Annotated in this window: 53 protein-coding genes (2 of these 53 running past the window's edge); 38 read left to right on the top strand and 15 right to left on the bottom strand. The window is 69.3% G+C overall.

Annotated elements, in window-relative coordinates; translation table 11 throughout:
- A protein-coding gene (gene purL, locus KBC94_RS20060) for a phosphoribosylformylglycinamidine synthase (RefSeq protein ID WP_294374147.1) crosses the window boundary here: on the top strand, positions 1-2,714 show its 3' portion. It extends 1,318 nt beyond the left edge of the window; only the last 2,714 of its 4,032 coding nucleotides appear in the window; its start codon lies beyond the left edge, outside the window; its stop codon occupies positions 2,712-2,714.
- A 31-nt stretch (positions 2,715-2,745) separates the two neighbouring features.
- Positions 2,746-3,294: a hypothetical protein gene (locus tag KBC94_RS20055; protein ID WP_294374145.1), complete on the top strand. Its 549-nt coding sequence runs from the start codon at positions 2,746-2,748 to the stop codon at positions 3,292-3,294.
- A 54-nt stretch (positions 3,295-3,348) separates the two neighbouring features.
- Here the strand turns inward: KBC94_RS20055 and KBC94_RS20050 are convergent, their stop codons facing one another.
- The 5 genes from KBC94_RS20050 to KBC94_RS20030 form a co-directional block, all read right to left on the bottom strand.
- Positions 3,349-4,128, bottom strand: a complete 780-nt coding sequence (locus KBC94_RS20050; RefSeq protein WP_043114965.1) for a peptidylprolyl isomerase — start codon at positions 4,126-4,128, stop codon at positions 3,349-3,351.
- Between the two features lie 108 nt (positions 4,129-4,236).
- Positions 4,237-4,515 carry a BolA family transcriptional regulator gene (locus KBC94_RS20045; RefSeq protein WP_294374141.1) on the bottom strand — a complete coding sequence of 93 codons (279 nt, stop codon included), beginning with the start codon at positions 4,513-4,515 and terminating at the stop codon, positions 4,237-4,239.
- Positions 4,512-5,060: a septation protein A gene (locus KBC94_RS20040; protein WP_234192178.1), complete on the bottom strand. Its 549-nt coding sequence runs from the start codon at positions 5,058-5,060 to the stop codon at positions 4,512-4,514. Before KBC94_RS20040 ends, KBC94_RS20045 begins: the two co-directional genes overlap by 4 nt.
- A gap of 31 nt (positions 5,061-5,091) precedes the next feature.
- Entirely contained in the window at positions 5,092-5,514 is a 423-nt protein-coding gene (msrB, locus tag KBC94_RS20035; protein ID WP_294374138.1) for a peptide-methionine (R)-S-oxide reductase MsrB, read from the bottom strand.
- The gene (locus tag KBC94_RS20030) at positions 5,511-7,004 is read right to left on the bottom strand and encodes a YdiU family protein (RefSeq protein WP_294374136.1); all 1,494 of its coding nucleotides are present in this window, start codon (positions 7,002-7,004) and stop codon (positions 5,511-5,513) included. Before KBC94_RS20030 ends, msrB begins: the two co-directional genes overlap by 4 nt.
- Before the next feature lie 196 nt (positions 7,005-7,200).
- On the opposite strand from KBC94_RS20030, the gene KBC94_RS20025 reads away from it, so the two are divergent.
- The 19 genes from KBC94_RS20025 to KBC94_RS19935 all read left to right on the top strand — a co-directional run bounded on the left by KBC94_RS20025 (position 7,201) and on the right by KBC94_RS19935 (position 29,416).
- Complete coding sequence (locus tag KBC94_RS20025) at positions 7,201-8,832, top strand: 3-(methylthio)propionyl-CoA ligase (RefSeq protein WP_294374134.1); 1,632 nt, start codon at positions 7,201-7,203, stop codon at positions 8,830-8,832.
- 132 nt (positions 8,833-8,964) lie between these two features.
- Entirely contained in the window at positions 8,965-10,200 is a 1,236-nt protein-coding gene (locus tag KBC94_RS20020) for a branched-chain amino acid ABC transporter substrate-binding protein (protein WP_294374131.1), read from the top strand.
- Between the two features lie 182 nt (positions 10,201-10,382).
- Complete coding sequence (locus tag KBC94_RS20015; RefSeq protein WP_294374127.1) at positions 10,383-11,615, top strand: branched-chain amino acid ABC transporter substrate-binding protein; 1,233 nt, start codon at positions 10,383-10,385, stop codon at positions 11,613-11,615.
- Between the two features lie 157 nt (positions 11,616-11,772).
- On the top strand, positions 11,773-12,720 hold the full coding sequence (locus KBC94_RS20010; RefSeq protein ID WP_294374125.1) for a branched-chain amino acid ABC transporter permease: 948 nt from the start codon (positions 11,773-11,775) through the stop codon (positions 12,718-12,720).
- A gap of 3 nt (positions 12,721-12,723) precedes the next feature.
- Positions 12,724-14,040: a branched-chain amino acid ABC transporter permease gene (locus KBC94_RS20005; RefSeq protein WP_294374123.1), complete on the top strand. Its 1,317-nt coding sequence runs from the start codon at positions 12,724-12,726 to the stop codon at positions 14,038-14,040.
- 52 nt (positions 14,041-14,092) lie between these two features.
- Positions 14,093-14,869, top strand: coding sequence for an ABC transporter ATP-binding protein (locus KBC94_RS20000; RefSeq protein WP_294374120.1), 777 nt, complete (start codon positions 14,093-14,095; stop codon positions 14,867-14,869).
- Between the two features lies 1 nt (position 14,870).
- Positions 14,871-15,569: an ABC transporter ATP-binding protein gene (locus tag KBC94_RS19995; RefSeq protein WP_076512112.1), complete on the top strand. Its 699-nt coding sequence runs from the start codon at positions 14,871-14,873 to the stop codon at positions 15,567-15,569.
- A gap of 259 nt (positions 15,570-15,828) precedes the next feature.
- Positions 15,829-17,937 (top strand): 3-hydroxyacyl-CoA dehydrogenase NAD-binding domain-containing protein, encoded by a 2,109-nt coding sequence (locus KBC94_RS19990; RefSeq protein WP_294374112.1) that lies wholly within the window; start codon positions 15,829-15,831, stop codon positions 17,935-17,937.
- A 28-nt stretch (positions 17,938-17,965) separates the two neighbouring features.
- A complete protein-coding gene (locus KBC94_RS19985) occupies positions 17,966-19,468 on the top strand; it encodes a M20 family peptidase (RefSeq protein ID WP_294374107.1) in 1,503 nt (500 codons plus the stop codon).
- On the top strand, positions 19,465-20,640 hold the full coding sequence (locus tag KBC94_RS19980) for an acetyl-CoA C-acyltransferase (protein ID WP_294374104.1): 1,176 nt from the start codon (positions 19,465-19,467) through the stop codon (positions 20,638-20,640). The genes KBC94_RS19985 and KBC94_RS19980 overlap by 4 nt, the downstream gene beginning before the upstream one ends.
- Before the next feature lie 31 nt (positions 20,641-20,671).
- On the top strand, positions 20,672-21,097 hold the full coding sequence (locus KBC94_RS19975) for a PaaI family thioesterase (RefSeq protein WP_294374101.1): 426 nt from the start codon (positions 20,672-20,674) through the stop codon (positions 21,095-21,097).
- A 74-nt stretch (positions 21,098-21,171) separates the two neighbouring features.
- Positions 21,172-23,004: an acyl-CoA dehydrogenase gene (locus KBC94_RS19970; RefSeq protein ID WP_294374098.1), complete on the top strand. Its 1,833-nt coding sequence runs from the start codon at positions 21,172-21,174 to the stop codon at positions 23,002-23,004.
- Entirely contained in the window at positions 23,004-23,219 is a 216-nt protein-coding gene (locus KBC94_RS19965) for a hypothetical protein (protein WP_294374096.1), read from the top strand. The genes KBC94_RS19970 and KBC94_RS19965 overlap by 1 nt, the downstream gene beginning before the upstream one ends.
- A gap of 37 nt (positions 23,220-23,256) precedes the next feature.
- Positions 23,257-24,054 (top strand): SDR family oxidoreductase, encoded by a 798-nt coding sequence (locus tag KBC94_RS19960; protein ID WP_294374093.1) that lies wholly within the window; start codon positions 23,257-23,259, stop codon positions 24,052-24,054.
- A 51-nt stretch (positions 24,055-24,105) separates the two neighbouring features.
- The gene (locus tag KBC94_RS19955) at positions 24,106-24,540 is read left to right on the top strand and encodes a PaaI family thioesterase (protein ID WP_017759261.1); all 435 of its coding nucleotides are present in this window, start codon (positions 24,106-24,108) and stop codon (positions 24,538-24,540) included.
- Between the two features lie 15 nt (positions 24,541-24,555).
- Positions 24,556-25,572, top strand: a complete 1,017-nt coding sequence (locus KBC94_RS19950) for an NADP-dependent oxidoreductase (protein WP_294374086.1) — start codon at positions 24,556-24,558, stop codon at positions 25,570-25,572.
- A gap of 66 nt (positions 25,573-25,638) precedes the next feature.
- Positions 25,639-27,309: an isovaleryl-CoA dehydrogenase gene (locus tag KBC94_RS19945; protein WP_294374084.1), complete on the top strand. Its 1,671-nt coding sequence runs from the start codon at positions 25,639-25,641 to the stop codon at positions 27,307-27,309.
- A gap of 116 nt (positions 27,310-27,425) precedes the next feature.
- Positions 27,426-28,367, top strand: a complete 942-nt coding sequence (locus tag KBC94_RS19940) for a glutathione S-transferase family protein (RefSeq protein WP_294374081.1) — start codon at positions 27,426-27,428, stop codon at positions 28,365-28,367.
- Between the two features lie 134 nt (positions 28,368-28,501).
- A complete protein-coding gene (locus KBC94_RS19935; protein WP_294374078.1) occupies positions 28,502-29,416 on the top strand; it encodes an SDR family oxidoreductase in 915 nt (304 codons plus the stop codon).
- 69 nt (positions 29,417-29,485) lie between these two features.
- Here KBC94_RS19935 and KBC94_RS19930 read toward each other — a convergent pair whose 3' ends face one another.
- A complete protein-coding gene (locus KBC94_RS19930) occupies positions 29,486-30,526 on the bottom strand; it encodes an aldo/keto reductase (RefSeq protein WP_294374076.1) in 1,041 nt (346 codons plus the stop codon).
- Positions 30,527-30,551: 25 nt separating this feature from the next.
- Entirely contained in the window at positions 30,552-31,745 is a 1,194-nt protein-coding gene (locus KBC94_RS19925; protein WP_294374073.1) for an MFS transporter, read from the bottom strand.
- A gap of 62 nt (positions 31,746-31,807) precedes the next feature.
- Here KBC94_RS19925 and KBC94_RS19920 point away from each other — a divergent pair, with 62 nt between their 5' ends.
- A complete protein-coding gene (locus tag KBC94_RS19920; RefSeq protein WP_294374070.1) occupies positions 31,808-32,767 on the top strand; it encodes a LysR family transcriptional regulator in 960 nt (319 codons plus the stop codon).
- Between the two features lie 136 nt (positions 32,768-32,903).
- Here the strand turns inward: KBC94_RS19920 and KBC94_RS19915 are convergent, their stop codons facing one another.
- Together KBC94_RS19915 and KBC94_RS19910 are read right to left on the bottom strand one after the other, a co-directional pair.
- Complete coding sequence (locus KBC94_RS19915; protein WP_294374067.1) at positions 32,904-34,469, bottom strand: sensor histidine kinase; 1,566 nt, start codon at positions 34,467-34,469, stop codon at positions 32,904-32,906.
- Positions 34,462-35,160 carry a response regulator transcription factor gene (locus KBC94_RS19910; RefSeq protein WP_294374064.1) on the bottom strand — a complete coding sequence of 233 codons (699 nt, stop codon included), beginning with the start codon at positions 35,158-35,160 and terminating at the stop codon, positions 34,462-34,464. Before KBC94_RS19910 ends, KBC94_RS19915 begins: the two co-directional genes overlap by 8 nt.
- A gap of 142 nt (positions 35,161-35,302) precedes the next feature.
- Here KBC94_RS19910 and KBC94_RS19905 point away from each other — a divergent pair, with 142 nt between their 5' ends.
- The 7 genes from KBC94_RS19905 (at position 35,303) to KBC94_RS19875 (ending at position 42,988) form a co-directional block, all read left to right on the top strand.
- Positions 35,303-36,565, top strand: a complete 1,263-nt coding sequence (locus KBC94_RS19905) for an ABC transporter substrate-binding protein (RefSeq protein WP_294374061.1) — start codon at positions 35,303-35,305, stop codon at positions 36,563-36,565.
- Positions 36,566-36,655: 90 nt separating this feature from the next.
- Entirely contained in the window at positions 36,656-37,537 is an 882-nt protein-coding gene (locus tag KBC94_RS19900) for a sugar ABC transporter permease (RefSeq protein ID WP_234192152.1), read from the top strand.
- A gap of 10 nt (positions 37,538-37,547) precedes the next feature.
- Entirely contained in the window at positions 37,548-38,396 is an 849-nt protein-coding gene (locus KBC94_RS19895) for a carbohydrate ABC transporter permease (protein ID WP_294374056.1), read from the top strand.
- 5 nt (positions 38,397-38,401) lie between these two features.
- The gene (gene ugpC, locus KBC94_RS19890; RefSeq protein ID WP_294374051.1) at positions 38,402-39,472 is read left to right on the top strand and encodes a sn-glycerol-3-phosphate ABC transporter ATP-binding protein UgpC; all 1,071 of its coding nucleotides are present in this window, start codon (positions 38,402-38,404) and stop codon (positions 39,470-39,472) included.
- A 149-nt stretch (positions 39,473-39,621) separates the two neighbouring features.
- On the top strand, positions 39,622-40,830 hold the full coding sequence (locus KBC94_RS19885; protein ID WP_294374046.1) for a multidrug effflux MFS transporter: 1,209 nt from the start codon (positions 39,622-39,624) through the stop codon (positions 40,828-40,830).
- Between the two features lie 21 nt (positions 40,831-40,851).
- Complete coding sequence (locus KBC94_RS19880) at positions 40,852-41,403, top strand: methylated-DNA--[protein]-cysteine S-methyltransferase (protein WP_294374043.1); 552 nt, start codon at positions 40,852-40,854, stop codon at positions 41,401-41,403.
- A gap of 169 nt (positions 41,404-41,572) precedes the next feature.
- Entirely contained in the window at positions 41,573-42,988 is a 1,416-nt protein-coding gene (locus KBC94_RS19875) for an MFS transporter (protein WP_294374041.1), read from the top strand.
- Positions 42,989-43,052: 64 nt separating this feature from the next.
- Here the strand turns inward: KBC94_RS19875 and KBC94_RS19870 are convergent, their stop codons facing one another.
- Together KBC94_RS19870 and KBC94_RS19865 are read right to left on the bottom strand one after the other, a co-directional pair.
- Complete coding sequence (locus KBC94_RS19870) at positions 43,053-44,432, bottom strand: MATE family efflux transporter (protein ID WP_294374038.1); 1,380 nt, start codon at positions 44,430-44,432, stop codon at positions 43,053-43,055.
- On the bottom strand, positions 44,429-45,016 hold the full coding sequence (locus tag KBC94_RS19865; RefSeq protein ID WP_294374036.1) for a DUF2239 family protein: 588 nt from the start codon (positions 45,014-45,016) through the stop codon (positions 44,429-44,431). Before KBC94_RS19865 ends, KBC94_RS19870 begins: the two co-directional genes overlap by 4 nt.
- Positions 45,017-45,174: 158 nt before the next feature.
- Here KBC94_RS19865 and KBC94_RS19860 point away from each other — a divergent pair, with 158 nt between their 5' ends.
- From KBC94_RS19860 to KBC94_RS19845, 4 genes are all read left to right on the top strand, one after another.
- Entirely contained in the window at positions 45,175-45,846 is a 672-nt protein-coding gene (locus tag KBC94_RS19860; protein ID WP_294374033.1) for a paraquat-inducible protein A, read from the top strand.
- 89 nt (positions 45,847-45,935) lie between these two features.
- Entirely contained in the window at positions 45,936-46,592 is a 657-nt protein-coding gene (locus tag KBC94_RS19855) for a paraquat-inducible protein A (protein WP_294374162.1), read from the top strand.
- Between the two features lie 8 nt (positions 46,593-46,600).
- Entirely contained in the window at positions 46,601-48,289 is a 1,689-nt protein-coding gene (locus KBC94_RS19850; protein WP_294374029.1) for an MlaD family protein, read from the top strand.
- On the top strand, positions 48,286-48,921 hold the full coding sequence (locus KBC94_RS19845; protein WP_294374026.1) for a membrane integrity-associated transporter subunit PqiC: 636 nt from the start codon (positions 48,286-48,288) through the stop codon (positions 48,919-48,921). The genes KBC94_RS19850 and KBC94_RS19845 overlap by 4 nt, the downstream gene beginning before the upstream one ends.
- 60 nt (positions 48,922-48,981) lie before the next feature.
- Here KBC94_RS19845 and KBC94_RS19840 read toward each other — a convergent pair whose 3' ends face one another.
- The gene (locus KBC94_RS19840) at positions 48,982-50,079 is read right to left on the bottom strand and encodes a DUF72 domain-containing protein (protein WP_294374024.1); all 1,098 of its coding nucleotides are present in this window, start codon (positions 50,077-50,079) and stop codon (positions 48,982-48,984) included.
- Positions 50,080-50,155: 76 nt separating this feature from the next.
- Between KBC94_RS19840 and KBC94_RS19835 the strand changes: the two genes are divergently transcribed.
- From KBC94_RS19835 to KBC94_RS19825, 3 genes are read left to right on the top strand one after another with little or no spacing between them, the layout of a single operon-like run.
- Positions 50,156-50,776 carry an FMN-binding negative transcriptional regulator gene (locus KBC94_RS19835; protein WP_294374021.1) on the top strand — a complete coding sequence of 207 codons (621 nt, stop codon included), beginning with the start codon at positions 50,156-50,158 and terminating at the stop codon, positions 50,774-50,776.
- Positions 50,777-50,781: 5 nt separating this feature from the next.
- Positions 50,782-51,960, top strand: a complete 1,179-nt coding sequence (gene tadA / locus KBC94_RS19830) for a tRNA adenosine(34) deaminase TadA (RefSeq protein ID WP_294374161.1) — start codon at positions 50,782-50,784, stop codon at positions 51,958-51,960.
- Positions 51,957-52,925 (top strand): LD-carboxypeptidase, encoded by a 969-nt coding sequence (locus KBC94_RS19825; RefSeq protein ID WP_294374017.1) that lies wholly within the window; start codon positions 51,957-51,959, stop codon positions 52,923-52,925. The genes tadA and KBC94_RS19825 overlap by 4 nt, the downstream gene beginning before the upstream one ends.
- Positions 52,926-52,973: 48 nt before the next feature.
- Here KBC94_RS19825 and KBC94_RS19820 read toward each other — a convergent pair whose 3' ends face one another.
- Positions 52,974-53,309 carry a hypothetical protein gene (locus KBC94_RS19820; RefSeq protein ID WP_294374015.1) on the bottom strand — a complete coding sequence of 112 codons (336 nt, stop codon included), beginning with the start codon at positions 53,307-53,309 and terminating at the stop codon, positions 52,974-52,976.
- A gap of 277 nt (positions 53,310-53,586) precedes the next feature.
- On the opposite strand from KBC94_RS19820, the gene KBC94_RS19815 reads away from it, so the two are divergent.
- Positions 53,587-54,543 carry an adenylate/guanylate cyclase domain-containing protein gene (locus tag KBC94_RS19815; protein WP_234192138.1) on the top strand — a complete coding sequence of 319 codons (957 nt, stop codon included), beginning with the start codon at positions 53,587-53,589 and terminating at the stop codon, positions 54,541-54,543.
- Positions 54,544-54,568: 25 nt separating this feature from the next.
- On the opposite strand, the gene KBC94_RS19810 is transcribed toward KBC94_RS19815, so the two are convergent.
- Entirely contained in the window at positions 54,569-55,045 is a 477-nt protein-coding gene (locus KBC94_RS19810) for a winged helix-turn-helix transcriptional regulator (RefSeq protein ID WP_114804309.1), read from the bottom strand.
- A 143-nt stretch (positions 55,046-55,188) separates the two neighbouring features.
- Between KBC94_RS19810 and KBC94_RS19805 the strand changes: the two genes are divergently transcribed.
- On the top strand, positions 55,189-56,490 hold the full coding sequence (locus KBC94_RS19805; protein WP_294374001.1) for a D-amino acid dehydrogenase: 1,302 nt from the start codon (positions 55,189-55,191) through the stop codon (positions 56,488-56,490).
- A 133-nt stretch (positions 56,491-56,623) separates the two neighbouring features.
- Here the strand turns inward: KBC94_RS19805 and KBC94_RS19800 are convergent, their stop codons facing one another.
- Positions 56,624-56,728, bottom strand: partial view of an alpha/beta hydrolase gene (locus tag KBC94_RS19800; protein ID WP_294373999.1) — the end only. It continues 1,428 nt past the right edge of the window; 105 of the gene's 1,533 nt are visible here — the last part of the coding sequence; the start codon falls outside the window, past its right edge — the gene reads right to left on this strand; the stop codon is at positions 56,624-56,626.

Genomic DNA, 56,728 nt, shown 5'->3' with positions numbered 1-56,728 from the left:
AGACCAGCAAGATCCAGTTCCCCGCCGGCACGCTGCTGATCCAGCTGGGCGGCCCCGGCATGCGCATCGGCATGGGCGGCGGCGCCGCCAGCTCCATGGCGACGGGCGCCAACGCGGCCGAGCTGGACTTCGATTCGGTGCAGCGTGGCAACCCCGAGATCGAGCGCCGGGCGCAGGAGGTCATCAACCACTGCTGGCAGCAGGGCGACAAGAACCCCATCCTCGCCATCCACGACGTCGGCGCCGGTGGCCTCTCGAACGCCTTTCCCGAGCTGACCAACGACGCCGGCCGCGGCGCCCGTTTCGACCTTCGTGCCGTGCCGCTGGAAGAGTCCGGCCTGGCGCCCAAGGAAATCTGGTGCAACGAGAGCCAGGAGCGCTACGTGCTGGCCATCGCGCCGGAGTCGCTGGACCAGTTCCGTGCCTTCTGCGAGCGCGAGCGCTGCCCCTTCGCCGTGGTCGGCGTGGCGACCGAGCAGCGCGATCTGGTGGTGGCCGACGGCCGGGCCGACGCTGCCAATCAGCCCGTGGGCATGCCCATGGACGTGCTGCTGGGCAAGCCGCCCAAGATGCACCGCGACGTGGCCCGCATCCACCGCAACTTCAAGCCGCTGGAACTCACGGGCGTGGACCTGCAGCAGGCCGCCATCCAGGTGCTGGCCCATCCCACCGTGGCCTCCAAGCGCTTCCTGGTCACCATCGGCGACCGCACGGTGGGCGGTCTGACGCACCGCGACCAGATGGTCGGCCCCTGGCAGGTGCCGGTGGCCGATTGCGCCGTCACGCTGGCCGACTTCCGTGGCTTCGCCGGCGAGGCCATGAGCATGGGCGAGCGCACGCCGCTCGCCGCCATGGACGCCGCCGCCTCAGGCCGCATGGCCGTGGCCGAGGCCATCACCAACCTGCTGGCCGCGCCCATCGAACTGGCGCGCGTCAAGCTGTCCGCCAACTGGATGGCGGCCTGCGGCGAGCCGGGCGAGGATGCCGCGCTGTACGAGACGGTCAAGGCCGTGGGCCTGGAGCTGTGCCCGGCGCTGGGTGTCTCCATTCCCGTCGGCAAGGATTCGCTGTCCATGCGCACGCAGTGGGCCGAGGGCACCGACAGGAAGAAGGTCAGCTCGCCGGTGAGCCTGATCGTCAGCGCCTTCGCCAGCATCGACGACGTGCGCGGCACGCTCACGCCGCAGCTCGACGCGCAGGAGGCCGACACCACGCTGGTGCTCATCGACCTGGGCCGCGGCCAGCACCGCATGGGCAGCAGCATCCTGGCCCAGGTGCTGGGCCAGACCGGCGACCGCGTGCCCGACCTGGACGACCCGCAACTGCTGGTCAAGACGGTGGACGCCGTCAACCAGCTGCGCGCTGAAGGCAAGCTCCTCGCCCTGCACGACCGCAGCGACGGCGGCCTGTTCGCCGCCGCCTGCGAGATGGGCTTTGCCGGCCATGTGGGTGTGTCGCTCAACGTCGACCTGCTCATTACCGAAGGCGACGGCATCAGCGACAGCCGCATGGAGACGGGCGACGCCAAGAATTGGGCGCAGCAGGTCAGCGCCCGCCGCGAGGAGCTCACGCTCAAGGCCCTGTTCAACGAGGAGCTTGGCCTGCTGCTGCAGGTGCGCACGGCCGAGCGCAACGAGGTCATGCAGACGCTGCGGGCGCACGGCCTGTCGGTGTTCAGTCATTTCGTCGGCAAGACCCGTCCCGAGAGCTCGCCCATCGACGCCGGCAAGGGCAAGGTGGAAGTCTGGCGCGACACCAAGGCCGTGTTCAGTGCGACGCTTTCCGACCTGCACCAGGTATGGGACAGCGTGAGCTGGAAGATCTGCCGCGAGCGCGACAACCCCGATTGCGCCGATGCCGAGCACGCCGCCGCCGGCGACCCGGCCGACACCGGGCTGCACCTGCATCTGCCGGAAGGCTTCGGCACTGCACCTGCCTTCGTGGGCAGTGCCCGGCCGCGCGTGGCCATCCTGCGTGAGCAGGGGGTCAATTCGCATGTGGAGATGGCCTACGCCTTCCACGAGGCCGGCTTCGAGTCGGTCGACGTGCACATGACCGACCTGCAGAGCGGCCGGGCCGATCTGGCCCGCTTCCAGGGCATCGTGGCCTGCGGCGGCTTCAGCTACGGCGACACGCTGGGCGCCGGCATCGGCTGGGCGCGCAGCATCACCTTCAACCCGCGGCTGGCGCAGCAGTTCGGCGACTTCTTCGGCCGCGCCGACACCTTCGGCCTGGGCGTGTGCAATGGCTGCCAGATGTTCGCCGAGCTGGCCGACATCATCCCGGGCGCGCAGGACTGGCCGCGCTTCACCACCAACCGCAGCGAGCGCTTCGAGGCACGCCTGTCGCAGGTGGAGGTGCTGGATTCGCCCAGCCTGTTCTTTGCCGGCATGGCCGGCGCGCGGGTGCCGATCGCCGTGGCCCACGGCGAGGGCTATGCCGACTTCCGCCACCGCGGCGACGCGGGCCGCGCCATCGCCGCCATGCGCTTCGTGGACCATGCGGGGCAGGCCACCGAACGCTATCCGCTCAATCCCAACGGCAGCCCGGGCGGCCTCACGGCGGTGACCACGGCCGACGGCCGCTTCACGGCCATGATGCCGCACCCGGAGCGCGTGTTCCGCAACGTGCAGATGAGCTGGACCTCGGGCGACCGCGCGGCGCCGAGCCCCTGGATGGAGATCTGGCGCAACGCACGCCGCTGGGTCGGCTGAGCGGCAGGGCAGGGCGCGCATACTCGCGCCCATGCAACTGCACCAGATCACCGTCGAGTACGTCGCGCCGGAAGACCGGCTGCTGCTGCACCTGAGCACGCAGACCGGGGAGCGGCTGAGCCTCTGGATCACGCGCCGCCTGCTGCTGGCGCTCTACGGCCCGTTGCACCAGGCGGTTTCGCGCGCCCATGTGGCGGCGGAATGGGGGGCGGTGCCGCTGTCCGAAGGCGCGGCGGATCTGCTGGCCGAATCCGCGCGCGCCCAGGCGCTGCGCGATGCGGATTTCGCCACGCCGCCCCAGGCGCCCGCTGGATCCCTCCCGCTGCTCGAAGGGGTCATCCCGGTGGTGGGCGAGGTCACGCTCTCGGTGCCCGTGGGCAGCGATGCGGCAGGCCAGCTGACCATTCGCTGGCGTACCACCGATGGCCGCGACGTGGAATTGAACGTGCCGGCTGCGGCGGCCACGGCCTTGCAGACCCTGCTGTTGCAGGGCGCGGAGCGCGGCGGGTGGGGCCTGGCGGCGCCAGATGGCGAAACGGCCCGGACGCAGGAAGCATCCGGGCCGCGATTCATGAATTGACGAGTCGGGCGCCGGGCGCCCCGAACCGTCGCCACCCGGCGGTGGCCGGCGGATTTATTCGACGCGCGCCTTGCTGCGCAGCTCTTCCTGGTACTTCTGCAGCTTCTGCTGCTGCATCTGCTGCGTCAGTTGGGCCTTCACCTCGTCCAGCTTGGGGAACTGCATCTCGCGCGTGTCGTCCAGGCGGATGATGTGCCAGCCGAATTCGGACTTGACCGGCGCCGCGGTGGTCTCGCCCTTCTTGAGCTTGACCATGGCCTGCGAGAACTCAGGCACCAGGCTGGCCGGGGTGGTCCAGTCCAGGTCGCCGCCGTTGGCGCCGGAGCCCGGGTCCTTCGAGTACTTCTTGGCCAGGTCTTCGAACTTGGCGCCCTTCTTGAGCTCGGCCAGGATCTTGTTGGCCTCGTCCTCGGTCGGCACCAGGATGTGGCGGGCGTGGTATTCCTTGCCGCTGTTGGCCGCCGCGATCTTGTCGTACTCGGCCTGGATCTCGGCGTCGGTGACCGGATTGGTCTTGCGGTAGTTGTCGAACAGCTGGCGGATCAGGATGGCCTGGCGGGCCAGCTCCATCTGCGCCTTGAACTCGTCGCTGCGGTCCAGACCCTGCTTCTGCGCTTCCTGCATGAAGACTTCGCGCGTGATCACTTCTTCGCGTAGCTGGTCCTGCATTTCGGGCGTCACCGGCCGGCCGGCGGCGGCCAGTTGCTGGGCCAGCACCTCCATGCGCGCCTTCGGCACGGGCTTGCCGTTGACGATGGCGGCGTTCTGCGCCAGGGCAGGCAGCGAAGCCGCCAGCGCGGCAGCGGCCAGGACGTGGAGCACTTGTTTTTTCATGATCGGAAAACGGCTAGGAGGGTCGGATTGGCGCCGGAATCGGGCCGATGGAGGGGAGGGGGAAAGAGGCCTGGCGGCAGGTGCCGGTGGGACCGGCGCAGCGCTTGCTCAAAGTGTCTCGATGGCGATCGCGTGCAGGCCGCGTGAAACAAAAGGCTGGACGGCATCATACACAAGGCGATGCCGCGCCACCCGCGTGCGGCCCTCGAAAAGCGGAGACGCGATGCGCACCCGGAAGTGGGTGCCCCAGCCCGCCGGACCGGCACCGGAGTGGCCCGCATGGGCGGCACTTTCGTCCAGCACTTCGAGATGGGTGGGCTGCAGCAGCGCGCGCAATGCGGCCTCGAGTTCCTCCACGCGCGGCAGGCCCGAAGTGACCCCGGTCATGCCGACTCCTTATCGTCCGGCTGGGCCTGCAGATGCGGCGCCACATACAGGCCCTGCGCCACCAGGAATGCGATGGGGAAGACGTAGCCCCACAGCTTGAAGTTGACCCACGCGTCGGTGCTGAAGTACAGCGCGACGTAGGCGTTGATGGCCGACATGAAGGCGCAATAGAACACCCAGGCCACGCCCAGGCGGCGCCAGATGCGATCGGGCAGCACCAGCTGGCTGCCCAGCAGCATCTTGAGCACGTTGCGGCCCATGCCCCACAGGGCCACGGCCAGCGCGAGGGCCATGGCGCCGTAGAGCACCGTCGGCTTCCATTTGATGAAGCGGTCGTCGTGCAGCGCCAGGGTGAGGCCACCGAACAGCAGGATCAGCACCAGCGTCGCCTTTTGCATGGGCTGCAGCCGGCGCTCCATGGCGTAGACGATGGCCATCTGCACCACCGTGGCGGCCATCAGCACGCCGGTGGCGACGTAGATGCCATAGAACTTGAAGGCGCCGAAGAACAGGACGATCGGCAGGAAGTCGAGCAGGGCTTTCATGCAGGGAATGGGTGGGCGCCTTCGTGGTGGCTCATTCGCCGTCTTCGGGCTTGAAGTCCAGCGAGGCCGAGTTCATGCAATAGCGCAGGCCGGTGGGTGCCGGCCCGTCGGGAAAGACATGGCCCAGGTGCGCACCGCACTGGCTGCACACGGTCTCGGTGCGCACCATGCCGTGCGAGCGGTCGACGTGCTCGGTGATGGCACCCGGTACGGCCTCGGCCGAGAAGCTGGGCCAGCCGCAGCCGGCGTCGAACTTGGTGTCGGAGTCGAACAGCTTGGCGCCGCAGCAGATGCAGTGGTAGCTGCCGTCGGCCCAGTGGGCCTCATACTTGCCGGTGAAGGGCCGCTCGGTGGCGGCATGGCGGGTGACGTTGAAGGCGGCGGGCTCGGCGCCCTTTTCGGCCAGCAGGGCCTTCCACTCGGCGTCGGTCTTGCGGATGGTCGGTTCGGTCATGAGGAGCAACTGATCTCGATGGCAGATGCCCAGTCGGGCGGGAAGTCGGCATAGGCGTCCATGCCGGGATGCTCGTCAAATGGGGCCTCCAGCAGCGCAAGCAAGGTGTGGACGCCGGAGAAGTCGCCCTTCTGAGCGGCTTCGATGGCCTGCTGGCCCAGGTGGTTCCGCAGCACGAAGCGCGGATTGGCGCGCAGTGTAGCCACGGCCGCCGCCGCGTCGGCCTCGGTCGGGCGGCGCTCGAAGGCCGACAGCCAGTGTCGCCAGCTCGTGCGGTCGACGAACAGGTCGTCCAGCGGATCGGCCGGGCCGCCGGCACGGTAGTGGGCGAAGCGGCGCCAGAAGATGGTCCAGTCGATGCGCTCGGCCGCCATCACGCGCAGCAGCGCCTCCAGCAGGGCGGCATCGCCGGCCACGGGCTGGGCGAGGCCCAGTTTGGCCAGCATGGCGGCTTCGAAGCGCAGAGGGAAGACCTCGCGGTAGGACTTGAGCGCGGCCAGCGCCAGTTCCTCCTCGCCGATCAGCGGCATCAGGGCCTGCGCCAGGCAGAAGAGGTTCCAGTAGGCGACGTTGGGCTGGGCGTTGTAGGCGTAACGGCCCTGCGAATCGCTGTGGTTGCAGACGTGGGCCGGGTTGAAGCCATCGAGGAACTGGAAGGGCCCGTAGTCGATGGTCAGGCCCAGGATGGACATGTTGTCCGTGTTCATCACGCCATGGCAGAAGCCCACGGCCTGCCACTGCGCCATCAGTGCGGCGGTGCGCTCGCTCACGGCATTGAGCAGGCTGGCGTAGGCATTGCCGCCGAAGCGGGTGTCGCCGCGGCAATCGGGGTAGAACCGGTCGATGACGAAATCGGCCAGCTGGCGCAGTTCCTCGTGCTGCCCGCGGCCGGCGAAATGCTCGAAGTGGCCGAAGCGGATGAAGCTGGGCGCGACGCGGGTCACGACAGCGGCGGTCTCGATGCTTTCGCGGGCGACCGGCGCGGGCGAGCCGACCAGTGCCAGCGCCCGCGTGGTGGGAATGCCCAGGGCATGCATCGCCTCGCTGCACAGGAACTCGCGGATGCTGGAGCGCAGCACGGCCCGGCCGTCGCCCATCCGCGAGTAGGGCGTGCGGCCCGCGCCCTTGAGCTGGACCTCGAAGCCGCTGTCGGTCTCACCGAGCAGGATCGCACGGCCGTCGCCCAACTGCCCGGCCCAGACGCCGAATTGGTGACCGCTGTAGACCGTGGCGAGCGGATCGCTGCCTTCCAGCACGGCATTGCCGGCCAGGGCCTGCAGGGCTTCGGGCGATTCGAGCCAGTCGCGCGACCAGCCCAGCAACTGCCGCGTCGGCTCGCTGGTGGCGATCAGCGTCGGCGAGGGCAGGGGCGTGGGGCGCAGGCGGGTGAAGAAGGCCGGGCCGAGGCTCGCGAAGCCTTCGCGCCAGTGCGGTGCGGCATGGCCCTCCACGCTGGGCACGAAGGGGCTGGACGAGGGCAGGGAACTCATCGCCAGATTGTCCGTGAAGCCCTTTCGCCCGCCGGATTTACGGGGATTCCCGATGGGGTGCGCATGCTGCACTGCGCAATACTCGGCCGGCCTTGTCCATGGCCGGCGCGCCCGGCGCCAGCATTCCACGCCCGGGCTGCCGCGCAGCCATGCGACACACGATCCCCTTCGCCTTCGCCACCAAGGAGCCTCCCACATGCTGGGCCTGATGCAAGACCGCCCCCTGCTGATTTCCAACCTGCTCGAGTTCGCCGAGCGCCATCACGGCGACGGCCAGATCGTCTCGCGCCGTGTCGAGGGCGACATCCACCGCTACACCTGGGCCGACTGCGCACGCCGCGCCCGCCAGGTGGCCAACGCCGTGGAGGCCGAAGGCCTTCTGTTCTCCGACCGGGTGGCCACGCTGGCCTGGAACGGCTACCGCCACCTGGAGCTGTACTACGGCGTCTCGGGCAGCGGCCGCGTGCTGCACACCATCAACCCGCGCCTGCATCCCGACCAGATCGCCTGGATCGCCAACCATGCCGAAGATCAGGTGCTGTGCTTCGACCTCAGCTTCCTGCCGCTGGTCCAGGCTGTGCACGCGCGCTGCCCGACGGTGAAGAAGTGGGTGGCCCTGTGCGATGCCGACAGGCTGCCGCCCGACACCGGCGTGCCCGGCCTCGTCAGCTACGAAAACTGGATCGGGGGCCAGGCCGATACCTACGACTGGCCCAGCTTCGACGAGAACTCGGCCTCCAGCATGTGCTACACGAGTGGCACCACCGGCAACCCCAAGGCCGCGCTCTACAGCCACCGCTCGACCATCCTCCACGCCTACGCCGCCTGCCTGCCCGACGTGATGTGCCTGTCGGCGCGCGATTCGGTGCTGCCGGTGGTGCCCATGTTCCACGTCAATGCCTGGGGCATTCCGTACTCCGCGGCGCTGGTGGGCGCCAAGGTGGTGTTCCCCGGCCCGGCGCTGGACGGCAAGTCGGTCTACGAGCTGATCGAGGCCGAGGGTGTGACCTTCGCGGCCGGCGTGCCCACGGTCTGGCAGATGCTGCTGGGCCACATGCAGGCGCAGGGCCTCAAGTTCAGCAAGCTCAACCGCACGGTGATCGGCGGCTCTGCCTGCCCGCCGGCCATGATCAACGCCTTCCGCGAGCAGTACGGCGTGGACGTGCTGCATGCCTGGGGCATGACCGAGATGAGCCCGCTGGGAACCCTGTGCACGCTCAAGAACAAGCACCTGTCGCTGCCTGCCGAGGAGCAGTTGGCGCTGCGCATGAAACAGGGCCGTGCCATCTTCGGCGTGGACATGAAGATCGTCGGCGACGACGGCGAGGAGCTGCCCTGGGACGGCAAGACCTACGGCGACCTGCTGGTCAAGGGCCCGTGGATCGTCAAGGAGTACTTCAAGGGCGAGGGCGGCGACCCGCTGCGCGGGGGCGGCTGGTTCCCCACCGGCGACGTAGCCACCATCGACGCTGACGGCTTCATGCAGATCACCGATCGCAGCAAGGACGTGATCAAGTCCGGTGGCGAATGGATCAGCTCCATCGACATCGAGAACATCGCCGTGGCCCATCCCGCCGTGGCCATGGCGGCCTGCATCGGCGTGTTCCACCCCAAGTGGGACGAGCGGCCCATCGTCGTGGTGGCAAAGAAGGCCGGCGCCGAGGTCACGCGCGAGGAACTGCTGAAGTTCTACGAAGGCAAGACGGCCAAGTGGCAGATCCCCGACGACGTGGTGTTCGTCGACGCGATCCCGCTGGGCGCCACCGGCAAGATCCTCAAGACGCGCATCCGCGAGCTGCTCAAGGACTACAAGCTGCCCGGGCTCTGAGCCATTCACGGCGGGCTGTCGCCTGCGCGATAGGGAAGGCCGCATCCGCGGCCTTTTTTTCGGGTGTTCCCTGAGCGCCGGCGGCGGCCCGGTGGCTACGCTGCGCGGACCCAACACCCGGAGACAACACCGATGAATGTCCGCTTGAAGCACCTTGCCGCCGCCGCGCTGGCCGTGATGGCCACCAGCGCCTTCGCCCAGAAGGGCGAGACCGTGAAGATCGCCTGGATGGACCCGCTCTCGGGTCTCATGGCTGCGGTCGGCACCAATCAGCTCAAGACCTACCAGCTGTTGGCCGAACACTTCAACAAGACCAATGCCTCGGGCGTCAAGTTCGAGATCATCGGCATCGACAACAAGCTGAGCCCGCAGGAGACCACGGCCGCGCTGCGCTCGGCCATGGACCAGGGCGCACGCTACGTGACCCAGGGCAACGGCTCCGGTCCGGCGCTGGCCATCATCGATGCGCTCGAAAAGCACAACGCCCGCAATCCCGGCAAGGAGGTTGTGTACTTCAACTACGCGGCGGTGGACCCGGACCTCACCAACGGCAAGTGCAGCTACTGGCACTTCCGCCTGGACGCCGACACCTCCATGAAGATGGAGGCGCTGACCACCTACATGAAGGACCAGCCGGAGATCAAGAAGGTCTACCTCATCGGCCAGAACTACTCGCACGGCCAGCAGGTGAGCAAGTTCGCCAAGGAGAACCTGGCGCGCAAGCGGCCCGACATCCAGATCGTGGGCGACGACCTGCATCCGCTGGCGCAGGTGCGCGACTTCGCCCCGTACATCGCCAAGATCAAGCAGTCGGGCGCCGACACGGTGATCACCGGCAACTGGGGCTCCGACCTGGCGCTGCTCATCAAGGCCGCCAACGACGCCGGCCTGCTGGACACGGTGAAGTTCTACACCTACTACGCCTTCGGCTCGGGCGCGCCCACGGCCATGGGCGCCTCGGCCGCCGGCAAGGTGTACGTGGTGGGCTACGGCCACTACAACATGGGCCCGCCGATCCAGCCGCTGATGGCCGACTTCAAGAAGCGCATGAACGACGACATGACGCAGAACTCGATCTATCACACCTTCGCGCTGCTGGATGCGGCCTTTGTGAAGACGAAGTCGACCGACCCCGTCAAGGTGGCCGCGGCACTGGAGGGCATGAAGATCAAGAGCTTCAACGGCGAAGTCGAGATGCGCAAGGCCGACCACCAGCTGCAGCAGGGCCTGTACATCACGCGCTGGGAGAAGGCCGGCGGCAAGTATCCGTACGACGCGGAGAACACCGGCTACACCTTCGCGCCGGTCAAGTACTACGAACCCTACGTGGCCAGCACGCCCACCAGCTGCCAGATGAAGCGGCCCTGACGCGCATGCACCAGTCGTGTGCTACCCGAGGGTAGAAATGGTGCGGCGGCGGCTGTCGCCCGGGTGATAGAAAAGGCTTTCTCCAGAGGGGAATCGCGGGGCTTTCCCCTAGCGAGCGCGCAGTGAAGCACTGTACGCTCGTGCAAGTTCCGGCACCCGGGACACCACACAGGAGACATGCCTTGAAGACCTCTTTCAACCTGACTGCCGCCGCCTGCATCCTGGCTTTCGGCGCCCCCGCTTTCGCCCAGCAGGGCGAGACCGTCAAGATCGCGTGGCTCGACCCGCTGTCGGGCCTGATGGCGGCGGTGGGCACCAACCAGCTCAAGACCTTCCAGTTCCTGGCCGAGGAGTTCAACAAGAAGAATGCGGCCGGCGTCAAGTTCGAGATCATCGGCATCGACAACAAGCTGAGCCCGCAGGAGACCACCGCCGCGCTGCGCTCGGCCATGGACCAGGGCGCGCGTTATGTCGTGCAGGGCAACGGCTCCGGCCCGGCCCTGGCCATCATGGACGCGCTCGAGAAGCACAACGCGCGCAACCCGGGCAAGGAGGTGGTCTACATCAACTACGCGGCGGTGGACCCGGACCTCACCAACAGCAAGTGCAGCTACTGGCACTTCCGCCTGGACGCTGACACCTCCATGAAGATGGAGGCGCTGACCACCTACATGAAGGATCAGCCGGACATCAAGAAGGTCTACCTGATCAACCAGAACTATTCGCACGGCCAGCAGGTCAGCAAGTTCGCCAAGGAGAACCTGGCCCGCAAGCGGCCCGACGTGCAGATCGTGGGCGACGACCTGCATCCGCTGGCGCAGGTGCGCGACTTCGCGCCGTACATCGCCAAGATCAAGCAGTCGGGCGCCGACACGGTGATCACCGGCAACTGGGGCTCCGACCTGGCGCTGCTGATCAAGGCGGGCAACGACGCCGGCCTCAACGTCAAGTACTACACCTACTACGCCGTCACCAGCGGCACGCCCACGGCCATGGGCGCAGCGTCGGATGGCAAGGTCTACCAGGTCGGCTACAGCCACTACAACGCCGACGGTCCCATCAAGCCGCTGACCGAGGCCTACAAGAAGAAGTTCAACGACGACATGTACACGACCGTGATCTACACGGCCTTCTCCATGTTGAACGAGGCCTTCGTCAAGACCAAGTCCACCGACCCGGTGAAGGTGGCGGCCGCCATGGAAGGCATGAAGTTCAAGAGCTTCAATGGCGACGTCGAGATGCGCAAGGCCGACCACCAGCTGCAGCAGGGCCTGTGGATCACCCGCTGGGAGAAGGCCAGCGCCAAGTACCCCTACAGCCCCGAGAACACGGGCTACACGCTGGCGCCGGTCAAGTACTACGAGCCCTACGTGGCCAGCACGCCGACCAGCTGCCAGATGAAGCGGCCGTCCTGATACCGTCGGGTAGCACGGGCCGCGCCGGCATGTTGCGCGCCGGCCCGGATGCGGCCCCTCCGCTGCCAGCCGGCGCGCCGCGCCGGCCATGCTCACCGCGCCCGCCGGAGACCGACTCCGGTCCCGGGGCCGGTTGTTTTCCTGAGGCTCGACGACAGTGGAATTCTTTCTCATCTCTCTTCTGAACGGCGTGAGCTACGGGCTGCTGCTCTTCATGCTCAGCTCCGGCCTGACCCTCATCTTCAGCATGATGGGGGTGCTCAACTTCGCGCACACCAGCTTCTACATGCTGGGTGCCTACTTCGCGTACACGCTCTCGGGCGTGCTCGGCTTCTGGCCTGCGCTGTTCATCGCGCCGCTGCTGGTGGGGGTGCTGGGCGCGGCCTTCGAGCGCTACAGCCTGCGCCGGGTCCACAAGTTCGGCCATGTGCCCGAACTGCTGGTCACCTTCGGCCTGTCCTATCTCATCCTCGAAGTGGTGCAACTGGTGTGGGGCCGCTCGACAGTGCCCTACGGCCTGCCCGAGGCGCTGCAGGGGCCGCTCTTCACGCTGTACGGCACGCAGTTCCCCAAGTCGCGCTCCTTCATCATGCTGGTGGCGCTGCTGATGCTCCTGGCCGTGTGGCTGCTGCTCACCCGCACCCGCATCGGGCTGGTGATCCAGGCGGCGCTCAAGCATCCGGAGATGGTCGAGGCACTGGGCCACAACGTGCCGCGCGTCTTCATGCTGGTGTTTGGCGGCGGCGCCGCGCTGGCCGGCCTGGCCGGCGTGATCGGCGGCAATACCTACGTCACCGAGCCGGCCATGGCCGCCTCGGTGGGGTCGATCATCTTCGTGGTGGTGGTCGTGGGCGGCATGGGTTCGCTGGCCGGTGCCTTCCTGGCCTCGCTGCTGATCGGTGTGGTGCAGACCTTCGCCGTGGCGCTGGACCAGTCCATGGCCTCTGGCCTGCGTGCCCTGGGCATGGCGGTGACCGAGCAGACCTTCGGCTATCCCTTGCTCAAGCTCACGATCTCGCAGGTGGCGCCCATCCTGCCTTACCTCTTCCTCGTGCTGATCCTGATCTTCCGGCCCAAGGGCCTGCTTGGAACCCGTGAGGACTGATCGATGAGTGCCCTTCCCATGACTTCGCCGACGACCTACTACCGCTTCAAGCCGCTGAACCTCGGCCGCATCCTCGTGTGGGGCCTGTTCGCGCTGGTGCTGATCGTGGCGCCGCTGGTGTTCACCAGCAGCCTGGCGCTGACGATGCTCTCGCAGATCGGCTACCTGATCATCATCTGCCTGTCGTACAACATCCTGCTGGGGCAGGGCGGCATGCTGAGCTTCGGCCATGCCGTCTACACTGGCCTGGGCTCCTTCGCCGCAGTGCATGCGATGAACATGGCCTCCAAGGGCCAGATCCCGATGCCGCTGGTGCTGATCCCGGTGGTGGCCGGCGTGGCGGGCGCCTTCTTCGCGGCCCTCTTCGGCTTCGTCACCACCAAGAAGTCGGGCACCACCTTCGCCATGATCACCCTGGGCATCGGTGAACTGGTGGCGGCCATGTCGCTGATGTTCCCGGGCTTCTTCGGCGGCGAGGGCGGCATCACCACCGACCGCGTCTACGGCAAGTTCCTGATGTGGAACTTCGGGCCGCAGATCCAGGTGTACTACCTGATCGCCGTCTACTGCTTCATCTGCACGGCGCTGATGTTCGCCTTCACCGGCACGCCGCTGGGCCGAATGCTGAACGCGGTGCGCGACAACCCGGAGCGCGTCGAGTTCGTGGGCTACAACACGCAGCGCGTGCGCTATCTCTCGTTCATCATCGCGGGCTTCTTCGCCGGCATCGGTGGCGGGCTGGCTGCCATCAACTTCGAGATCGTCAACGCGTCGGACAGCCTTTCCACGATCCGTTCGGGCGGCTACCTGCTGTTCACCTTCCTCGGCGGCGCGACCTTCTTCTTCGGTCCCATCATCGGCGCCGTGCTGCTGGTGTTCGCATCGATCCTGCTGTCGGAGCTGAGCAAGGCCTGGCTGCTCTATCTGGGGCTGGTTTTCCTGTTCATGGTGATGTTCGCGCCCGGCGGCGTGGCCAGCCTGATCATGATGAACGTGCGGGTGGCGCGCTTCGGCAAGCTGGGTCGCTTCACCTGGCTCTATGTCGGCCTGGCGGCCACGGGCGCGCTGATGGCGGCGGGCTTCGCGGGCATCGTCGAGATGCTCTACCACATGCAGCTCAATGCGGCGCTCGGGCCGACGGTGAGCTTCTTTGGCATCGCCCTGGACACGTCCTCGGCCACGCACTGGACGCTGGTCGCCGCCGTCGCGCTGGTGGGTCTGGCACTGTTCGACCAGGTCCGCCGCCGCTTCGCCCGCCGCTGGGGCCAGGCGCAGGAGGAGATCGAGGCGCAGATCAAGCGTCAGGAGACGGCCGCATGAAGGGCATGAACATGGCACCCCGACATTCAATGGCCCGCGTGGAGAGCCAAGCATGAGCAACAGCGAATACGCGATCGAACTGAAGGACCTTCGCAAGAGCTTCGGCCGCACCGAGATCATCCGCGGCGCCAACCTGGCGGTGCGCGCCGGCGAGCGCATCGCGGTCATCGGCCCCAACGGCGCGGGCAAGTCCACGCTGTTCAACCTGATCAGCGGCCGGCTGCATCCCACCAGCGGCGAGGTACTGCTGCACGGCGAACGGATCGATGGCCAGCAGCCGTACGAGATCAACCGAAAGGGGCTGTCGCGCAGCTTCCAGATCACCAACATCTTCCCCAAGCTGTCGGTGTTCGAGAACCTGCGCTGCGGCGTGCTGTGGAGCCTGGGCTACCGCTACACCTTCCTGCGCTTCCTCTCGCGGCTGGACGATGCCAACGAGCGCACCGAGGTGCTGCTGCGCCAGGTGGGGCTGGAGCGCAAGCGCGACGTGCTGGCCGTCAACCTGACCTATGCCGAGCAGCGCGCGCTGGAGATCGGCGTGACCATCGCCGGCGGCGCCAGCGTGATCCTGCTGGACGAACCCACGGCCGGCATGAGCAAGACTGAGACCACGCACTTCATCAACCTGATCAAGGAAGTGACCGTCGGCAAGACGCTGCTCACGGTGGAGCACGACATGGGCGTGGTCTTCGGCCTGGCCGACAAGATCGCGGTGGTGGTGTACGGCGAGGTCATCGCCTTCGACACGCCCGAGGCCGTGCGCGCCAACGCGCGCGTGCAGGAGGCCTACCTGGGATCGCCAGTGGCCGACGAACAAGGAGGACACTGAGATGACGCTCAAGGTCGAAGACCTGCATGCTTACTACGGCAAGAGCCACGTGCTGCATGGCGTCTCCTTCGCCATCCAGCCGGGCGAGATCGTCGCGCTGCTGGGGCGCAACGGCTCGGGCCGTTCCACCACGGCCAAGGCCATCATGGGGCTGGTCCACGGGGAGGGCGCGGTGCACTGGAAAGGCCAGAACATCCTGCGCCGCAAGGCCTACGAGATCGCACATCTGGGCATCGGCTACGTGCCGGAGAACCGCGACATCTTCCCCAAGCTCACCGTGCACCAGAACCTGATGCTGGGCCAGAAGGGCGCGGGCAAGGGCAGCCGCTGGGGCTTCGACGACATGTACCAGATGTTCCCGCGCCTCAAGGAGCGCCAGCACACCGAGGCCGGCGTGCTCTCGGGCGGCGAGCAGCAGATGCTGACGCTGTGCCGCACGCTGATGGGCGACCCCGAACTCATCATCATCGACGAGCCGACCGAGGGCCTGGCGCCCAAGATCGTCGAGCTGGTGGGCCAGTACCTGCGCACGCTCAAGGACAAGGGCGTGTCGGTGCTGCTCATCGAGCAGAAGCTCACCATCGCCATGCACATCTCCGACCGGGCGCTGGTCATGGGCCACGGCAGCATCGTGTACGACGGCACCCCCGACGGCTTGCGGGCGGACGCCAACATCCGCAAGGAATGGCTGGAGGTCTGAAGCTTCCATGCAAGGGCCTTGGCCCTGCCGAAAGTGGGGGCGCGAGCCCCTTCTTTTTTGCCTTCGAGCGGTCGCCGGTGCAAGCTCGCGGCTGTTTGTCCCGGGAGCGACTGGCGCCGGTTGTCGCGACATGCGATCTGCCTAGAATGCCCCGAAAAGAACACTCGTGCTTTTTTAGGAGACAACAGCGCACGCCGGGCTCGCCGGCGACCTGCGCAAGGCTCCGAACGCTCCCTCATCGCAACCCAAGGAACGCAGCATGACGGCTGAATACAAAGTCCACGGCGACGTGGCCGTGATCACCATGAGCAACCCGCCGGTCAACGGCCTGGGCTATGCCACGCGGATCGGCATCACCGACGGCCTGGCCAAGGCCCTGGCCGACTCGGCCGTCAAGGCCGTGGTGATCACCGGCGCGGGCAAGGCCTTCTCCGGCGGCGCGGACATCAAGGAATTCGGCTCGCCCAAGGCGCTGGCCGAGCCCAACCTGCTGTCGGTGATCCTCGCGCTCGAAGCCTCGACCAAGCCGCTGGTGGCCGCCATCCATTCGGTCTGCATGGGTGGCGGGCTGGAACTGGCCCTGGGCTGCCACTACCGCGTGGCCGCACCGGGCACCAACGTGGCGCTGCCCGAGGTCAAGCTGGGCCTGATCCCCGGCGCTGGCGGTACGCAGCGCCTGCCGCGCGTGCTGGGCGTCGAGGCCGCCCTCAACATGATCGTGAGCGGCGAGCCGGTCAAGAGCGAGCGCTTGGCCGGCCTGCCGGGCCAGAAGCTGTTCGACAAGATGGCCGGCTCGGCTGAGTCGGTGCTCGAAGAAGCCATCGCCTTCGCCCGCGAGGTGGCCGCCAAGGGCGGCGACCTGCCGCTGGTGCGCAACCTGCCCTGCCGCCATCCGCAGGGCGATGCCTACTTCCAGTTCGCCAAGAACATGGTGGGCGGCATGTCGAAGAACTATCCCGCGCCGCTCAAGTGCGTGGAGGCGGTGCAGGCCGCCACCAAGATGAAGTTCGACGACGGCATGGCCTTCGAGCGCCAGAACTTCATCGCCCTGATGTTCACGCCCGAATCGGCGGCGCTGCGCCATCTGTTCATGGCCGAGCGCGCGGCTGGCAAGATCGCCGACGTGCCCGACGACACGCCGCAGCGCGCCATCAGGACGGTGGGCGTGATCGGTGCCGGCACGATGGGCGGTGGCATCAGCATGAACTTCCTGAACGCCGGCATTCCGGTGACCATCCTGGAGATGAAGCAGGAAGCGCTGGACCGCGGCGTGGCCACCATCCGAAAGAACTACGAGGCCCAGGTCAAGAAGGGCAAGCTCAAGCCCGAGAAGTACGAGGAGCGCATGGCGCTGCTCAAGACCACGCTGAGCTACGACGACCTGAAGGACTGCGACCTGATCATCGAGGCCGTGTTCGAGGAACTGGGCGTCAAGGAGAAGGTGTTCACCCAGCTCGATGCCGTCGCCAAGCAAGGCGCCATCCTGGCCTCCAACACCTCCACGCTCGACGTCGACAAGATCGCGGCCTTCACGAAGCGTCCGCAGGACGTCATCGGCATGCACTTCTTCAGCCCGGCCAACGTGATGAAGCTGCTGGAAGTGGTGCGCGGCGCCAGGACGGGCAAGGACGTGCTGGCCACGGTGATGAGCCTGGCCAAGAAGATCAAGAAGACGGCCGTGGTCTCGGGCGTGTGCGACGGCTTCATCGGCAACCGCATGATCGAGCAGTACAGCCGCCAGGCGGGCTTCCTGCTGGACGAAGGCGCGACGCCGGCGCAGGTGGACAAGGCCATCGAGAAGTTCGGCTTCGCGATGGGCCCGTTCCGCATGGGCGACCTGGCGGGCAACGACATCGGCTGGGCCATCCGCAAGCGCCGCTCGGTGGAGCAGCCCGACATGAAGTACAGCCGCACGGCCGACAAGCTGTGCGAGCTGGGCCGCTTCGGGCAGAAGACCGGGGCCGGCTGGTACGACTACCAGGCGGGCAAGCGCGACGCGATTCCGTCGAAGCTGGTGGAGGACATGATTGCCGAGCACCGCAAGCAACTGGGCATCACGCCGCGCAAGATCAGCGATGAGGAGATCGTGCAGCGCCTGGTGTATTCGCTGGTCAACGAGGGCGCGCACATCCTGGAGGACGGCATCGCCAGCAAGGCCAGCGACATCGACATGGTCTACATCACGGGCTACGGCTTCCCGATCTTCCGGGGCGGCCCGATGCACTACGCCAGCCAGCAGGGTCTGTTCAACGTGGTGCAGGCGATGCAGCGCTTCGGGCGCAACCCGAACGACGATGCCAAGTTCTGGGAGCCGGCGGGCCTGATCCGCAAGCTGGCAGCCGAAGGCAAGGGCTTCGACCAGGCCTGAGGCCGCAACGCCGCTGAACCGACCGCCGATGATCCGCCGCCTTCTGCTGATCGTTCTCGCCGCGCTGGTGCTTCTTGCCGCGGCGCTGGGCATCAACACCTGGCGCCAGGGCTCGCGGCAGATTGCCGTGGCGCCCGCGCCGAAGGCGGACGTCGACCTCGCTTCGGCGGCGCAGCGGCTGGCCGGCGCGGTCCGCTTTCGCACCATCTCGGCGATGGACGGCTCCGGCGAGTCCAGCGCTGAGTTCGACAAGTTCCAGGCATACCTGGCCCAGCAGTTCCCGCGCGTGCACGGTGCGCTGCGCAAGGAGGTGGTGGGCCGGCATGCGCTGCTCTTCACCTGGGAAGGGCGTGACCCCAAGGCCATGCCGGCGGCGCTGATGGCGCACCAGGACGTGGTGCCCATCGCGCCCGGCACCGAGCGTGCCTGGAGCGTCGATCCCTTCGCTGGCGAGGTGAAGGACGGCTTCATCTGGGGCCGCGGCACCATGGACGACAAGGGCAACCTGCTCGCCCAGCTGGAGGCTGTGGAGTCGCTGCTGGCCGCCGGCTTCCAGCCGCGCCAGACCCTCTATTTCGTGATGGGCGACGACGAGGAAGTCAGCGGTCTGCGCGGCGCCAAGCCCATCGCCGAGCTGCTGCAGTCGCGCGGCGTCGAGCTGGAGTGGGTGCTCGACGAGGGCCTGCTGGTGCTCGACGGCGTGCTGCCCGGCCTGTCGAAGCCGGCGGCGCTGATCGGCCTGGCGGAGAAGGGTTATGGCACCTTCTTCCTCACGCTCGACACCTCGCCTGGCCATTCCTCCATGCCGCCCGCACACAGCGCCATCGGCCGCATGAGCGCGGCGCTGGCGCGGCTCGAAGCGGCGCCCATGCCGGGCGGCATCCGCGGCGTGGCAGGCCAGATGTTCGGCACTCTGGCACCGGAGATGAGCCCGCTCAATCGTGTGATGCTCTCCAACCTGTGGCTCACCGAGCCGCTGGTGCGCGGCCAGCTCGAAAAGAGCCCCAGCAGCAACGCCATGCTGCGCACCACCACCGCACTGACCATCGTGCGTGCCGGCAACAAGGACAACGTGCTGCCCGGTCGCGCCGAGGCCGCCGTCAACTTCCGCGTGCTGCCCGGCGACACGCTGGACAGCGTGCAGGCCCATCTGAAGAAGGCGCTCGCCGACGACGACATCCAGATCAAGGCCTACCCCGGCAATGCCGAGCCGTCGCCCGTCTCGCCCACCGACAGCACGGGCTATGCGCTCATCGAGCGCAGCATCCGCGAGCGCTTTCCCGATGCGGTGGTGGCCCCCGGCCTGATGACCGCCGCCACCGACTCGCGCCATTTCACGGGCATTTCGAAGGCGGTCTACCGCTTCTCGCCCATCCGTGTGGACAACGAGGACCTGCCTCGCTTCCACGGCACCAACGAACGCCTGAGCATCGCCGCCTACGGCGACATGATCGGCTTCTACCAGCAGCTGCTGCGCAACGCGTCGCAGCCCGCTTCCGTTTCCGCCTCCATTCAAAGGAAGACACCATGACCCGCGCCGTGATCGTTTCCACCGCCCGTACGCCGCTCGCCAAGAGCTGGAAGGGTGCCTTCAACATGACCCACGGCGCCACGCTGGGCGGCCATGCCGTGCAGCATGCGGTGCAGCGCGCCGGCATCGATGGCGCCGAGGTCGACGACGTCATCATGGGCTGCGCCACGCCCGAAGGCGCCACCGGCAGCAACATCGCGCGCCAGATCGCGCTGCGCGCCGGCCTGCCCATCACGACCTCGGGCATGACCATCAACCGCTTCTGCTCCTCGGGCCTGCAGACCATCGCCACCGCCGCCCAGCGCATCATCGCGGGCGAGGGCGAGGTGTACGTGGCCGGCGGCGTGGAGAGCATCTCCTGCGTGCAGAACGAGGCCAACAAGCACATGCTGACCGATCCCTGGCTGGTGAAGAACAAGCCCGAGATCTACTGGAACATGCTGCAGACCGCCGAGCAGGTGGCCAAGCGCTACAACATCGGTCGCGAGGCCATGGACGAGTACGGCGCGCGCAGCCAGCAGCGCGCCACCGCCGCGCTGGAAGCCGGCAAGTTCAAGGACGAGATCGCCCCCATCACCGTGCTCGCCGGCGTGGCCGACGGCCAGCTGGGCCTGATCACCAAGGAAGTCACCGTCGAGAACGACGAAGGCATCCGCCCCGGCACCACCAAGGAAGGCATCAGCGGCATCCGCCCGGCCATCCCCGGCGGCCTGATCTCGGCCGGCAATGCCAGCCAGTTCTCCGATGGCGGCGGCGCCTGCGTGGTGGTTGACGAAGCCTATGCCGAGCGCAAGGGCCTCAAACCCCTGGGCCGCTTCCTGGGCTTCTCGGTGGCCGGCTGCGAGCCCGACGAGATGGGCATCGGCCCGGTCTTCGCCATCCCGAAGGTGCTCAAGAAGCTGGGCCTGACGGTCAATGACATCGACCTGTGGGAGCTGAACGAGGCCTTCGCCGTGCAGGTGCTGTACTGCCGCGACAAGCTCGGCCTGCCGGACGACCGCCTGAACGTCAACGGCGGCGCCATCGCGGTGGGGCATCCCTACGGCGTGAGCGGCCAGCGCCTGACCGGCCATGCGCTGATCGAAGGCAAGCGCCGCGGTGCCAAGAAGGTGGTGGTGACCATGTGCATCGGCGGCGGCATGGGTGCTGCCGGCGTGTTCGAGGTTCTCTGATCCTCAGCGGACGCGCACCGAAGGCATGGCGATGAAGGTCGATCTGCCCACGCTGCAGGGCTTCTTCGCCAGTGCGCCCTTCATGGCCGACCTGGGCGTGCAGGCCACGGGCGGCGAAGCAGGGCGGGTGCGCACGGCGCTCACGCTCGCGCCGCGCCACCTGCAGCACACGGGCGTGGTGCATGCGGGTGTGATGGCCTCCATTGCGGACCACACCATGGGGGCTGCGGCACAGACCATGGCGCCCGACGGTTTCTGGATCGTCACCGCTGAGTTCAAGACCACCCTCCTGCGAGGCGCCCGCGGTGTGCGCCTGGAGTGCGAGGCCTGGGTGCTGCGCGCGGGGCGTCAGCTGAGCTTCGCCGAGGCTGAGGTTTACGCCGTCGCAGCCGATGGGCAGCGCACGCTGGCCGTCAAGGCGGCTGGCACGATGGCCCTGATTTCGGCGCAGGGCTGAACAAGGCGTCCAGGCCGCTACTGCGCCAAACCCGCGTCAAGCACGGGCGCGGTCTTCTTCACGACGAGACAACCATGAGCTATCGCGACACCCTCGACTTCCTGCTGTACGACTGGCTCCATGCCGAGCGCCTGAATGAGCGCCAGCGCTTCGCCGACCATTCGCGCGAGACCTTCGATGCCGTGCTGGACACCTGCGAGCGCATCGCCCGGGAGAAGTACGCGCCGGCCAATCGCACGGTGGATGTGGAGGAGCCGCATTTCGACGGCGAGAAGGTGATCCTGCCGCGCGCCACGCACGAGGCCCATGCGGCCTTCGTCGAGAGCGGCATGATGGCCGCCGCGCAGGACTACGACATCGGCGGCATGCAGCTGCCCTATACGGTGCAGGCGGCGGCCAACTCCTTCTTCGCCATGGCCTCGGTGAGCATCGGCTCGAACATGCTCACCAGCGGCAACGCCAACCTGCTGATGGTGCATGGCACCGAGATGCAGAAGCAGGTGTTCGCGCTCAACGAGTTCTCGGGCCGCTGGGCCGGCACCATGTGCCTGTCGGAGCCGCAGGCCGGTTCTTCGCTGTCGGACGTGGCCACGCGGGCGGTGCCGGACGGCGAGGGCTTCGAGAACGATCCGCTCGGCCCGCGCTACCGGCTCAAGGGCAACAAGATGTGGATCTCGGCCGGCGACCATGAGCTGACCGAGAACATCGTCCACATCGTGCTGGCGAAGATCCCCGATGCCGAGGGCAAGCTGATCCCCGGCGTCAAGGGCATCTCGCTCTTCATCGTCCCCAAGAAGATGGTGGACACCGAGGGCAGGCTGACCGGCGAGCGCAACGACGTGGCGCTGGCCGGCCTCAACCACAAGCTGGGCTGGCGCGGCACCACCAACACGCTGCTGAACTTCGGCGAGGGCAAGTACCCGGTCGACGGCAAGGCCGGGGCCGTGGGCTATCTGGTCGGCAAGCCGGGACAGGGCCTGGCCTGCATGTTCCACATGATGAACGAGGCCCGCATCGGCGTCGGCACGGCCGCTGTCATGCTCGGCATGGCGGGTTATCACGCTTCGCTGGACTATGCCAAGAACCGGCCGCAGGGCCGGCCCGTGGGCCCCGCCGGCAAGGACGCGACCCGGCCCCAGGTGCGCATCATCGAGCACGCCGACGTGCGCCGCATGCTGCTGGCGCAGAAGGCGTACTGCGAAGGCGCGCTGGCGCTGCAGCTGTACTGCGCGCGCCTGGTGGACGAGCAGAAGACCGGCAGGCCCGAGGCCGCGGACGACGCCCGCCTGCTGCTGGAAGTGCTGACGCCCATCGCCAAGAGCTGGCCCAGCGAATGGTGTCTGGAGGCCAATTCGCTGGCCATCCAGATCCACGGCGGCTATGGCTACACGCGCGACTTCCCGGTGGAGCAGTATTGGCGCGACAACCGCCTGAACATGATCCACGAGGGCACGCACGGCATTCAGGCCGCCGACCTGCTGGGCCGCAAGGTGCTGATGGAAGGCGGCAAGGGCCTGCAACTGCTGGGCGCCCGCGTGCAGGAGACCATCGCCCGCGCCGCGGCCCGGCCCGAGCTCGCCGGCTTTGCCGATGCGCTGGGCCAGGCCTTCGGCCGCGTCACCGCCGCCATTCAGGCCGCCTGGTCCACTGGCAACCCGGCCGAGGCGCTGGTCAATGCGGTGCCCTACATGCAGGCCTTCGGCCACATGGTCCTGGCGTGGATGTGGCTGGACGTCGCCGACAAGGCCATCGAGAAGGACAATGGATCGACCTCGGTGTCGACCACCGGCCGCCTCGGCGCCGCCACCTACTTCTATCGCTACGAACTGCCCAAGATCGGCGCATGGCTCAACGTGGTCGAGAGCCGCGAACCGGTCTGCGCAGACCTTCCCGAAGACGCTTTCTGATGACCTCCCAAGCACCCGTCCGCCCGCCCAAGCAACGCCACTGGACCGAGAAGCTGAGCTGGATCCTGATCTATGCCGGCCTGTTCACCGTGGTGCTGGGCATCGCCACCGCCCGCCAGGACGAGCCGCTCGGCTGGTCCATCGGCGCGCCGGGTGGCGTGGCCGTGCTGGCCGGCTTGGTGCTGATCTACATCCGTTCCCGCATCAAACCCTGAAGGCCTTCGCGGCCCGACATCTGGAGACCTTTCACCCATGAGCGCACGCACCGTCCAGCAACTGTTCGACCTGAAGGGCAAGGTCGCCCTGATCACCGGCGGCTCCCGCGGCCTGGGGCTGCAGATGGCCCATGCCCTGGGCGAAGCGGGCGCCAGGGTCATGCTCAGCTCGCGCAAGGCCGACGATCTGGAGCAGGCCGCGGCCGAGCTGCAGGTAGCCGGCATCGATGCGCGCTGGATTGCCGCCGACTGCAGCAAGGAAGAGGACACGCGCCGCCTGGCCGACGAGACGCTGGAGCGCATGGGCGCCGTGGACATCCTGGTCAACAACGCGGGCGCCAGTTGGGGTGCCCCGGCCGAGGAGCATCCGGTGGCTGCCTGGGACAAGGTGATGAACCTCAACGTCCGCGGCTACTTCATCCTGAGCCAGCAGATCGCCAACGGCTACATGATCCCCAGGAAGACCGGGCGCATCATCAACATCGCCTCGATCGCGGGCCTCAACGGCAACCCGATCGGCATGAAGACCCTGGCCTACAACACCTCCAAGACGGCGGTGATCGGCTTTACCCGCACCCTGGCTGCCGAATGGGGCCGCCATGGCATCAACGTCAACGCCATCTGCCCGGGATTCTTCCGCACCAAGATGGCCTCGGGCCTCATCGACCAACTGGGCGAGGACAACATGAAGGCCGCCGCGCCGCTCAATCGCCTGGGCGATGATGAAGACCTCAAGGGAATCACGCTGCTGTACGCCAGCGACGCGGGCAAGCACATCACCGGCCAGTGGATGGCGGTGGATGGCGGCACCAGTGTCGTGCTGGGCGCGGCCTGAGCCCGCCTTTCCATCGAACCCGCGCCGCCTCGTGCGGCAGCCTTCCAGACCATGAACATTTCCTTCGGCGTCGACATTCCCTTCGTCCACCACCTGGGCTTCACGATGCACCGCTTCGAGGGCGGCGAGTCGGAGCTGCACTACACGCCGGCCGATGAGCATCTCAACAGCTTCCAGGTGGCGCACGGCGGCGCCTGCATGACGCTGCTGGATGTGACCATGGCCACCGCCGCACGCAGCGTGCAGCCGGAGATCGGCGTGGTCACCATCGAGATGAAGACCAGCTTCATGCAGCCTGCGCGCGGCCCGCTCGTGGCCTACGGCCGCCTGATGCACCGCACGGCCACGATGGCCTTCACCGAGGCGCGCATCGTCGACGCGGCGGGCCGGCTGTGCACGCACGCTACCGGCACCTTCAAGTACGTCAAGCGCCTGCCGGTCGATGGCCGAGGCGTGCATGACCTCAAACCCCTTTCCACCGACTGACAGAGAGAGCCAACCATGCCGCAGAACAAGCAGATCCATCTGGACAACCGCCCGACCGGCGAGGCCGAGCTGTCGAACTTCAAGCTCGTCGTGGGCGAGACGCCGGCTCTGGCCGACGGCCAGGTGCTGGTGCGCCACCACTACCTCAGCCTGGACCCGTACATGCGCGGCCGCATGAACGACTCCAAGAGCTATGCCGCCTCGCAGCCCCTGGGCCAGACCTTCCAGGGCGGCACGGTGGGCGAGGTGATCGAAAGCCGCCATCCCAAATTTGCCATCGGCGACAAGGTGGTGGGCTTCGGCGGCTGGCAGGAATACGGCGTGGTCGACGCCAACCAGCCCGGCGTGCTGCGCAAGGTCGACACCACGCATGTGCCGCTGTCGCACTACCTGGGCGCCGTCGGCATGCCCGGCGTGACGGCCTGGTACGGCCTGGTCAAGATCATCGCGCCCAAGGCCGGCGAGACGCTGGTCGTCACGGCCGCGAGCGGCGCCGTCGGCAGCGCCTTCGGCGCGCTGGCCAAGGCCCGCGGCTGCCGCGTGGTCGGCATCGCGGGCGGCCCGGACAAGTGCAAGTACGTGACGGACGAGCTGGGCTTCGACGCCTGCATCGACTACCGCCAGCACCCCGACGTCAAGAGCATGAGCGCCGCGCTCAAGGAAGCCTGCCCCGACGGCATCGACGGCTACTTCGAGAACGTGGGCGGCTACATCCTCGACGCGGTGCTGCTGCGCCTGAACGCCTTCGCCCGCATCGCCCTGTGCGGCATGATCGCCGGCTACGACGGCCAGCCGCTGCCCATCCAGAACCCCACGCTGCTGCTGATCAACCGCGTGAAGCTCGAAGGCTTCATCGTCAGCGAGCACATGGAGGTGTGGCCCGAGGCGCTCAAGGAGCTGGGCACGCTGGTCGCCACCGGCAAGCTGCGCCCGCGCGAGTCCATCGCCGAAGGCATCGAGAAGGCGCCCGAGGCCTTCCTGGGCCTGCTCAAGGGCAAGAACTTCGGCAAGCAGCTGGTCAAGCTGGTCTGATGCGCTGACCCGCCCCGCCCGGAGCGAGGCGCATCGCACCCGGCACCACCCCACCAGGAGGCAGGCATGAACCCCTTTGTCACGCACGAAGTCTTCAACCAGCCCGAGCCGCTGGTGGACTACGACCTGTTCGCCACGAACCGTGCGCTGCAGGACGCCCTGCGCTTCAACGCGCCGGGGCTGGAGCTGGCACCGCTGCAGGCGCTGGGCCGCGAGGTGGGCACTGCGCAGATGCACCAGCATGCGCGCCTGGCCAATGTGCACACGCCGGTGCTGCACACGCACGACCGCTTCGGTCGGCGCACCGACGAGGTGGAGTTCCATCCCAGCTACCACGCGCTGATGACCGCCGCCGTGGGCGCGGGCCTGCACGGCACGCCCTGGGCCGAGGCGGGCGATCCGGCGGCGGTCGCGGTCGGCCGTTCGCCGCACGTGCAGCGCGCCGCCGGCTTCATGCTCTTCACCGAGCTGGAGCCCTCGATGCTCTGTCCCATCTCGATGACCTATGCGGCCACGCCCGGCCTGCGCGGCAATTCCGCCATCTACGCCGACTGGGCGGCCAAGCTTCAGAGCCGCTGGTACGACCCGCAGTTGGCCGTCTGGCGCGACAAGCCGGGCGTGACCATGGGCATGGGCATGACCGAGAAGCAGGGTGGCTCGGACGTGCGGGCCAACACCACGCAGGCGGTGCGCGACGGCGCCGATGCCTGGGGCGAGCGCTATGTGCTGACCGGCCACAAGTGGTTCTTCTCGGCGCCCATGTGCGATGCGTTCCTGGTGCTGGCGCAGGCGCCGGCCGGGCTGACCTGCTTCTTCCTGCCGCGGGTGCTGCCGGATGGCACGCGCAACGCACTGCGCATCCAGCGCCTGAAGGACAAGATGGGCAACAAGGCCAATGCCAGTTCCGAGGTCGAGTTCCACGGCGCCACGGCCTGGCTGGTGGGCGAGGAAGGCCGAGGCGTGCCGCAGATCCTCGAGATGGGCACCATGACTCGGCTCGACTGCTCGCTGGGCACCAGCGGCCTGATGCGGCAGGCGCTGGCGCAGGCCCTCAACCACACGGCGCAGCGCAGCGCCTTCGGCCGGCCGCTGATCGAGCAACCGTTGATGAAGAACGTGCTGGCCGACATGGCGCTCGAGAGCGAAGCGGCCGTGGCCCTGTCGATCCGCCTCGCGCGCGCCTTCGACCGCACGCAGGATCCGCGCGAGCGCCTGCTGGCCCGCGTGCTCACGCCCATCGCCAAGTTCTGGATCTGCAAGCGCGGCGCCGCGCTGGCGCAGGAAGCGATGGAATGCCTGGGCGGCAACGGCTACGTGGAGGAGGGCGGCGAAGGCGTACTGGCCCGCATCTACCGCGAGATGCCGGTCAACTCCATCTGGGAGGGCGCCGGCAACATCATGGCCATCGACCTGCTGCGCGCCCTGCGCAAGGGCGACATCGCCGCCGCGCTGGCCGAGGAACTCGCTCCCGCCCGCGGCGCGCATCCCGCGCTCGACCGGCTGATGGACGCCCTGCCCATGCGCGTGGAGGCCATGGCCACCGAGACGCAGGCCCGTCGCCTGGCGCAGGACGTGGCGCTCGCCGTGCAGGCGGCCCTGCTGGTGCAGACGGCACCCGCCGCGGTGCACGAAGCCTTCTGTGCCTCGCGCATCGGTGGCGACTGGGGCCAGACTTTCGGCACACTGGGCGAGGGCGCCGATTTCGATGCCATCCTGGCCCGGGCCATGCCGCGCTGAGCGGGCCCTTTGCCGGGCCGCATCGCCGGTCCGGCCCACCGTTCTTCGCATCCGACCCACGCAGCGGCCTGCGCCGCTGAATCCGGCGCCATGCCGCCGCCTTTTCCGGAGTCTCCATGGCAGACATCATCCTGCACCACTACGCCGCCTCACCCTTCTCGGAGAAGGTGCGCCTGCTGCTCGGCCACAAGAAGCTGGCCTGGAAATCGGTCATCATTCCCTCGGTCATGCCAAAGCCTGACCTTGTGGCGCTGACCGGCGGCTACCGCCGCACGCCGGTGCTTCAGGTGGGGGCCGACGTGTATTGCGATACTGCTCTCATCGCCGATGTGCTCGAACACCTGCATCCGGAACCCACGCTCTACCCCGAGCCCGAGAAGGGCCTCGCGCGCATCGTGGCGCAGTGGGCCGACAGCACGCTGTTCTGGGCCGCCATGGCCTGGAACCTTCAGCCCAAAGGCGCGGCCGAACTTTTTGCAAACCTCCCGGCCGAAGCGGCAAAGGTCTTCGGCGAGGACCGCGGCAAGATGAGCGCGGGCAACATGACGCGCATCCGGCCGGCCGATGCGGCTGCGGCGTACAAAAACTACCTGCGGCGCCTGTCCGACATGCTGGACGACCGCAGCCACCTGCTGGGCGAGGTGCCGTGCATCGCCGACTTCGCGGCCTATCACCCGCTCTGGTACACCAGCCGCGTGAATGCCGTGAAGTCCATCCTTCAGCTCACGCCGGCGGTGGTCGACTGGATGGACCGCATCAAGGCCATCGGCCACGGCAGTTTCGAGAAGATCAGCTCGGCCGATGCGCTGGCCATCGCCAAGGCCGCCGCACCCAAGACCCTGCTGACCGACAGCACCTTCCAGGACGACCACGGCATCCCGCTGGGCAGCGCGGTGACGATCCGTGCCGAAAGCTTCGGCCTGGAAGAAACCGCCGGTACGCTCGTGGCGGCCACCCGCACGCACTTCACGCTGGCACGCGAGGATGAGCGCGCGGGCGCACTGCACGTGCACTTTCCGCGTACGGGTTATGTGCTGAAGGCGGCGGACGCGGGCTGACCGCAACCAGGGCGGTTGGCGACCAGTCTGTCAACGTCGCCTGCAGGACAGCCCGCCGGCACCGCGGGCGCTCCAATCGCTCGCACAGCGGCTTTCATCCGCATTCAGAGACAACGGCAAAAGGACCGACTTCCATGATCCAGGACTTCCACGGCAAGACCGCGGTGCTGACCGGCGCCGCTTCCGGCTTCGGCCTCGAGTGCGCGCGCATCGGTGCCGCGCGCGGCATGAACCTCGTGCTGGTCGACGTGCAGCAGGATGCACTCGACAAGGCCGAGGCCGAGATGAAGGCCGCCGGCGTGCAGGTGATGGCGCGCAAGGTGGACGTCTCCAGCGCCAGCGAAATGGAGGCGCTGGCCGCCGCGGTGAAGGAGCGCTTCGGCGCGCCGCATTTCGTCTTCAACAACGCGGGCGTGGGCGCCGGCGGCCTGGTGTGGGAGAACACCGTGGCCGACTGGGAGTGGGTGCTGGGCGTGGACCTGTGGGGCGTGGTGCACGGTGTGCGCCTGTTCGTGCCCATGATGCTGGAGGCCGCCGAGAAGGATCCGGCCTACCGCGGCCACATCACCAACACGGCCAGCATGGCCGGGCTGCTGACGCCGCCCAACATGGGCATCTACAACGCCGCCAAGGCCGCGGTGGTGAGCCTGACCGAAACGATGTACCAGGACCTGCGCCTGGTGACCGACCAGGTGGGCGCCAGCCTGCTGTGCCCGTACTTCGTGCCCACCGGCATCACCCACAGCGAGCGCAACCGGCCCGGCGGCTCGCTCGCGCAAGGCCAGCTGACCAAGAGCCAGCTCATCGGCCAGGCGATGACCGAGAAGGCCGTCACCAGCGGCAAGGTCACGGCGGCCGAAGTGGCGCACAAGGTCTTCCAGGCCATCAGCGACAACCAGTTCTATGTCTTCAGCCACACGGGCGCCAAGGCCCTGGGCAACGTGAAGAGCCGCATGGAGAACATCGTCGCCATCCAGAACCCGGCCGATCCCTTCCTGGAGCGGCCGGAGGTGGGGGCGCAGTTGAAGGCGCAACTGCGCGGCGGTTGAGCGGGACTGCCTTCGGCGGAGGGCTCGCTTGCAGGCGAGCAAGGCCGAGGTCGCTGCGCGCGCCTGGCCTCAACCCCGCGGCACGGCTGGCGGTGCCAGTTCGGTGAACTGGCCGTTCCAGTACGGGTAGTAGGGATAGGGTGGCGTTACGGCGCTGGCGGCGTCCAGGCGGGCCATCTGCGCGGCGCTCAGCTGCCAGCCGATGGCGCCGAGGTTCTGGCGCAGTTGCGTCGCGTCGCGCGCGCCGATGAGCACGCTGCTCACCGTGGGCCGCTGCAGCAGCCAGTTGATGGCGATCTGGGGCAGGGTGCGGCCCGTTTCCTCGGCCACGGTGTCCATGGCCTCGACCACGCGGAACAGGCGCTCGTCCTCCACCGGCGGCGCGAAGCCGGCCGTCTGGTGCAGGCGGCTGCCTTCGGGCAGCGGCTGGCCGCGGCGGATGCGGCCCGTGAGCCGGCCCCAGCCCAGCGGACTCCAGACGATGGCGCCGAGGCCCTGGTCGATGCCCAGCGGCATCAGCTCCCATTCGTAGTCGCGGCCCACCAGCGAGTAGTACGTCTGGTTGGCGACGAAGCGCTCCGTGCCGAGCCGGTCGGCCGCGGCCAGTGCCTTCATCAGCTGCCAGCCCGCGAAGTTGGAGGCGCCGATGCTGCGCACCTTGCCGCTGCGCACCAGGTCGTCCAGCGTGCGCAGCATCTGCTCGACGGACGTGGCGGCGTCGAAGGCATGCAGTTGCAGGATGTCGATGTGTTCGGTGCGCAGGCGGCGCAGCGCGGCGTCCACGCCGTTGATCAGGTGATGGCGCGACCAGCCCCGGTCGTTGGGCCCGGGCCCGGCGGGCAGCGTGAGCTTGGTCGACAGAATGGCCTCGTGCCGCCGGCCCTGCAGCGTCTCACCCAGCACGCGTTCGGAGGCCCCGTCGGAGTAGACGTCGGCCGTGTCGAAGAGCGACACGCCGGCCTCCAGGCAGATGGCGATCATCTCGCGGGCCTCGTCCACGTCGGTGCGGCCCCAGGCGCTGAAGAGCGGCCCTTGCCCGCCGAAGGTGCCGGCGCCAAAGCCGAGCACGGGGACGCGGAAGCCGGAGCGGCCAAGCAGTCGGTGTTCCATGGTGGTTTCTCCTTGGATGTGAAGGTCAAGCGTTGCAGCGGCGCGGCGCGGAAGGCGTGTCGGCGGACAGGCGACGACGCTGCATCGCCCGGCTGACCAGCGCCAGCGCCAGCCCGGCCAGCGTGAGCCCGGCGGCTGCGGGACCGAGGCCCTGCAGCCCGGGCCCGTGGTCGATGACAGCGCCGCCCACCCACGCGCCCAGGGCGTTGCCCAGATTGAAGGCGGCGATGTTCAGGCTGGACGCGAGGTTCTGACCCGCGCCGGCCGCCTGCTCCAGCATGCGGGCCTGCAGCGGCGCGGCGGTGGCGAAGGCAGCCACGCCGAGGGCGGCCAGGAAGACCGCCGCCGTCACCCGATGCGGCATGGCGAGCGGGGCCAGCGCCAGCACCACGGCCAGCGCGAGCAGGGTGCCGATCACGGCCGGCATCGGCGCCCGGTCGGCCAGCCGGCCGCCGAGGATGTTGCCCACCGCCAGCCCGCCGCCGAAGACCAGCAGCAGCGGCGACACGGCCGCGACGGAAAGTCCGGTCACCTGCGTCAGCACCGGCTGCACGTAGGTGTAGAAGGCGAACACGCCGCCGAAGCCCAGGATGGTGATGGCCAGGCTCAGCCACACCTGCGGCCGGGCCAGCACCGACAGCTCCTCGGCCAGCGTGGCGGGCGCCTCGGCCTGCACCTGCCGCGGCACGAAGCGCATCAGCACCGCGAGCGCGACCACGCCGACCACGGCCACGGCCCAGAACGTGGCGCGCCAGCCCCATTGCAGCCCGATCCAGGCGCCGGCCGGCACGCCCAGCAGCGTGGCGGCCGTGAGGCCGGTGAACATCAGCGCGATGGCGGAGGCGCGCCGTTCGGGCGCCACCAAGCCGGCCGCCACCACGGCGCCGACGCCGAAGAAGGTGCCGTGCGCCAGCGAGGTGAGCACCCGGGCGGCCATCAGCGTGGCGTAGTCCGGCGCCAGGGCGCAGGCGATGTTGCCGGCGGTGAACACGCCCATCAGCGCGATCAGCACCGTGCGTCGCGGCAGGCGCCGCGTGGCCAGCGTGAGCACCGGCGCGCCCACGGCGACGCCCAGCGCATAGCCGGAAATGAGCAGGCCGGCCGCCGTGATGGACACGTGCAGGTCGGCCGCGACCTGCTGCAGCAGGCCCATGATGACGAATTCGGTGGTGCCGATGCCAAAGGCGCCGGCGGTGAGGGCAAGAAGTGCGAGAGGCATGATGGCCGTGACTGTGGTCTGATCGCGTCACGATGACTAGGACGCTCTCTGGACAAGCAGCTGTGAAGCCAATTCACAAATCGGCCCCCGCGCGGGTCGAGGTCAACCGCGCCGGCGAACTGGAGGCCTTCGTGCAGGTGGTGGACCGGGGCGGCTTCTCGGCCGCAGCCCGGCACCTGGGCCTGACGCCCTCGGCCATCAGCAAGCTGGTGGCGCGGCTGGAAGCGCGCCTCTCGGTGCAACTGGTGCACCGCTCCACCCGCAAGCTGCAGCTCACGGCCGAAGGGCAGCTCTTCTACGAGCGCGGCCTGCGTGTGCTGGCCGACCTGGACGAGGCCGAGCGCTGCGTGGGCGCCGGCGCGGCACCGCGGGGGCGGGTCAGTATCAACGCCAGCATTCCCTTCGGGCATCGGCTGCTGCTGCCGCTGGTGCCGCGGCTGCTGGAGGCCTATCCGGAGCTGCAGGTGGACGTGTTGCTGACCGACCGCGTGGTCGACCTGATGGAGGAACGCTGCGACATCGCGATCCGCTGGGGCAAGCTGCCGCCTTCGGATCTGGTGGGCCGGCTGCTGGGCCACACGGCGCAGGCCATCGTCGGCTCACCTGACTACCTGGCGCTGCACGGCATGCCCACCACGGTGGAGCAACTCGCGCGCCACAACCGCCTGGGCTCCACCTACCGCCGCAACGTGCCCGACTGGCCGCTGGTCGTCGATGGCCGTGCGGTGGCCATGCCGGTGGTGGGCAGCGCCCGCGCCAGCGACGGTGCGGCGCTGCGCTTGCTGGCGCTGGAAGGCGTGGGGCTGGCGCGTCTGTCCATCTATCACGTGCTGCCCGACTTGCGCGCCGGGCGCCTGGTGCCGGTGATGGAGGCCTTCAATCCGCACGAGCTGGAGCCGCTGCATGCCGTCTACCTGGGCCGGCCCGGGCGTTTGCCGGCGCGGGTGCGGGCGGTACTGGACTTCCTGGCGGCGCATGCGGATTTCGAGGGGGCGGACCGGGTGCCGGTGCCTGCGGCCTGAGCGCTGTCTTTGCGCGCAATCCTGGTCACTCGACGCTGTCGCTCTGAGCGGGGCGAAGGGCTTGTGCCCCGGCTTCGACAGGCTCAGCCCGAACGGTTCTTGAACGATCGGCCGGCATTGGCCGCGGCGCGAGGTTTCAGGTTGTCAGCGCAAGCGGCAGATGGATGCGGGCGCACAGCCCGCGCGGCTGGACCGGCGTCAGCGTCACGCGCCCACCCTGGCGCTCCACGATCTCCTTCACGATCGGCAGGCCCAGGCCGCAGCCGTTGCCCTGGTCGGTGGCGCGCACGAAGCGCTCGAAGACGCGTGGCAGGTCCTCGGGCGCGATGCCCGGGCCGTCGTCGGTGACGCTCAGCACGGCCTCGTCGCCCTCGCGCTGAACATCCACCGTCACGACCGCGCCACGTCCGGCGTAGCGCAGGGCGTTGTCGATCAGGTTGCTGAGGGCCTCGCGCAGCAGCCAGGCATGGCCGACGACGATGAGAGGTGACGCCGCGGCGGGCGCGGCGATTGCGGCGGAGTCCATCGTTTCGTCGGCATTGGCATCGCCATTGCCGGCGGCGTCGGAAGCATTTGCCGCGATCTCATCCACCGGGCTTCCTTCTTCCTCCACGGGCGCAAAGCCCAGGTCGATGCCCTCGCGCAGCGCCCGCGGCACCAGCGTGGCGGTGAGCTCCTGCGCCAGCGCCCGCAGGTCCACCGGCGAGCCCCGGGCTGCGGCGGTGTCGGGCTCGGCGCGCGCCAGGGTGAGCAGCTGGTTGACCAGGTGCGCGCTGCGGTCGGCGCTCTCGTGCACGCGGCGCAGGCGCTCGCGCTGGGCCTCGTCGCCGGCCAGGGCCAGCGCCACTTCGGCCTGCGACTTGAGGCCGGCCAGCGGCGTGCGCATCTGGTGCGCGGCATCGCTGATGAAGCGCTTCTGCTGCGCCAGGTTGTGCTGGACTGCGGCCAGCAGGCCGTTGACTGCCATCACCAGCGCGCGCACCTCGCCCGGCGCGGCGTCGAGGCGGATCGGGGCGAGGTCGGTGGGCGCGCGGCCTTCCACTTCGCGGCGCAGGCGCAGCAGCGGCGCCAGGCCGGCACGGATGCCCAGCCAGATCACCGTGGTCATCAGCAGGATCAGGCCGGCCAGGGGCAGCAGCGTGTCCCAAAGGATGCCCCGCGCCAGTTCCTCGCGGCTGGTGCGGCTGCGCGCCACCTGCACCAGCAGCACCGCGTCGGGGTCGTCGCGGCCGCCCTGGCGCAGGAAGAGGGCGGCCACGCGCAGCGGCTGGCGCGTGCCGACCTCGTCGTTGGCGGGCGGCAGCAGCGCATCGTAGAAGTAGGGCTGACCAATGGGCGGCCGGGCCATCACGGCGGCCGGCGGCAGCGGCAGCTGGTGGTTGCCCAGGATGAAGGCGCCGGGCGGCGTGCTGACCATGTAGTGCAGCCGGTCGTCGGGGTCGGCTTCCAGCACGTCCTGCGCGGCGCGAGGAAAGTCGATCAGCAGGCCGTTGTCCAGCGGGCGCAGCTGGCGGGCGAGGGCGCGCGAGGCCTGCAGCAGGCTCGCGTCCACAGCCGCATTGGTGTAGCGCTCCGCCAGCTGGTAGGCCGCCAATCCGCCGGCCAGCCACAACACCAGCTGGGGCAGCAGCAGCCACAGCAGCAGCTGGCGGCGCAGGGTGGGCGCGAAGCGGCCGGGCGCGGGGGAGGGCGACTCAGCCACGCGCGCCCGCAGTCGGCCCCGGCGCCGGGCTTTCGAGCAGGTAGCCCAGCCCGCGCACCGTGCGGATCACCAGGCCCGGCTTCTCCAGCTTGCGCCGCAGCTTGTGCACGTAGACCTCCACGGCATTGCCCACGGCGGCACTGTCGCCCTCGTCGCCCATCCAGGCACGCACGATCTCGTCCTTGGTCACGACCTCGCCAGCGCGCTCGGCCAGCAGTTCCAGCATGGTCCATTCACGGCCGCTCAGCTCGATGGCCTCGCCGCCCACGGTAGCGCGGCGGTTGTCGCGGTCCAGCAGCATTCCGCCGACCTGCAGGCCGCTGCCGCGCGCGCGGGTGCGGCGCAGCAGGGCATGCAGCCGCGCCTCCAGCTCGGGAAAGTCGAAGGGCTTGGTCACATAGTCGTCGGCGCCGGCCTGCAGGCCGCTCACGCGGTCCTCCAGGCTGTCGCGCGCGGTGAGCACGACGATGGGCAGCAGCGGCTGCTCGGTGCGCACCTTGCGCAGCAGGCTCAGGCCGTCCAGCAGTGGTAGGCCCAGGTCGAGGATGGCGAGGTCGAAGGCATGGCGGCCCAGCAGGTATTCGGCCACGGCGCCGTTGGGCGCGTGCTCCACCGCGAAGCCGGCGCCCTTCAGCTGGGCCGCCAGTCCGTCGGCCAGCAGGGCGTCGTCTTCGGCAAGCAGGATGTGCATGGCGACTAGATTAACGAAGCAGGGCCGCTTCGGCCTCGGGTTTAACCTTAGATTAATAAATTAAAGAGACTTTAATAATCCGGCCGCGGCGACGACGCCGACCACTCAACGGCCCCGCGGGGCGACTTAAGGAGACCTGGCCATGCGCAACCATCCGACTGCTTCCATCACCCGCACCGCCGCCGCGGCCGCATTGCTGGCGCTGGCCGGTGCCGCCCAGGCCGGCGAGGTCGAGGTGCTGCACTACTGGACCAGCGGCGGCGAGGCCAAGGCCGCGGCCGCGCTCAAGGCCACGCTGCAGGCCAAGGGCGACACCTGGAAGGACTTCGCGGTGGCCGGCGGGGGTGGCGATTCGGCCATGACGGTGCTGAAGTCACGCGTGGTGTCGGGCAACGCACCCTCGGCCGCCCAGATCAAGGGCCCGGCCATCCAGGAATGGGCGCGAGAAGGCGTGCTGACCAGCATCGACGGCGTGGCCAAGGCCAACAAGTGGGACGCCGCGCTGCCGCCCACCGTGGCCGCCATCATGAAATACAAGGGCAACTACGTGGCCGCGCCGGTCAACGTGCACCGCGTGAACTGGCTGTGGATCAATCCCGAGGCGCTGAAGAAGGCGAAGGCCAAGGCGCCCACCACCTGGGACGAGTTCTTCGCCACCGCCGACGCGCTGCAGAAGGCCGGCATCACGCCCGTGGCCCACGGCGGACAGCCCTGGCAGGACTTCACCACCTTCGAGACGGTGGTGCTGGGCGTGGGCGGCGCCGACTTCTACCGCAAGGCGCTGGTGCAACTGGACCAGGAGGCGCTCAAGAGCCCCACCATGATCAAGGCCGCCGAGACCTTCAAGCGCATCAAGCCGTACACCGACAAGGCCGCATCCGGCCGCGACTGGAACCTGGCCACCGCGATGGTCATCAAGGGGGAGGCCGGCATGCAGTTCATGGGCGACTGGGCCAAGGGCGAATTCGTGGCCGCGGGCAAGAAGCCGGGCACCGACTTCCTGTGCATGGCCGCGCCGGGCACCGCGCAGGCCTTCACCTTCAACATCGATTCCTTCGCCATGTTCAAGGTCAAGGGCGACGACCGCATCAAGGCCCAGAACGACCTGGCCGAGGCCATCATGTCACCGGCCTTCCAGGAGACCTTCAGCCTGGCCAAGGGCTCGATCCCGGTGCGGCTGGACGTGCCCATGGACAAGTTCGACGACTGCGCCAAGCTCTCGGCCAAGGACTTCGCGGCCACCGCCAAGTCGGGCGCCCTGGTGCCCAGCGCGGCGCACAGCATGGCGGTGCCCTCGGCCGTAGAAGGCGCCTTGAAGGACGCCGTGAGCCAGTACTGGAACAGCGACAAGATGAGCGCGCAGGACGCCGTTGCCAAGATCGCGGCCGCGGCCAAGGCCCGCTGAGAGGCATCCGCACGCCTGAATGAAGGGCAAGGCCTCCGGGCGCCGCGCGCGCCGGGGCCTGCCGCGCAATCGACCGACCAGGGAGCCCCCATGTCCGCGCCTTCCCGCCTGCCCACGCCCTGGCTGCCCAAGCTGGTCATCGCGCCCAGCTTTGTGCTGGCTTTCCTGTTCATCTACGGGCTGATCGCCTGGAACGGCTACCTGTCGGTGTCGGAGTCGCGGCTGCTGCCCAACTACGACTTCGCCGGGCTGGACCACTACCTCACGCTGTGGGAGAACGAACGCTTCCGTGTCGCGATGACGAACATGCTGATCTTCGGCGTGCTCTTCATCGGCGGCAGCACTTTGCTGGGCCTTCTGCTGGCCATCCTGCTCGACCAGAAGATCCGCGCCGAGGGCGTGCTGCGCACGGTATACCTGTACCCCATGGCCATCTCGGCCATCGTCACCGGCACGGCCTGGAAGTGGATGCTCAACCCCGGCATGGGGCTGGAGCACCTGATGCAGTCCTGGGGCTTCGCCGGCTTCAGCTTCGACTGGCTGGTCGACCCCGACCGCGCCATCTACTGCGTGGTGATCGCAGGTGTGTGGCAGAGCGCAGGCTTCGTCATGGCGCTCTTCCTGGCGGCGCTGCGCGGCATCGACGACGCCATCATCAAGGCGGCGCAGGTGGACGGTGCCAGCCTGCCGCGCATCTACTGGCGCATCATCATCCCCAGCCTGCGGCCGGTGTTCTTCAGCACCGTGCTGGTGGTGAGCCACCTGGCCATCAAGAGCTTCGACCTGGTGATGGCGCTCACTGCGGGCGGCCCGGGCTTCGCCACCGACCTGCCGGCCACCTTCATGTACGCCATGGCCTTCACCCGCGGGCAGATCGGCCTGGGCGCGGCCAGCGCCACCGTCATGCTGGCCACCGTGGCGGCGGTGGTGGTGCCGTACCTGTACTCCGAACTGCGGACCAAGAAGGGCTGAGGACACACCCATGCGCGTCGTTCACCGCACCATCCTCTGGGCGCTGCTGCTGCTCTTCGCGGCCTACTTCCTGGCGCCGCTGTACGTGATGCTGGTCACCTCCTTCAAGGACATGGACCAGGTGCGGGCCACCAGCATGGTGGCGCTGCCCACGCATCCCACCTTCGAGGCGTGGACCAAGGCCTGGAGCTCCGCCTGCACCGGCACCGACTGCCGCGGCCTGCAGCCCTTCTTCATGAACTCGGTGCTGATGGTGGTGCCGGCGGTGGCCCTCTCCACGCTGCTGGGCGCGCTCAACGGCTACGTGCTGGCGCAGTGGCGCTTCCGCGGCAGCGAGACGATGTTCGCGCTGATGCTCTTCGGCGTCTTCATGCCCATGCAGGTGGTGCTGCTGCCCATGAGCCAGGTGCTGGGCTGGCTGGGTATCGCCAGCTCCATCTGGGGCCTGATCCTCATGCACCTGCTGGCCGGGCTGCCCACCACCACGCTGTTCTTCCGCAACTACTACGTGGGCCTGCCGCCGGAGCTGATCAAGGCGGCCATGCTCGACGGTGCCAGCTTCTGGCAGATCTTCCGGCGCATCGTGCTGCCGCTGTCGGTGCCCATCCTGGTGGTGACGGTGATCTGGCAGTTCACGGCGATCTGGAACGACTTCCTCTACGGCGTGGTGTTCTCCGGCGCCGACAGCAAGCCGGTGACGGTGGGCCTGAACAACCTGGCCAACACCACCAGCTCGGTCAAGGAATACAACGTGGACATGGCCGCGGCGCTGATCGCTGCGCTGCCGACGCTCTTCGTCTACGTGGTGGCAGGCAAGTATTTTGTGCGCGGGCTGACGGCCGGCGCGGTGAAGGGATGAACACCATGGGCGCACTCGGCATCCGCCAACTGCACAAGACCTACGCGGGCAACACGCACATCCTCAAGGGCATCGACCTGGAGATCGAGGCCGGCGAGTTCCTGATCCTGGTCGGCCCTTCGGGCTGCGGCAAGTCCACGCTGCTGTCGATCATCGCGGGGCTGGACGCGCCGACCTCCGGCTCGGTGCACATCGGCGAGCGCGAGGTCACGAACCTGCCCAGCAAGGACCGCGACATCGCCATGGTGTTCCAAAGCTATGCGCTGTACCCCAACATGACGGTGGCGCAGAACATCGCCTTCGGCCTGGAGTTGCGCAAGGTGCCCAAGGCCGAGCGCGAGGCCACCGTACAGCGCGTGGCGCAGATGCTGCAGCTGGAGGCGCTGCTGGGCCGCAAGCCCGGCCAGCTCTCGGGCGGCCAGCGCCAGCGCGTCGCCATGGGCCGGGCGCTGGCGCGCCACCCGGCGCTCTTCCTCTTCGACGAGCCGCTGTCCAACCTGGACGCCAAGCTGCGGGTGGAGATGCGGGCCGAGATCAAGCGTCTGCACCAGCGCACGAAGACCACCACCGTCTACGTCACGCACGACCAGGTCGAGGCCATGACGCTGGGCGACCGCATCGCGGTGATGAAGGACGGCATCGTGCAGCAGTTCGGCACGCCCGAGCAGATCTACGGCAGCCCGGCCAATCGCTTCGTGGCGGAGTTCATCGGCTCGCCGGCCATGAACTTCATTGATGCCGCCACGGGTGCAAGCGGCGGCGTGGAGGCGGGCGGGCTGGTCATGCCCTGCGACCCGTCGCGCCACCCGGCGCTGCCGTCGCAGGCTGCCGGCACGAGGCTGCTGTATGGCCTGCGGCCCGAGAACGTCGTCTTCGCCGATGCGGGCCTGGAGGGCGTGCTGGAGCTGATCGAGCCGACCGGTCCCGAGACCTATGCCGAGGTGGCCACGCCGCTGGGCCTGCTGACGGTGCGCGTACCCGGCACGCTGCGCGCCCGCGTGGGCGAGGCGGTGCACCTGCAATGGGGCGCGGAAAGCGTGCACCTGTTCGACGCCGAGGGCGCGCTGCGGCTCTGAGGCGGCGGCGCAGCGGCGAGGGCCCTGCCAGCGCGGCATGCCCGCAGCGCGCCGGCCTCGGTCACGGCCGACGCAATGCCCGTGACAGCCCGGGGCCGCAGCCGGGTCGACGGGCAGCCTCGTGCCCAAGCCGGGAGAATGCGCCGCCTATGTCTTCGTCTCCCCGGTTCCTCCGCATCGCCGTCGTCCTCGGCCTGCTCTCGGCCATCGGCCCCTTCGCCATCGACATGTACCTCCCGGCGCTGCCGGCCATCGGCCAACAGCTGGGCACCGACTTCGGCACTGCGCAGCTGAGCCTGACGGTGTTCTTCATCTCCATCGGCATCGGCCAGTTGCTCTACGGCCCGGTGTCGGACATGGTGGGCCGGCGGCCGCCCATGTTCTTCGGCATGGCGCTGTTCGCGCTGGCCAGCGTGGGCTGCGCGCTGGCCACCGACATCCACACGCTGATCGTGCTGCGCTTCGTCCAGGGCCTGGGCGCGGCGGCGGGCATGGCGATCCCGCGCGCCGTGGTGCGCGACCTGCACACCGGGCCCGATGCGGCGCGGCTGATGTCGCTGCTGATGCTGGTGTTCAGCGTCTCGCCCATCCTGGCGCCTCTGGCCGGCAGCGGCGTGATCGCGGTGGCGGGCTGGCGTGCCGTCTTCTGGGCCATCGCCGTGGCTGCGGTGGCCGGGCTGGCGCTGCTGGCCTTCAGCCTGGAAGAAACGCGGCCGCCCTCGGCCCGCGTGGAAAGCAGCCTGGGCAGCGCCCTGCGCGCCTACGGCCGGCTGCTGCTGGACGCGCACTTCCTCGGCCTGGTCTTCATCGGCGGCTTCGCGATGATGGGCTTCTTCATCTACCTGTCGACGTCCTCTTTCGTGATGATCGGCCACTACGGCCTCACGCCCACGCAGTACAGCATCGCCTTCGGCGTGAACGCGGCGGCCTTTTTCGGCGCGGCGCAGCTCAACGGCCGGCTGTCGGCCCGCTTCGGCCTGGTGCCGCTGGTGCGCGTGGGCGTCGTGGGCGCCAGCGTCGCCATCAGCCTGATGCTGGCCCACTACCTGACGGGGGGCGATTCGCTGGCCGTGCTCATCGGCCTGTACTTCGTGGCCAGCGCCTTCATGGGGCTGGTGATTCCGACCACCGCGGTGCTGGCGCTGGAGAACCACGGCGCCATCGCCGGCACGGCGGCGGCCCTGATGGGTACCTTGCAGATGCTGGGCGGCGCGGTGGGCATGGCGGTGGTCAGCCTGTTCAACGACGGCCGGCCGCTGCCGATGGTGCTGGGCATGGCGGCGGGGCTGTACCTGTCGCTGACGCTCACGCTGGTGACGCTGGGCGTGCGCGGCCGACGGCTGCCATCGCCGGCTTGATCGCCTGAACCGGAGCCTGGGATGACCGGCCTCGTCGTCTTCGACACCGCCATCGGCCATTGCGGCCTGGCCTGGGGCGAGGCCGGCCTGCGCAGCGTGCTGCTGCCCGAGGTCGACGGCAGCGTCAGCGGCGTGCGGGCCCACCTGCTGCGGCGCTGCCCGGACGCGTCGTATGCCGTGCCGCCCCCCGACTGGGTGTTGAAGGCCATCGACGGCATCCGCGCCCTGCTGGCGGGCGAGCCGCGCGACCTGTGCGAGCTGCCGCTGGACGAGCGCGGCGTGCCGGACTTCCACCGTCGCGTCTATGCGCTGGCGCGACAGATCCCGCCTGGCCAGACCCGCACCTACGGCGAACTGGCCGAGGCGCTGGGCGGCAAGGGCAGGGCGCGGGCGGTGGGCCAGGCCCTGGGCCACAACCCCTTCGCGCCGGTCGTGCCCTGCCACCGCATCCTGGGCGCGGACGGCCGGCCGGGCGGCTTCTCGGCGCCCGGCGGGGCGCTGCTCAAGCTGCGGATGCTGGCCATCGAGGGTGCCCGGCCCTCGGGCAGCGAGCCGCTCTTCGACGAACGCTGAGCTTCCTGCATTGCCGAGCGCGCACCACCCCGGCGCGCACTCGGCCATCGACCCGCGGGCGCGCACCGTGGCGGCGCGCGGCGCAGAATCGCCGGATGCCGACGCCCTCCCTTTGCCCGCCGCCTGACATCGTCTCCACGCATCCCGATCTGGCGGCACGGAGCGGCGCATGACCCCGGCGGCGACCGAGGGCCCGGCCTACGACGGCCTGCCGCAACCGCAGCGCGGCCGCGCGATGGCCGTGATCATCGTGGCCATGATCGTGTCGGTGCTCGACGGCACCATCCTCAATCTGGCGCTGCCTGGCATCGCCCGGTCGCTCAACGCCAGCCCGGCCCATGCGGTGTGGGTGGTCAACGCCTACCAGATCGCCACGCTGGTGCTGCTGCTGCCGCTGGCGCGGCTGGGCGAGCAGATCGGCTTCCGCCGCGTCTATATGGCTGGCATGGCGCTCTTCACGGTGGCCTCGCTGGGCGCGCTGATGTCCAGTAGCCTGGGCTGGCTGATTGCGGCGCGCGCCGTCCAGGGGGTGGGTGCGGCCGGGCTGATGAGCGTGAACGCGGCGCTGGTGCGCCTGACCTATCCGCGCAGCCAGCTCGGCAAGGGCATGGCCATCAACTCGATGGTGGTGGCGGCCTCGTCGGTGGCCGGCCCGTCGGTGGCGGCCGCGGTGCTGGCGGTGGCCGATTGGCCCTGGCTCTTCGCCATCAACATCCCGCTGGGCGTGGCGGTGCTGTGGCTGGGCTGGCGGGCGCTGCCGGCCAACGTCGGCCCGGCGCTGGGCGACCGCATGCGGGTGCTTGACGTGCTGCTCAACATCGGCATGTTCTCCCTCTTCTTCCTGGGGGTGGACCGCCTGGGCGTGCAGGAAGGCCAGACGGGCGGGCGCCTCGACGGCTGGCTGTGGCTGGCTGGCGGCCTGCTGCTCGGCGCGGTCTACATCCGGCGCCAGTGGTCGATGCGGGTGCCGCTGTTCCCGGTGGACCTGCTGCGCATTCCGGTCTTCGCGCTGTCCATGGGCACCTCCGTCAGTGCCTTCGCGGCGCAGATGCTGGCCTACATCGCGCTGCCCTTCCTGCTGCTCGACGCCTTCGGCCGCACGCATGTGCAGGCCGGCCTGCTGCTGACCGCGTGGCCGCTGGCCATCGTGGCCACCGCGCCCATCGCGGGCCGCCTGATCGGGCGCGTGCCCGACGGGCTGCTGGGCGGCATCGGCCTGGGCCTGCTGGCCGTCGGCCTGTCGCTGCTGGCCCTGCTGCCCGATGCGCCCACCAACGGCGACATCGCCTGGCGCATGGCCCTGTGCGGCGTGGGTTTCGGGCTCTTCCAATCGCCCAACAACCACACCATCGTGACTGCGCCGCCGCCGCACCGCAGTGGCGCCGCCAGCGGCATGCTGGGTACGGCGCGTCTGACGGGGCAGACCGTGGGCGCGGTGGTGCTCGCCACCATCTTCAGCGTGTGGGACCCGCACCTGCGCATGGGCCCCGAGGTGGCGCTGGGCGTGGCGGCCGCCTTCGCGGCGGTGTCGGGCGTGTGCAGTTCGCTGCGGCTGAAGACGGCCAGCGGGCACGCCGCGGCCTGACAAGGGAGCCGGCCGGGACACATGAGCGGGTGGCCGGAAGACCTGGCCATCCGCGACTGCGTTCTCAGACCATCCGCCGGATCTTCTTGTGCCGCCACACGCCGCGGTAGTACGCCGTCTGCATCAGCAGCATGGCGCAGAAGCCCAGGGGGTAGGCCATCCAGATGCCCTTGAGCCCGAAGCGGTGGCTCATCCACCAGGCGGCGGGCACCTCCACCAGCAGCACGGCGCCGATGGTGATGGCCGTCGGCACCAGCACCGAGCCGCTGGCGCGCATCACGCCCGCCAGGGCCGAGCCCATGCCGAAGACCACCAGGCTCCACAGCATGATGTGCAGCAGCTGCTGCGCCACCTCGATCACCGCCGGGTCGGTGATGAACAGGCCCATCAACGGCCGCGAGGCCAGGTAGGCCAGCAGCACCAGCCCGCCGGTCAGCGCCAGGTTCATGCCCAGCGCCGTGGCCGTGATGCGGCCCAGCTGATCGGCCTTGCCGGCGCCGATGGCCTGCGCCCCCAGCACCGAGGCCGTGATGGCGATGGAGATGGCCGGGAACTGCACATAGGCGATGACCTGGTTGACCGCGCCATAGGCCGCCGTCGCGGCCGAGCCGAAGCCGTTGACCAGCGACAGCAGCACCACCGCCGCCAGCGAGACCACGATCATCTGCACGCCCGTGGGCACGCCCACCTTGAGCACCGCGCGCAGCAACTGCCAGTCGATGCGCAGGTGCCGCAGCAGGACCCGGTTGGGCGCCAGCGGGCTGCCGCGTCGGCGCAGGTGCAGGCCCATCCACAGGCTGGCGAGCACGAAGCCCACCACCGTGGCCCAGGCCGCGCTCGCCACACCCAGCTGCGGCAGGCCCAGCCAGCCGCGGATCAGGGCGGGGGTGAGCAGCAGGCCGGTGGCCGTGGAAATGGCCAGCGTGTAGAGGGGCGTCATGGTGTCGCCCACGCCGCGCAGCATGGCCGTGGAAAGCAGGTAGACGAACAGCCCCGGCATCGCGATCAGGATGATGCGGGCATAGGCGGTGGCGTCGGGCAGGATGTCCGGCGGCGTGCCCAGCGCATGCAGCAGCGGTCGCGTGAACAGCCCGCCGAACACCGCCACCAGCAGCCCGAACACCAGCACCACCGACAGCGCGGTGCCCGCCACGGCCCGTGCCCGCTCGGGCTCGGCCGCGCCCCAGGCTTGGCCGATCAGCACCGAGGCGCCCGCGCCCAGGCCGATGGTGAAGGCGATGAAGAAGAACATCACCGGGAAGAAGCCCGAGACGGCGGCAAGCGCATGCACGCCCAGCATCTGCCCCAGGTAGATGTTGTTGATCGTGCCCGATGCCGACTGCAGCACGTTGGACAGCAGCATGGGCAGCAGGAAGAAGAGGAAGGTCTTCCAGAGCGGACGGTTGGCGGGAGCGCCCTTCGGAGCGGCCGGGCCCGCGCTCATGCGGTCTGCTCCGGCGTGGTGGCCCAGCTGTTCGCCGACAGGTGGCGGGCGTATCGGGCCACGTCCTCCGGCCAGTCGCGGGTCTGCTCGGCGAAGCGCGCCGGATCGCCGGCGAAGAGGGCGCGCGCGGCTTCCTCGAAGCCGGGCAGGGCGCTCGCGACGGTGCTCAGGAAACGGTAGGTCGATTCGCGCGAGGCGCGCACCGCGTCGCGGTCCGCGTAGACGCGGCGGGCGTCGTCCACCAGGCGGCGCAGCGCCACCGAGGCGCCGCCCGGCTGGCGACTGAGCCATTCCCAGTGCCGCGGCAGCAGCGTGACTTCGCGTGCCACCACGCCAAGCCGCGGCCGGCCCACGCCACGGGCGTGGCGGGTGCTGCCGGCGATGTCGGCCTCCGCGGGGCAGGGCGTGCCGCAGCCGGGGGCCGCCTCCAGCTCCACCCGCTCGCCGCTGTGGTCGTCGAACACGATGGCGGGCGGGTTGTCCTGACGGCGGCGCAATTCGGCGAGCACCGACTCGCGCGGACCGTGGGCGATCTGCTGGTAGCCGAGAAAAGCCGTCAGCTGCGGCGCACTGGGAGCATCCATGATGCGTCGAATATTACCCGGCTGAAATCGAGTATGCAATGTGCCCGGGTAAAAATAGGGCGAGCCACCGTCCTACAGCAGGACTGGCCGGCGGATGCCGTGGGCTGGTGCGCCTGCCGCCCCGCTGACTTCACGGCGTGTTGGCAGAATGCCCGCCGATGAATGTGGTGCCCGACGTGACGGTATGCGAAGGATGCGACGCGGTGTTCCGCGCGCCGCGGCTTCGTCCCCGGGAGATCGCGCACTGCCCCCGCTGCGGCACCGAGCTGGCGCGTCACCCTGGCCAGCAGCGCGAGCGCCTGCTGCCGCTGACGCTGGCCAGCCTCATCCTCTTCGCCATCGCCAATCTCTTTCCCATCGTCGAGATCGAACTCCAGGGCCGTACGAGCCAGACCACGCTGGCCGGTGCGGTGGTGGTGCTGGCCGGAGAAGGCATGTCGCCCGTCGCATTGCTGGTGCTGGCGACGACGCTGATCTTTCCGCTGGCGCAGTTGTGCATCCTGTTCTATCTGCAGGTTGCGCCGCGGGTGTGGAAGGCCGGGCAGGCCGATGGCGATGCGGCGGCTGCGCCATCGCAGCGCCCCCCCGGCTTTGCCGTGCTGGTGAGGGCACTGCAGTCGCTGCGGCCCTGGGGCATGGTCGAGGTCTTCCTGCTCGGTGTGCTGGTGGCCATCGTCAAGCTCTTCGGCATGGCGACGGTGGTGCTCGGCCCCGCGCTGTGGGCCTTCGTCGGCCTGACGGTGCTGCTGACCACGCTGTTGTCCTTCGATCCGCGCAGCTTCTGGGAAATGGCCTTCGAGCGCGAAGCCGCCGCCGGGGGCGCGCCTTGAGGAGCCGGACCCGCGCCACGCGCGAGCGCCTGGCGCGGCTCGCGGGCCAGGCCACGCCGCACCTGCCGGTGGAAGAGGGCGGCGGCGCGATCGTCACCGCGCACGACGCCTGCCTGCTGGACTGCCACCGCTGCGGCACCGTGTGGGAAGGCGCCCAGCCGGGTGAGCACTGCGGCCGCTGCGGCACACGCCTGCGCGCCCGCAAGCCCGACAGCCTGCGGCGCACCTGGGCGTACCTGCTTGCCGCGGTGGTGCTGTACCTGCCCGCCAACCTGCTGCCCGTGATGATCACCAAGAGCCTGCTCGGCACGCAGCAGGACACCATCCTGAGCGGGATCATCTTCTTCTGGATCTCGGGCTCCTACGGGCTCGCGGCGCTGATCTTCACGGCCAGCTTCCTGGTGCCGCTGTTCAAGCTGGCGGCGCTGGCCGTGCTGGTGATTACCACGCAGCGCCGCAGCCGCTGGCGCCAGCGCGAGCGCGCGCGGCTCTACCAGGTGCTGGAGTTCATCGGCCGCTGGTCGATGCTCGACGTGTTCGTGGTCTCGCTGCTGGCGGGGCTGGTGCGCATCCAGGGCTTCGCCGTGGTGCAGGCTGGCGTGGGGATTGCTGCCTTCGGTGCCGTGGTTGTGCTGACCATGCTGGCCTCGCTGAGCTTCGACCCGCGGCTGATCTGGGACGCCGGCATGCCCGACGACGAAGAGGCCGCCGATCAGGTCGGCCGAAGTGCGCCCGCGAGGGCATAGGAGAGTGAATGAGTGAACCCGGGCCTCGCGAAGGCCAGACCCCTGCCGATGCCGGCGCGCCCGCCGCGCCGCCTGCGTTGGCACGCCCCCGCGTTGTACGCCGCCGCGACTGGGTGCCCTCGCTGATCTGGCTGATCCCCATCGTCGCGGCGATGGTGGGCATCACGCTGGTGGCCAAGGTGCTCTGGAACCGCGGGCCCGAGATCGTCATCACCTTCAAGACTGCCGAGGGCCTGGAGGCCGGCAAGACGGCCGTGAAATACAAGGACGTGCAGATCGGCACCGTGCACAACATCCGCCTGGCGCGCGACCGCTCGCATGTGCGCGTGACGGTCGAGCTGGACAAGAACGCCGCCGAGGGCTTCACCGCCAAGGACGCGCGCTACTGGGTGGTGCGGCCGCGCTTCGACACCTCGGGCGTCTCGGGCCTGAACACGCTGCTCTCGGGCGCCTATATCGGCGCGGATGCGGGTGCCGAGGAAGAAACCGCCAGCGAGTTCGCCGGCCTGGAGCAGCCGCCGATCATCACGCGCGACGCCAGCGGCCGGCAGTTCCAGCTGCATTCGCGCGATGCGGGTTCGCTCGACATCGGCTCGCCGGTGTACTTCCGACGCGTGCGGGTGGGGCAGGTGGCCTCGGTGGAACTCGATGGCGATGGCCGCGGCGTGGCGCTGCGCGTCTTCATCGATGCGCCCTACGACCGCTTCGTCGGAGCCAACACACGCTTCTGGCATGCCAGCGGCCTGCAGGTGCAGGCGGGCGCCAGCGGATTCGAGGTGCGCACCCAGTCCCTGGCCTCGATCGTGCTGGGCGGCATCGCCTTCGCCGCGCCTGACGACGTGCGCGGCCCGCAGGCCGACGAGAACACGGTCTTCGGTCTGGCCGACGACGAAGCCACGGCCATGAAGCCGCCGGACGGGCCGCCGCAGACGCTGCTGATGTACTTCAACCAGTCGCTGCGCGGCCTGGCGCCCGGCGCGCCGGTGGACTTCCGGGGCGTGATCATTGGCGAGGTCAAGTCCATCGGCGTGCAGTTCGACCGCAATGAGCGGGAGTTCCTGATGCCGGTTGTGGTCACGGTCTACCCCGACCGTCTGCGCCGCTCCGACACGCGCGATGGCAAGCAGGCGCCCTTGCCGGTGGAGCCGCGATTCACGCAGCAGGAGCGCACGCGCTTCCTCATCAGCCGCGGCCTGCGTGCGCAGCTGCGTACCGGCAACCTGCTGACGGGCCAGCTCTATGTGGCGCTGGACTTCTTCCCCAAGGAGAAGCCGGTCAAGGTCGACACCAACCAGGACCCGATCCAGATCCCCACCGTGGCCGGCAGCTTCGACGAGCTGCAGGAGCAGCTGCAGGAGATCGCGACCAAGGTCAACAAGATTCCCTTCCAGGAGATCGCGGGCGACCTGCGCAAGACCCTCGCCACGCTCGACAAGACGCTGGGCAGCGCAGAGGCCACCGTCACGCGCATCAACAACGACGTAACCCCCGAGATCGCCGCCGCCGTCAAGGACGCGCGCAAGACCATCGACGCCGCCACCCGCACGCTGTCGGAGGACGCACCGGTGCAGCAGGACCTGCGCGCGACGCTGCAGGAACTGACGCGCGCGGCCGGCTCGGTGCGCGTGCTGACGGACTACCTGGAGCGCCACCCCGAATCGCTGCTGCGCGGCAAACCCGAGGACAAGAAGCGATGAGCCGCTTTGCAACACGACGCATCGGCGCGACCGCCGCCCTGGCGCTTGCCGTGGCCGTCCTCGGAGGTTGTGCCTCCGAGCCCGACCGCTACTACACGCTGGCAGAGCCGGCCGCGCCCCAGCCGCTGGTGGCGCCGCCGGCCGGCGGCCTGGCCATCGAGATGGCGCCGCTGGCCGTGCCGGAGCGCCTGGCGCGGCCGCAGATGGTGGTGCGCGGCCCGGCCGGCGCCGAAGTGCAGGTGCTGGAGCAGAGCCGCTGGGCGGCCTCCTTCGAGCAGGAACTGCGCGACGCGCTCGCTGCCGGCGTGGCGGCGCGCCTCGGCGCCACCGATGCGACCCGCGGACCGGGCGTGGCCGGAGTCTTGCCCTGGCGGATCGCGGTGCAGGTCCAGCGCTTCGATGCCACGCAGGGCGCGCAGGTCGAGGCGGCCCTGAGCTGGACGGTGCGCCGCGCCGACAGCAGCCAGCGCAGCACCTGCAGCTGGCGCGGCAGCGAAGCGGCGCCGGGCGGCATCGACGGCGTGGCGCAGGCGGGCCAGCGCATCGTGTCCAAGGTGTCCGACGCCATCGCCCGGCACATCGCGGCCCTGCAGGCGGGTCAGCCGGCGGCGTGCCCGGCGGCGCCGGGCTGATCGCCCGGTCTCCCAGGCGCCCATGCGATCAGGCGGCGAGGGAGTGAGACCGTCAGGCGGTCAGGACGTCTCGCCCAGCACCGCGTCCACCAGCGCCTGCACCGACAGCGGGGCGCTGCCCTCGGCCTTGTTGTTGATGGTCACGTAGGCCGTATGGCCGGCGCCGGTGGTGCCCGCGATCACGCGGGCCAGCAGGCCGCGGGTATGCGGATCGGGATCGACCAGGCGGTTGAAGGGCTCGTACAGGCCCTTGGCCTCCTCGTAGCCGTAGGCGCCGTGCAGGCGGTTGAGGTTCCACCGGCAGACCAGCGGGCCGGGCCACAGGGCGCGCAGGAGTGGCAACTGGTCCTCGATGGGCGGCAGCTTCGGATGCAGGCCCAGGCAGTAGGTGGCGCCGCGGGCCTTGAGCACGCGTGCGAAGTCGGGCGTCAGGAACTCGGGGTTGCGCACTTCCACGGCCACCACCGCGTCCGGCGCGGCGGGCTGAAGCGGGGGCAGGGCGGCCAGCATGGCGTCGAGCCGCGCGAGCACCTCGGGCATGTGCGCCAGCATCGTGCCCGGCAGGGGGCTGAGCTGGAAGACCAGCGCACCCAGCTTGGTGCCGAGGCCCTGCAGGGCCGGCTCCACGAAGTCCTGCACCGCCAGTTGGGGGTTGAGGAAGGCCGGGTTGGGGCGTTGGCCCCGGCCATCCTCGGCGCGCACCAGGGCATCGCTGACAGCCGACGGCGCCTTGACCACGAAGCGGAAGTCCTCCGGCACCTGCGCCGCATAGGCGGCGAACTGCGAGGCGGTGAGCGCGCGGTAGAAGTTGCGATCCAGGCTCACGGTGCGCAGCAGCGGATGCTGCGCATAGGCCGCAAGGCCGTGGCGCGACAGCACCGAGCCTTCGTAGTCGCCGTTCCACACCAGGCCTGCCCAGCCCGGGAAATGCCAGGAAGAGCTGCCCAGGCGCAGCAACGGCGGCAGGCGCACGGCCTGATCGCGCAGGCGCTCGTCGACATCGGCCGGCTCCACCTTGGGCATGCCGGCCTTGGCACGGCGCTTGGGCGGGGCCGCCTCGTCCGCGGCTGGCGGCGCGGCGGTTGACCCCACGTCGGCCGGTGCCGGGCGCGGGGGCGCGGGAAGGGGAAGGTCGTCGCCGAAAAGTGAGTCCTGCATGCGAAGAGAGAGGGCGGGTGCGGGGCTCGGGCATGGCAGGCGGGACAATCGCCCGCTTCGCCTTTCAAGGTCCGCCATGTACCTGCCCGCCCATTTTGACGCCGAGGATCCCGCGCTCGCCGAGCAGCTGATGCGCGAGCATCCCTTCGCCAGCCTCGTGACCAACGACGACGACGGCTTTCCCTTCGTCACCCACCTGCCGCTGGTGCTGACCTCGAACGACACGGGCGAGTGGACGCTGCTGGGCCACGTGGCGCGCGCCAATCCGCAGTGGAAGCAGCTGCAGGCGCGGCCCGAGGCGCTGGTGGTCTTCCTGGGGCCGCACGGCTACGTCTCGCCGACGGTCTACCCGGACCGCCAGCGGGTGCCGACCTGGAACTACGTCGCCGTCCATTGCCGCGTGCGCGCCACCCTGCTGCCGGAGGCCGACACGAAGGACGCCCTGCTCAAGCAACTCATCGGCCAGCACGAGCCGCCCTATGCACAGCAATGGCGCGATCTGGGCGAGGACTACCAGCGCCGCATGCTGGCCGGCATCGTCGCCTTCGAGCTGAAGGTCGTCGGCTGGCAATGCAAGCTCAAGCTCAACCAGCATCGGCCCGAAGCCCATGCGGCGATGCGGCGCCTGCATGCCGCGCAGGGCGGCGAGGCCGCGGGGCTGGAGGCCTGGATGGACCGGGCCGGCGTCGGACGCTGATGCCGATGGTCGAGCCGCTGTCCCAGACCTCAGCCGGGCTGCCCGCGGACGGTGCACCGCAGGATGAGGACCATCGCTGGATGGCACTGGCGCTGGACGAGGCCCGCGCCGCCGCCGCCGCAGGCGAGGTGCCGGTGGGTGCCGTGCTGGTGCGCGACGGCCGCATGGTGGCCACCGGGCGCAATGCGCCGGTCGCGACGCACGACCCCAGCGCCCATGCCGAGATGGCGGCGCTGCGGGCGGCCGGGCAGGCGCTGGGCAACTACCGGCTCGACGGCTGCACCCTCTACGTGACGCTGGAGCCCTGCGCCATGTGCGCCGGCGCCATGCTGCATGCGCGGCTGGACCGTGTGGTCTTCGGTGCGGCCGATGCGCGCACCGGCGCGGCAGGATCGGTGCTCGACCTCTTCGGCATCGGCCAGCTCAACCACCACACCGCGGTGCAGGGCGGCGTGATGGACGAGGAATGCGGGGCGCTGCTGCAAGACTTCTTCCGCGGGCGGCGTGCCCAGGCCCGGGCGCAGGCGCAGCCGGTGCGCGACGACGCGCTGCGCACGCCCGAGGCGCGCTTCGCCGGTTTCGACGGGCCGCATGCCTTCGTCAGCGAACTGCCGGCGCTGGGCGGCCTGCGGCTGGCCTATGTCGACCGGGGCGGCGTTGCGGGCGATTGCACGCAACGCCGCCCCGTGGTGCTGTGCCTGCACGGTGCGGGCCAATGGGGCCACCTGTTCCGGCACCTGCCGGACCTGCTGCCGGGCCATCGCGTGCTGATCCCTGACCTGATCGGTTTCGGTCGCAGCGACAAGCCCAAGAAGGAAGCCTTGCACACGCGCGAATGGCATGCGGAAGTGCTGCGGCAGTGGTTGGCGGCGCTGGGCGTCGGCGAGGTCGGACTGATCCTGCATCCCGACATGAGCGGGCTGGCCGACCTGCTGGCCGGGCAGGGCGCGATCGCTGGCCCGCGCCTCGTCATCCCGCCCGCGGCGCTGGTGGTGCGGGGTGCGGCCGCCGAGGACGCGGCGCGTGCCTGGGCGGCGCCCTTCCCCGACAAGGGCCACGAGGCCGCCCTGCGCGCGTGGGCCGCGCGCCGCCGCCCCGTGCAGGACCTGTCCGCAGACGCGGCCCGCGCGCTGGCCGCCCGGTGGCAGGCCCTCGAAGGGCCGATGGGATACTCCCGCGAGTGAACAAGAAGCACATCTACATCTACTCCCCCTCCAGCGCCGTGCGCGAGAAGCCGGCCTTCCGCCGCGGAGTGGCCTGGCTGCGGGCCCAGGGCCATGAGGTGGAGATCGACGAGGCCGCGCTGTCCGCGCAGCAGCGATTCGCCGGCGACGACGCCACCCGCATCGCCGCCATCGCACGGGCCGCGGCCAGCGGCGCGGACGTGGCATTGGCCTCGCGCGGCGGCTATGGCCTCACCCGGATCCTCGACGGCCTTCCCTACAAGGCCGTGGCCAAGGCCATCGAGCGCGGCACGGCCTTCGTCGGCATGAGCGACTTCACGGCCTTCCAGCTCGCGGTGCTGGCGCGCACGGGCGCCGCCACCTGGTCCGGTCCGACCCTGTGCAGCGACTTCGGTGCCGAGGAAGGCATCGATGAGATCACCGCCGCCTGCTTCGACGACCTGGTCGAGGGTTACGGCGAAGGCACCGGCTGGCGCCTGCCGGCACGTGACGAGGTGCCGGGCTTCAGGCCCATTCGCGGCGCGACGCTGTGGGGCGGCAACCTGGCCGTGCTGTGCAGCCTGCTGGGCACGCCGTACTTCCCGCAGGTGGACAAGGGCGTGCTCTTTCTGGAGGACGTGGGCGAGCATCCCTACCGCATCGAGCGCATGCTGGAGCAGCTGCGCCTGGCCGGTGTGCTGGCCCGTCAGAAGGCCGTGGTGCTAGCCCAGTTCACCGGCTACCGCGCCGCGCCGCACGACCGGGGCTTCAAGCTGCAGACGGTGGTGGAGCGGCTGCGCAGCCAGCTCAAGGCGCCGGTGCTCACGGGCCTGCCCTTCGGCCATGTGCCGACCAAGGTGCTGCTGCCGGTGGGGGCCACCGTCGATCTCGCGGTGGAGGGCAAGGAAGCCTTTGTCGTCTGGGGGCACGGCGTGGGTGGCAGCCGCCATGCCGCAACGCACGACCATCACGGTCACGCGCATTGAAGGGCGGCGCCGGCACGCGGCCGGCCGTCGATCCCCGGCCGAGGCCGCTCAGGGCATCCGCAGCCCGGCGCGCAAGCGGGGCCGGAAGGCCTCGGAGCGGCCGAAGAGGGCGTTGATCGGCTGCATCTCCTGCCGTGCGCGCACTTCGCCGCAGGCGGGCATCAGCGCCGCCAGGAGATCCTGCCGCAGGTACCACAGCGCTTCGAGCTCGGTGGCGTAGGTCACCCGGTCCGCCAGGCGGCGCCACTGCGCCAGGAGGCCATGCCGTTCGAGGGCGGCAAGCATGGCGGCGCGCACCTGCTGGAGCGTGCGCTCGGTGCCTGTCTGCGCGGCCATCTGGGCCGGAGCCCGGAGCCAGCGGGAGATCGCGTTCAAGGACTTCATGGAGTGATGCGAGGTCGCCTGACGAACACCTTACGCAGCCGCGCGGCCCACCGCAACGTAGATAAAAGTTTCCACAAATTTGCCTTTCCATGGGCCGCTGGCGCCGGCGCGGGCATTCCACGCGGATCCAGGGGAAACTTCGCGCCCCCAAGCGGGGGATCAAGGTGGCATTGTGGACAAAGCAACATCCAAAGCAGTTGACTTAAGTCAATTCAGGCCCCGCACTCGCGCGATTTCGTACGTCTGGAGATAATTGCTGGAAACAATTCGTTGAACTTTGACGATGGCAACCACGGTCGTTTTCGCGGACCTGACCGGCAGCACGCGGGTTTTCGAGGCGATGGGCAACGCCCGGGCCACCGACACCGTCACGCGGCTGGTGCAATGGGTCGGAGATGTGTGCGAAGCCCATGGCGGCCGGGTGATCAAGAAGCTGGGCGACGGCATCTTCGCGCTCTTCCCGGCCGGTGCACCGGCGATCTCCGCCATGCTCGAGGTTCAGCGCAGCCACCACAAGCGCCTGCTCAAGTGGCCCGAGGCCTTGCGCATGGACCTGCAGATCGGTATCGCCAGCGGCGAGGTGGTCGAGGTCGATGGCGACTTCTATGGCGACGCCGTCAACGTGGCCTCGCGGCTGAGCGACCTCGCGGGCCCGGGCCAGATCTGGGCGACCGAATCGGTGGTGGACCAGCGCATCGGCCCCGAGGTGCGGCATCGCAGCCTGGGCCCGATCAGCATCCGCGGCCGGCAGGAGACGCCGACCGTCCACCGCATCGACTGGCAGGACGAGGTGGTGGACCTGCTCACGCTGCCGGCGGCGCTGTCGACGCTGGCGCGCCCCGGCATCGACACGGCCTTCGGGCAGATCGAGCTGTCGTGGCTGGACGTGCATGCCGCCTTCGGCGCGCGCGACCTGCCCATCCACCTGGGCCGGGTGAACGAGGCCGATTTCGTGGTCAACGATCCGCGGGTCTCGCGCCTGCATGCGCGCATCGAGGCCCGCAACGGCAGTTGCATCCTGACCGACGTGAGCAGCTACGGCACCTGGGTGCGCTTCCGCGACGCCGACGGCAGCAGCAGCGAGGTCGCGCTGCGCCGGGACGAGTGCATGCTGCATGGCAGCGGCGAGATCAGCCTGGGTGCGCCGCTGTCGGACTTCACCGCGCCGACCATCAGCTTCCACACGGCCGGCGGCCGGGTGCAGCTGGCGATGAAGGCAGAAGCCTCGCAGTGAGCCGCCGCGGGCGGCGCTGCAGCGCTCAACGGTCCACCGGCAGGACCAGCGTCTCCTTGACCTCTTCCATCACCACATAGCTGTGCGACTCGGCCGGCACGGGCAGCTTCTTGAGGATGTCGCCCAGCAGGTGCCGGTATTCGCCCATGCCGCGCAGCCGGGCCTTGACCAGGTAGTCGAAGCCGCCCGAGACCAGGTGGCATTCCAGCACCTCCGGCATGTGCAGCAGCTCGTTGCGGACCTTGTCGAAGACATCGGCCGACTTGGACGAGAGCTTGATCTCCACGAACACCAGCAGCATCTTGCCCAGCGCCTCCGGCGCCACGCGGGCGTGATAGCCGCTGATGACGCCCGTGCGTTCCAGTCGCTTGACCCGCTCGGAACAGGGTGAGGTGGACAGGCCCACCCGCTGGGCGAGGTCGGTGATCGCGATGCGGCCCTCGCGCTGGAGGATGTCCAGGATCTTGCGGTCGATGCGGTCCAGGGTGGCGAAGTCGGGCATGTCGTCGGGCCGGCGGGCGGATGCACAGGGTTGGTCAGCGGATTTTGCTGCAGATCACCAGAAGAACCATCAAATCTTCGGGCGTGGCCTGAATAAAGTCCTGCAATCGACTCCTGGAGTCTTCTTTCTCAGCGGGATTGGCCATGAAAGTCATTGTTCTCGGCGGCGGTGTGATCGGCACGACCACGGCCTACTACCTGGCCCGTGCGGGCGCCCAGGTGACGGTGCTGGAGCGCCAGCCCGGCGCCGCACTGGAGACCAGCTTCGGCAATGCCGGGCAGGTGTCGCCGGGCTATTCCACGCCCTGGGCCGCGCCGGGCATCCCGTCCAAGGCGATCAAGTGGATGTTCCAGAAGCATGCGCCGCTCGCCATCCGGGCCGATGGCAGCCTGTTCCAGCTGCGCTGGATGGCCCAGATGCTGCGCAACTGCTCGGCCGAGCGCTATGCCGTGAACAAGGAACGGATGATGCGCGTGGCCGAGTACAGCCGCGACTGCCTGCGCAGCCTGCGCGCGGACACCGGCATCGACTACGAGCAGCGCACCGGCGGCACGCTGCAGCTCTTCCGCAAGCAGCAGCAGCTCGATGCCGTGCAGCGCGACATCGCCGTGCTGCAGGAATGCGGCGTGCCCTATGAACTGCTGGACCGCGAAGGCCTGGCGCGCGTGGAGCCGGCACTGGCCCGCACCGGCGGCGCCCTGGTCGGCGGCCTGCGCTTGCCCAACGACGAGACCGGCGACTGCCATCTCTTCACCACCCGGCTGGCTGAACTGGCCAGGGGCCTGGGCGTGGAATTCCGCTACGGCAGCCAGGTTCAGGCGCTGGGCACCGATGGTGGCCGCATCAGTGGCGTGCAGGTCGACGGCCAATGGCTCGAAGCCGACCGCTATGTGCTGGCCTTCGGCAGCTACTCGCGCGCCCTCATGGAGCCGCTGGGCCTGGACCTGCCGGTGTACCCCGTCAAGGGCTATTCGCTGACCGTGCCGCTGCTGGACGAATCGCTGGCGCCCCAGTCCACCGTGCTGGACGAGACCTACAAGATCGCTGTGACCCGTTTCGCCGACCGCATCCGCGTGGGTGGCATGGCCGAGCTCTCGGGTTTCGACCTGAGCCTCAAGCCGGCGCGCCGGGCCACGCTGGAGAAGGTGGTGGGCGAGCTGTTCCCCGGCGGCGACCTGCCGGCCGCGAGCTTCTGGACCGGGCTGCGCCCCATGACGCCCGACAGCACGCCCATCATCGGCGGCACGCGCTGGGGCAACCTGTTCCTCAACACTGGCCACGGCACCCTGGGCTGGACCATGGCCTGTGGCTCGGGCAAGCTGACCGCGGACCTGGTGACCGGCCAGCGGCCGGAGATCAGCACCGACGGCCTGGCGGTGGACCGCTATGCCGGCGGCCGCCAGTCCGTTCAACGGCCGCGGCCGGCCGGCGTGCAGCCCGCCTGAGTCGCGGCACACCTGAGCGGCGCCCCGAGCGAAGCCCCAGATGCGCAACGCCGGCCCGAGGGCCGGCGTTCTGCTGTCATGTCATCGCAGCCATCGACGCGGCTGCCCGCGCCGGCTACCGTCGGCCCTCACTTCACTGGGGGCAGGGGGCGGCGCCGGCCAGGACGGTCCGGATGGCGGCCACCTGCTGGCTGTCGTCCTGGCCCAGGGTGTTGTTGGTGAACACGCAGCCATAGTT

It is taken from the genome of Pseudacidovorax sp. (assembly GCF_017991995.1).
GTDB lineage: Bacteria > Pseudomonadota > Gammaproteobacteria > Burkholderiales > Burkholderiaceae_C > Xenophilus.
The sequence above is the reverse complement of the archived record's forward strand: the minus strand, read 5'-3'. Positions and strand labels throughout refer to the sequence as shown.

Coding starts and splice junctions, on each gene's coding strand:
- KBC94_RS20055 (WP_294374145.1), top strand. CDS start 2,746: ATGCAACTGCACCAGATCACCGTCGAGTACGTCGCGCCGGAAGACCGG.
- KBC94_RS20050 (WP_043114965.1), bottom strand. CDS start 4,128: ATGAAAAAACAAGTGCTCCACGTCCTGGCCGCTGCCGCGCTGGCGGCT.
- KBC94_RS20045 (WP_294374141.1), bottom strand. CDS start 4,515: ATGACCGGGGTCACTTCGGGCCTGCCGCGCGTGGAGGAACTCGAGGCC.
- KBC94_RS20040 (WP_234192178.1), bottom strand. CDS start 5,060: ATGAAAGCCCTGCTCGACTTCCTGCCGATCGTCCTGTTCTTCGGCGCC.
- msrB (WP_294374138.1), bottom strand. CDS start 5,514: ATGACCGAACCGACCATCCGCAAGACCGACGCCGAGTGGAAGGCCCTG.
- KBC94_RS20030 (WP_294374136.1), bottom strand. CDS start 7,004: ATGAGTTCCCTGCCCTCGTCCAGCCCCTTCGTGCCCAGCGTGGAGGGC.
- KBC94_RS20025 (WP_294374134.1), top strand. CDS start 7,201: ATGCTGGGCCTGATGCAAGACCGCCCCCTGCTGATTTCCAACCTGCTC.
- KBC94_RS20020 (WP_294374131.1), top strand. CDS start 8,965: ATGAATGTCCGCTTGAAGCACCTTGCCGCCGCCGCGCTGGCCGTGATG.
- KBC94_RS20005 (WP_294374123.1), top strand. CDS start 12,724: ATGAGTGCCCTTCCCATGACTTCGCCGACGACCTACTACCGCTTCAAG.
- KBC94_RS20000 (WP_294374120.1), top strand. CDS start 14,093: ATGAGCAACAGCGAATACGCGATCGAACTGAAGGACCTTCGCAAGAGC.
- KBC94_RS19995 (WP_076512112.1), top strand. CDS start 14,871: ATGACGCTCAAGGTCGAAGACCTGCATGCTTACTACGGCAAGAGCCAC.
- KBC94_RS19990 (WP_294374112.1), top strand. CDS start 15,829: ATGACGGCTGAATACAAAGTCCACGGCGACGTGGCCGTGATCACCATG.
- KBC94_RS19985 (WP_294374107.1), top strand. CDS start 17,966: ATGATCCGCCGCCTTCTGCTGATCGTTCTCGCCGCGCTGGTGCTTCTT.
- KBC94_RS19980 (WP_294374104.1), top strand. CDS start 19,465: ATGACCCGCGCCGTGATCGTTTCCACCGCCCGTACGCCGCTCGCCAAG.
- KBC94_RS19975 (WP_294374101.1), top strand. CDS start 20,672: ATGAAGGTCGATCTGCCCACGCTGCAGGGCTTCTTCGCCAGTGCGCCC.
- KBC94_RS19970 (WP_294374098.1), top strand. CDS start 21,172: ATGAGCTATCGCGACACCCTCGACTTCCTGCTGTACGACTGGCTCCAT.
- KBC94_RS19965 (WP_294374096.1), top strand. CDS start 23,004: ATGACCTCCCAAGCACCCGTCCGCCCGCCCAAGCAACGCCACTGGACC.
- KBC94_RS19960 (WP_294374093.1), top strand. CDS start 23,257: ATGAGCGCACGCACCGTCCAGCAACTGTTCGACCTGAAGGGCAAGGTC.
- KBC94_RS19955 (WP_017759261.1), top strand. CDS start 24,106: ATGAACATTTCCTTCGGCGTCGACATTCCCTTCGTCCACCACCTGGGC.
- KBC94_RS19950 (WP_294374086.1), top strand. CDS start 24,556: ATGCCGCAGAACAAGCAGATCCATCTGGACAACCGCCCGACCGGCGAG.
- KBC94_RS19945 (WP_294374084.1), top strand. CDS start 25,639: ATGAACCCCTTTGTCACGCACGAAGTCTTCAACCAGCCCGAGCCGCTG.
- KBC94_RS19940 (WP_294374081.1), top strand. CDS start 27,426: ATGGCAGACATCATCCTGCACCACTACGCCGCCTCACCCTTCTCGGAG.
- KBC94_RS19935 (WP_294374078.1), top strand. CDS start 28,502: ATGATCCAGGACTTCCACGGCAAGACCGCGGTGCTGACCGGCGCCGCT.
- KBC94_RS19930 (WP_294374076.1), bottom strand. CDS start 30,526: ATGGAACACCGACTGCTTGGCCGCTCCGGCTTCCGCGTCCCCGTGCTC.
- KBC94_RS19925 (WP_294374073.1), bottom strand. CDS start 31,745: ATGCCTCTCGCACTTCTTGCCCTCACCGCCGGCGCCTTTGGCATCGGC.
- KBC94_RS19910 (WP_294374064.1), bottom strand. CDS start 35,160: ATGCACATCCTGCTTGCCGAAGACGACGCCCTGCTGGCCGACGGACTG.
- KBC94_RS19905 (WP_294374061.1), top strand. CDS start 35,303: ATGCGCAACCATCCGACTGCTTCCATCACCCGCACCGCCGCCGCGGCC.
- KBC94_RS19900 (WP_234192152.1), top strand. CDS start 36,656: ATGTCCGCGCCTTCCCGCCTGCCCACGCCCTGGCTGCCCAAGCTGGTC.
- KBC94_RS19895 (WP_294374056.1), top strand. CDS start 37,548: ATGCGCGTCGTTCACCGCACCATCCTCTGGGCGCTGCTGCTGCTCTTC.
- ugpC (WP_294374051.1), top strand. CDS start 38,402: ATGGGCGCACTCGGCATCCGCCAACTGCACAAGACCTACGCGGGCAAC.
- KBC94_RS19885 (WP_294374046.1), top strand. CDS start 39,622: ATGTCTTCGTCTCCCCGGTTCCTCCGCATCGCCGTCGTCCTCGGCCTG.
- KBC94_RS19880 (WP_294374043.1), top strand. CDS start 40,852: ATGACCGGCCTCGTCGTCTTCGACACCGCCATCGGCCATTGCGGCCTG.
- KBC94_RS19875 (WP_294374041.1), top strand. CDS start 41,573: ATGACCCCGGCGGCGACCGAGGGCCCGGCCTACGACGGCCTGCCGCAA.
- KBC94_RS19870 (WP_294374038.1), bottom strand. CDS start 44,432: ATGAGCGCGGGCCCGGCCGCTCCGAAGGGCGCTCCCGCCAACCGTCCG.
- KBC94_RS19865 (WP_294374036.1), bottom strand. CDS start 45,016: ATGGATGCTCCCAGTGCGCCGCAGCTGACGGCTTTTCTCGGCTACCAG.
- KBC94_RS19860 (WP_294374033.1), top strand. CDS start 45,175: ATGAATGTGGTGCCCGACGTGACGGTATGCGAAGGATGCGACGCGGTG.
- KBC94_RS19850 (WP_294374029.1), top strand. CDS start 46,601: ATGAGTGAACCCGGGCCTCGCGAAGGCCAGACCCCTGCCGATGCCGGC.
- KBC94_RS19845 (WP_294374026.1), top strand. CDS start 48,286: ATGAGCCGCTTTGCAACACGACGCATCGGCGCGACCGCCGCCCTGGCG.
- KBC94_RS19840 (WP_294374024.1), bottom strand. CDS start 50,079: ATGCAGGACTCACTTTTCGGCGACGACCTTCCCCTTCCCGCGCCCCCG.
- KBC94_RS19835 (WP_294374021.1), top strand. CDS start 50,156: ATGTACCTGCCCGCCCATTTTGACGCCGAGGATCCCGCGCTCGCCGAG.
- tadA (WP_294374161.1), top strand. CDS start 50,782: ATGGTCGAGCCGCTGTCCCAGACCTCAGCCGGGCTGCCCGCGGACGGT.
- KBC94_RS19820 (WP_294374015.1), bottom strand. CDS start 53,309: ATGAAGTCCTTGAACGCGATCTCCCGCTGGCTCCGGGCTCCGGCCCAG.
- KBC94_RS19810 (WP_114804309.1), bottom strand. CDS start 55,045: ATGCCCGACTTCGCCACCCTGGACCGCATCGACCGCAAGATCCTGGAC.
- KBC94_RS19805 (WP_294374001.1), top strand. CDS start 55,189: ATGAAAGTCATTGTTCTCGGCGGCGGTGTGATCGGCACGACCACGGCC.